Origin of the sequence: Streptomyces sp. NRRL S-455 (assembly GCF_000717875.1) — a bacterium.
Lineage (GTDB): Bacteria > Actinomycetota > Actinomycetes > Streptomycetales > Streptomycetaceae > Streptomyces.
The window spans coordinates 1-52,781 of sequence record NZ_JOCT01000016.1 but is presented as its reverse complement, the minus strand read 5'-3'; the positions used below and the strand labels follow the sequence as shown (position 1 = coordinate 52,781).

63 protein-coding genes and 2 pseudogenes (1 of these 65 running past the window's edge) are annotated in these 52,781 nt (G+C 69.8%); 26 read left to right on the top strand and 39 right to left on the bottom strand.

Translation table 11 applies throughout. The annotated features are described in order from the left end of the window. Positions 1-163, bottom strand: the 5' end (the start) of a protein-coding gene (locus IE97_RS0121590; RefSeq protein WP_234331847.1) for a DUF2000 domain-containing protein. It extends 335 nt beyond the left edge of the window; the window shows 163 of its 498 coding nt (coding positions 1-163); it begins with the start codon at positions 161-163; its stop codon lies beyond the left edge, outside the window. On the opposite strand from IE97_RS0121590, the gene IE97_RS0121585 reads away from it, so the two are divergent. Then, on the top strand, positions 162-968 hold the full coding sequence (locus IE97_RS0121585; protein ID WP_030243086.1) for a helix-turn-helix transcriptional regulator: 807 nt from the start codon (positions 162-164) through the stop codon (positions 966-968). The two genes, IE97_RS0121590 and IE97_RS0121585, sit on opposite strands and share 2 nt — an antisense overlap. Here the strand turns inward: IE97_RS0121585 and IE97_RS0121580 are convergent. Together IE97_RS0121580 and mshA are read right to left on the bottom strand one after the other, a co-directional pair. Further along, complete coding sequence (locus IE97_RS0121580) at positions 965-1,483, bottom strand: YbjN domain-containing protein (RefSeq protein ID WP_030243084.1); 519 nt, start codon at positions 1,481-1,483, stop codon at positions 965-967. The two genes, IE97_RS0121585 and IE97_RS0121580, sit on opposite strands and share 4 nt — an antisense overlap. Next, complete coding sequence (gene mshA, locus IE97_RS0121575) at positions 1,476-2,813, bottom strand: D-inositol-3-phosphate glycosyltransferase (RefSeq protein WP_030243082.1); 1,338 nt, start codon at positions 2,811-2,813, stop codon at positions 1,476-1,478. Before mshA ends, IE97_RS0121580 begins: the two co-directional genes overlap by 8 nt. Positions 2,814-3,134: 321 nt before the next feature. Here mshA and IE97_RS0121570 point away from each other — a divergent pair, with 321 nt between their 5' ends. From IE97_RS0121570 to IE97_RS0121550, 5 genes are all read left to right on the top strand, one after another. Continuing rightward, positions 3,135-4,004: a calcium-binding protein gene (locus IE97_RS0121570; protein WP_030243079.1), complete on the top strand. Its 870-nt coding sequence runs from the start codon at positions 3,135-3,137 to the stop codon at positions 4,002-4,004. 170 nt (positions 4,005-4,174) lie between these two features. Then, on the top strand, positions 4,175-4,819 hold the full coding sequence (locus IE97_RS0121565) for a dihydrofolate reductase family protein (protein WP_030243077.1): 645 nt from the start codon (positions 4,175-4,177) through the stop codon (positions 4,817-4,819). 21 nt (positions 4,820-4,840) lie between these two features. Further along, complete coding sequence (locus IE97_RS0121560) at positions 4,841-5,662, top strand: SAM-dependent methyltransferase (RefSeq protein WP_106975404.1); 822 nt, start codon at positions 4,841-4,843, stop codon at positions 5,660-5,662. Between the two features lie 205 nt (positions 5,663-5,867). Further along, complete coding sequence (locus tag IE97_RS0121555) at positions 5,868-6,992, top strand: C40 family peptidase (RefSeq protein WP_030243071.1); 1,125 nt, start codon at positions 5,868-5,870, stop codon at positions 6,990-6,992. A 359-nt stretch (positions 6,993-7,351) separates the two neighbouring features. Then, entirely contained in the window at positions 7,352-8,704 is a 1,353-nt protein-coding gene (locus tag IE97_RS0121550) for a PP2C family protein-serine/threonine phosphatase (RefSeq protein ID WP_030243069.1), read from the top strand. A gap of 119 nt (positions 8,705-8,823) precedes the next feature. On the opposite strand, the gene IE97_RS0121545 is transcribed toward IE97_RS0121550, so the two are convergent. From IE97_RS0121545 to IE97_RS0121535, 3 genes are all read right to left on the bottom strand, one after another. Then, positions 8,824-9,156, bottom strand: coding sequence for a DUF2516 family protein (locus IE97_RS0121545; RefSeq protein WP_030243067.1), 333 nt, complete (start codon positions 9,154-9,156; stop codon positions 8,824-8,826). 116 nt (positions 9,157-9,272) lie between these two features. Beyond that, positions 9,273-10,007: a hypothetical protein gene (locus tag IE97_RS0121540; RefSeq protein WP_030243064.1), complete on the bottom strand. Its 735-nt coding sequence runs from the start codon at positions 10,005-10,007 to the stop codon at positions 9,273-9,275. 79 nt (positions 10,008-10,086) lie between these two features. Continuing rightward, positions 10,087-10,641, bottom strand: a complete 555-nt coding sequence (locus tag IE97_RS0121535) for a helix-turn-helix domain-containing protein (protein WP_030243061.1) — start codon at positions 10,639-10,641, stop codon at positions 10,087-10,089. A 123-nt stretch (positions 10,642-10,764) separates the two neighbouring features. On the opposite strand from IE97_RS0121535, the gene IE97_RS0121530 reads away from it, so the two are divergent. After that, positions 10,765-11,529 (top strand): ATP-binding protein, encoded by a 765-nt coding sequence (locus tag IE97_RS0121530; RefSeq protein ID WP_037844568.1) that lies wholly within the window; start codon positions 10,765-10,767, stop codon positions 11,527-11,529. A 176-nt stretch (positions 11,530-11,705) separates the two neighbouring features. Here IE97_RS0121530 and IE97_RS42195 read toward each other — a convergent pair whose 3' ends face one another. After that, positions 11,706-12,428, bottom strand: a complete 723-nt coding sequence (locus IE97_RS42195; RefSeq protein WP_158708324.1) for a hypothetical protein — start codon at positions 12,426-12,428, stop codon at positions 11,706-11,708. 245 nt (positions 12,429-12,673) lie between these two features. Here IE97_RS42195 and IE97_RS0121525 point away from each other — a divergent pair, with 245 nt between their 5' ends. The 5 genes from IE97_RS0121525 (at position 12,674) to IE97_RS0121505 (ending at position 17,397) form a co-directional block, all read left to right on the top strand. Next, entirely contained in the window at positions 12,674-13,318 is a 645-nt protein-coding gene (locus IE97_RS0121525; RefSeq protein ID WP_030243057.1) for a class I SAM-dependent DNA methyltransferase, read from the top strand. Positions 13,319-13,505: 187 nt separating this feature from the next. Next, positions 13,506-13,871, top strand: coding sequence for a hypothetical protein (locus tag IE97_RS0121520; protein ID WP_030243055.1), 366 nt, complete (start codon positions 13,506-13,508; stop codon positions 13,869-13,871). 489 nt (positions 13,872-14,360) lie between these two features. Further along, a complete protein-coding gene (locus IE97_RS0121515; protein ID WP_106975403.1) occupies positions 14,361-15,011 on the top strand; it encodes a TauD/TfdA family dioxygenase in 651 nt (216 codons plus the stop codon). 59 nt (positions 15,012-15,070) lie between these two features. Next, the gene (locus tag IE97_RS0121510; protein ID WP_199809832.1) at positions 15,071-15,943 is read left to right on the top strand and encodes a hypothetical protein; all 873 of its coding nucleotides are present in this window, start codon (positions 15,071-15,073) and stop codon (positions 15,941-15,943) included. A gap of 623 nt (positions 15,944-16,566) precedes the next feature. Next, the gene (locus tag IE97_RS0121505; protein WP_158708323.1) at positions 16,567-17,397 is read left to right on the top strand and encodes a hypothetical protein; all 831 of its coding nucleotides are present in this window, start codon (positions 16,567-16,569) and stop codon (positions 17,395-17,397) included. 559 nt (positions 17,398-17,956) lie between these two features. On the opposite strand, the gene IE97_RS42190 is transcribed toward IE97_RS0121505, so the two are convergent. Next, positions 17,957-18,352, bottom strand: coding sequence for a hypothetical protein (locus tag IE97_RS42190; protein WP_030243048.1), 396 nt, complete (start codon positions 18,350-18,352; stop codon positions 17,957-17,959). A gap of 39 nt (positions 18,353-18,391) precedes the next feature. On the opposite strand from IE97_RS42190, the gene IE97_RS43470 reads away from it, so the two are divergent. Beyond that, on the top strand, positions 18,392-18,526 hold the full coding sequence (locus IE97_RS43470) for a hypothetical protein (RefSeq protein ID WP_267881794.1): 135 nt from the start codon (positions 18,392-18,394) through the stop codon (positions 18,524-18,526). Positions 18,527-18,612: 86 nt separating this feature from the next. On the opposite strand, the gene IE97_RS0121495 is transcribed toward IE97_RS43470, so the two are convergent. Genes IE97_RS0121495 through nadC form a run of 3 tightly spaced genes read right to left on the bottom strand, consistent with a single transcriptional unit; the run spans position 18,613 to position 20,258 of the window. Next, the gene (locus IE97_RS0121495) at positions 18,613-18,909 is read right to left on the bottom strand and encodes a DUF1330 domain-containing protein (RefSeq protein WP_030243046.1); all 297 of its coding nucleotides are present in this window, start codon (positions 18,907-18,909) and stop codon (positions 18,613-18,615) included. Beyond that, a complete protein-coding gene (locus IE97_RS40585) occupies positions 18,860-19,351 on the bottom strand; it encodes a PhzF family phenazine biosynthesis protein (RefSeq protein ID WP_234310620.1) in 492 nt (163 codons plus the stop codon). The genes IE97_RS0121495 and IE97_RS40585 overlap by 50 nt, the downstream gene beginning before the upstream one ends. Before the next feature lie 13 nt (positions 19,352-19,364). Further along, positions 19,365-20,258 carry a carboxylating nicotinate-nucleotide diphosphorylase gene (gene nadC, locus IE97_RS0121490; RefSeq protein ID WP_051705064.1) on the bottom strand — a complete coding sequence of 298 codons (894 nt, stop codon included), beginning with the start codon at positions 20,256-20,258 and terminating at the stop codon, positions 19,365-19,367. Between the two features lie 385 nt (positions 20,259-20,643). Here nadC and IE97_RS39350 point away from each other — a divergent pair, with 385 nt between their 5' ends. Further along, entirely contained in the window at positions 20,644-21,012 is a 369-nt protein-coding gene (locus IE97_RS39350) for a winged helix-turn-helix transcriptional regulator (RefSeq protein ID WP_106975401.1), read from the top strand. A 517-nt stretch (positions 21,013-21,529) separates the two neighbouring features. On the opposite strand, the gene IE97_RS0121475 is transcribed toward IE97_RS39350, so the two are convergent. From IE97_RS0121475 to IE97_RS0121460, 4 genes and pseudogenes are all read right to left on the bottom strand, one after another. Continuing rightward, on the bottom strand, positions 21,530-22,288 hold the full coding sequence (locus IE97_RS0121475) for a GAP family protein (protein ID WP_030243040.1): 759 nt from the start codon (positions 22,286-22,288) through the stop codon (positions 21,530-21,532). Then, positions 22,288-22,938: a TetR/AcrR family transcriptional regulator gene (locus IE97_RS0121470; RefSeq protein WP_234310616.1), complete on the bottom strand. Its 651-nt coding sequence runs from the start codon at positions 22,936-22,938 to the stop codon at positions 22,288-22,290. The genes IE97_RS0121475 and IE97_RS0121470 overlap by 1 nt, the downstream gene beginning before the upstream one ends. A gap of 66 nt (positions 22,939-23,004) precedes the next feature. Beyond that, a pseudogene (locus tag IE97_RS38600) lies at positions 23,005-23,325 on the bottom strand (GNAT family N-acetyltransferase); the annotation flags it as partial. 36 nt (positions 23,326-23,361) lie between these two features. Then, positions 23,362-23,697 (bottom strand): GNAT family N-acetyltransferase, encoded by a 336-nt coding sequence (locus IE97_RS0121460; protein ID WP_051705062.1) that lies wholly within the window; start codon positions 23,695-23,697, stop codon positions 23,362-23,364. 178 nt (positions 23,698-23,875) lie between these two features. Here IE97_RS0121460 and IE97_RS0121455 point away from each other — a divergent pair, with 178 nt between their 5' ends. Then, the gene (locus IE97_RS0121455) at positions 23,876-24,583 is read left to right on the top strand and encodes an MBL fold metallo-hydrolase (protein ID WP_030243032.1); all 708 of its coding nucleotides are present in this window, start codon (positions 23,876-23,878) and stop codon (positions 24,581-24,583) included. Positions 24,584-24,866: 283 nt separating this feature from the next. Here IE97_RS0121455 and IE97_RS0121450 read toward each other — a convergent pair whose 3' ends face one another. Both IE97_RS0121450 and IE97_RS0121445 read right to left on the bottom strand, forming a co-directional pair. Beyond that, a complete protein-coding gene (locus IE97_RS0121450; RefSeq protein ID WP_030243030.1) occupies positions 24,867-25,712 on the bottom strand; it encodes a GNAT family N-acetyltransferase in 846 nt (281 codons plus the stop codon). A gap of 69 nt (positions 25,713-25,781) precedes the next feature. Continuing rightward, positions 25,782-26,447 (bottom strand): maleylpyruvate isomerase family mycothiol-dependent enzyme, encoded by a 666-nt coding sequence (locus IE97_RS0121445; RefSeq protein WP_030243028.1) that lies wholly within the window; start codon positions 26,445-26,447, stop codon positions 25,782-25,784. A gap of 235 nt (positions 26,448-26,682) precedes the next feature. Between IE97_RS0121445 and IE97_RS0121440 the strand changes: the two genes are divergently transcribed. Further along, positions 26,683-27,453: an MBL fold metallo-hydrolase gene (locus tag IE97_RS0121440; protein ID WP_030243026.1), complete on the top strand. Its 771-nt coding sequence runs from the start codon at positions 26,683-26,685 to the stop codon at positions 27,451-27,453. A 73-nt stretch (positions 27,454-27,526) separates the two neighbouring features. Then, positions 27,527-27,776 (top strand): annotated as a pseudogene (locus IE97_RS43105) (IS630 family transposase); the annotation flags it as partial. Positions 27,777-27,804: 28 nt separating this feature from the next. Here IE97_RS43105 and IE97_RS0121430 read toward each other — a convergent pair. Next, entirely contained in the window at positions 27,805-28,317 is a 513-nt protein-coding gene (locus IE97_RS0121430) for a hypothetical protein (RefSeq protein ID WP_030243024.1), read from the bottom strand. Positions 28,318-28,637: 320 nt separating this feature from the next. Here IE97_RS0121430 and IE97_RS0121425 point away from each other — a divergent pair, with 320 nt between their 5' ends. Further along, positions 28,638-28,982, top strand: coding sequence for an SCO0607 family lipoprotein (locus IE97_RS0121425; RefSeq protein ID WP_037836777.1), 345 nt, complete (start codon positions 28,638-28,640; stop codon positions 28,980-28,982). A gap of 122 nt (positions 28,983-29,104) precedes the next feature. Then, complete coding sequence (locus IE97_RS0121420; RefSeq protein WP_030243017.1) at positions 29,105-29,818, top strand: N-acyl homoserine lactonase family protein; 714 nt, start codon at positions 29,105-29,107, stop codon at positions 29,816-29,818. Between the two features lie 168 nt (positions 29,819-29,986). Here the strand turns inward: IE97_RS0121420 and IE97_RS0121415 are convergent, their stop codons facing one another. Together IE97_RS0121415 and IE97_RS0121410 are read right to left on the bottom strand one after the other, a co-directional pair. Further along, positions 29,987-30,361 (bottom strand): VOC family protein, encoded by a 375-nt coding sequence (locus tag IE97_RS0121415; protein ID WP_030243015.1) that lies wholly within the window; start codon positions 30,359-30,361, stop codon positions 29,987-29,989. Next, complete coding sequence (locus IE97_RS0121410) at positions 30,358-30,903, bottom strand: DUF6817 domain-containing protein (protein WP_030243013.1); 546 nt, start codon at positions 30,901-30,903, stop codon at positions 30,358-30,360. The genes IE97_RS0121415 and IE97_RS0121410 overlap by 4 nt, the downstream gene beginning before the upstream one ends. A gap of 87 nt (positions 30,904-30,990) precedes the next feature. Between IE97_RS0121410 and IE97_RS0121405 the strand changes: the two genes are divergently transcribed. Further along, on the top strand, positions 30,991-31,722 hold the full coding sequence (locus tag IE97_RS0121405) for a hypothetical protein (protein WP_030243011.1): 732 nt from the start codon (positions 30,991-30,993) through the stop codon (positions 31,720-31,722). Positions 31,723-31,746: 24 nt separating this feature from the next. Here IE97_RS0121405 and IE97_RS0121400 read toward each other — a convergent pair whose 3' ends face one another. After that, positions 31,747-32,400, bottom strand: a complete 654-nt coding sequence (locus IE97_RS0121400) for a class I SAM-dependent DNA methyltransferase (protein ID WP_030243010.1) — start codon at positions 32,398-32,400, stop codon at positions 31,747-31,749. A 91-nt stretch (positions 32,401-32,491) separates the two neighbouring features. Here IE97_RS0121400 and IE97_RS0121395 point away from each other — a divergent pair, with 91 nt between their 5' ends. Then, positions 32,492-33,079 (top strand): TetR/AcrR family transcriptional regulator, encoded by a 588-nt coding sequence (locus IE97_RS0121395; protein ID WP_030243009.1) that lies wholly within the window; start codon positions 32,492-32,494, stop codon positions 33,077-33,079. Between the two features lie 4 nt (positions 33,080-33,083). After that, positions 33,084-34,277, top strand: a complete 1,194-nt coding sequence (locus IE97_RS0121390; RefSeq protein ID WP_030243005.1) for a GDSL-type esterase/lipase family protein — start codon at positions 33,084-33,086, stop codon at positions 34,275-34,277. A gap of 126 nt (positions 34,278-34,403) precedes the next feature. Here IE97_RS0121390 and IE97_RS0121385 read toward each other — a convergent pair whose 3' ends face one another. Next, entirely contained in the window at positions 34,404-34,754 is a 351-nt protein-coding gene (locus IE97_RS0121385) for a winged helix-turn-helix transcriptional regulator (protein ID WP_030243002.1), read from the bottom strand. Positions 34,755-34,803: 49 nt separating this feature from the next. On the opposite strand from IE97_RS0121385, the gene IE97_RS0121380 reads away from it, so the two are divergent. After that, a complete protein-coding gene (locus IE97_RS0121380; protein WP_267881793.1) occupies positions 34,804-35,733 on the top strand; it encodes an NAD(P)-dependent oxidoreductase in 930 nt (309 codons plus the stop codon). A 35-nt stretch (positions 35,734-35,768) separates the two neighbouring features. Here IE97_RS0121380 and IE97_RS0121375 read toward each other — a convergent pair whose 3' ends face one another. The 5 genes from IE97_RS0121375 to IE97_RS0121355 all read right to left on the bottom strand — a co-directional run bounded on the left by IE97_RS0121375 (position 35,769) and on the right by IE97_RS0121355 (position 42,646). Further along, complete coding sequence (locus tag IE97_RS0121375; RefSeq protein ID WP_030243000.1) at positions 35,769-37,784, bottom strand: HelD family protein; 2,016 nt, start codon at positions 37,782-37,784, stop codon at positions 35,769-35,771. 51 nt (positions 37,785-37,835) lie between these two features. Next, positions 37,836-38,465 (bottom strand): TetR family transcriptional regulator, encoded by a 630-nt coding sequence (locus IE97_RS0121370; protein ID WP_030242999.1) that lies wholly within the window; start codon positions 38,463-38,465, stop codon positions 37,836-37,838. A gap of 9 nt (positions 38,466-38,474) precedes the next feature. After that, entirely contained in the window at positions 38,475-40,712 is a 2,238-nt protein-coding gene (locus IE97_RS0121365) for a phosphotransferase family protein (RefSeq protein ID WP_051705061.1), read from the bottom strand. Positions 40,713-41,009: 297 nt separating this feature from the next. Beyond that, the gene (locus IE97_RS0121360) at positions 41,010-41,726 is read right to left on the bottom strand and encodes an HAD family hydrolase (RefSeq protein ID WP_030242995.1); all 717 of its coding nucleotides are present in this window, start codon (positions 41,724-41,726) and stop codon (positions 41,010-41,012) included. Positions 41,727-41,752: 26 nt separating this feature from the next. Beyond that, positions 41,753-42,646, bottom strand: coding sequence for a winged helix-turn-helix domain-containing protein (locus tag IE97_RS0121355; RefSeq protein ID WP_051705060.1), 894 nt, complete (start codon positions 42,644-42,646; stop codon positions 41,753-41,755). 147 nt (positions 42,647-42,793) lie between these two features. Here IE97_RS0121355 and IE97_RS0121350 point away from each other — a divergent pair, with 147 nt between their 5' ends. Next, entirely contained in the window at positions 42,794-42,982 is a 189-nt protein-coding gene (locus tag IE97_RS0121350) for a hypothetical protein (RefSeq protein ID WP_030242990.1), read from the top strand. A 38-nt stretch (positions 42,983-43,020) separates the two neighbouring features. Here IE97_RS0121350 and IE97_RS0121345 read toward each other — a convergent pair whose 3' ends face one another. The 3 genes from IE97_RS0121345 to IE97_RS0121335 form a co-directional block, all read right to left on the bottom strand. Beyond that, entirely contained in the window at positions 43,021-43,938 is a 918-nt protein-coding gene (locus tag IE97_RS0121345; RefSeq protein ID WP_078603330.1) for a FadR/GntR family transcriptional regulator, read from the bottom strand. A gap of 250 nt (positions 43,939-44,188) precedes the next feature. Next, positions 44,189-45,451 carry a GNAT family N-acetyltransferase gene (locus IE97_RS0121340; RefSeq protein WP_030242987.1) on the bottom strand — a complete coding sequence of 421 codons (1,263 nt, stop codon included), beginning with the start codon at positions 45,449-45,451 and terminating at the stop codon, positions 44,189-44,191. A 77-nt stretch (positions 45,452-45,528) separates the two neighbouring features. After that, entirely contained in the window at positions 45,529-46,161 is a 633-nt protein-coding gene (locus IE97_RS0121335; protein WP_030242986.1) for a hypothetical protein, read from the bottom strand. 212 nt (positions 46,162-46,373) lie between these two features. Between IE97_RS0121335 and dtd the strand changes: the two genes are divergently transcribed. Further along, positions 46,374-46,799 (top strand): D-aminoacyl-tRNA deacylase, encoded by a 426-nt coding sequence (gene dtd / locus IE97_RS0121330; RefSeq protein WP_030242984.1) that lies wholly within the window; start codon positions 46,374-46,376, stop codon positions 46,797-46,799. Positions 46,800-46,838: 39 nt separating this feature from the next. Here dtd and IE97_RS0121325 read toward each other — a convergent pair whose 3' ends face one another. From IE97_RS0121325 to IE97_RS0121315, 3 genes are read right to left on the bottom strand one after another with little or no spacing between them, the layout of a single operon-like run. Next, positions 46,839-47,804: a YgfZ/GcvT domain-containing protein gene (locus tag IE97_RS0121325; protein ID WP_030242982.1), complete on the bottom strand. Its 966-nt coding sequence runs from the start codon at positions 47,802-47,804 to the stop codon at positions 46,839-46,841. A 10-nt stretch (positions 47,805-47,814) separates the two neighbouring features. Then, complete coding sequence (locus tag IE97_RS0121320; RefSeq protein ID WP_030242979.1) at positions 47,815-48,252, bottom strand: Fur family transcriptional regulator; 438 nt, start codon at positions 48,250-48,252, stop codon at positions 47,815-47,817. A gap of 43 nt (positions 48,253-48,295) precedes the next feature. Further along, positions 48,296-48,871, bottom strand: coding sequence for an FABP family protein (locus IE97_RS0121315; RefSeq protein WP_030242977.1), 576 nt, complete (start codon positions 48,869-48,871; stop codon positions 48,296-48,298). A 203-nt stretch (positions 48,872-49,074) separates the two neighbouring features. On the opposite strand from IE97_RS0121315, the gene IE97_RS0121305 reads away from it, so the two are divergent. Further along, positions 49,075-49,437 (top strand): DsrE family protein, encoded by a 363-nt coding sequence (locus IE97_RS0121305; RefSeq protein WP_030242974.1) that lies wholly within the window; start codon positions 49,075-49,077, stop codon positions 49,435-49,437. Here IE97_RS0121305 and IE97_RS40570 read toward each other — a convergent pair. From IE97_RS40570 to IE97_RS0121285, 6 genes are all read right to left on the bottom strand, one after another. Beyond that, positions 49,355-49,822, bottom strand: coding sequence for a VOC family protein (locus IE97_RS40570; RefSeq protein WP_324608019.1), 468 nt, complete (start codon positions 49,820-49,822; stop codon positions 49,355-49,357). The two genes, IE97_RS0121305 and IE97_RS40570, sit on opposite strands and share 83 nt — an antisense overlap. A 38-nt stretch (positions 49,823-49,860) precedes the next feature. Beyond that, on the bottom strand, positions 49,861-50,121 hold the full coding sequence (locus IE97_RS0121300) for a DUF3099 domain-containing protein (RefSeq protein ID WP_030242971.1): 261 nt from the start codon (positions 50,119-50,121) through the stop codon (positions 49,861-49,863). A gap of 90 nt (positions 50,122-50,211) precedes the next feature. Further along, positions 50,212-50,499 (bottom strand): DUF1416 domain-containing protein, encoded by a 288-nt coding sequence (locus tag IE97_RS0121295; RefSeq protein ID WP_003991226.1) that lies wholly within the window; start codon positions 50,497-50,499, stop codon positions 50,212-50,214. A 41-nt stretch (positions 50,500-50,540) separates the two neighbouring features. Then, positions 50,541-51,386, bottom strand: coding sequence for a sulfurtransferase (locus IE97_RS0121290; protein WP_030242960.1), 846 nt, complete (start codon positions 51,384-51,386; stop codon positions 50,541-50,543). Between the two features lie 137 nt (positions 51,387-51,523). Then, positions 51,524-51,604, bottom strand: a complete 81-nt coding sequence (locus tag IE97_RS43815) for a putative leader peptide (protein WP_350310325.1) — start codon at positions 51,602-51,604, stop codon at positions 51,524-51,526. Positions 51,605-51,805: 201 nt separating this feature from the next. Continuing rightward, the gene (locus IE97_RS0121285) at positions 51,806-52,552 is read right to left on the bottom strand and encodes a DUF2993 domain-containing protein (protein WP_030242956.1); all 747 of its coding nucleotides are present in this window, start codon (positions 52,550-52,552) and stop codon (positions 51,806-51,808) included. Positions 52,553-52,781: the final 229 nt, after the last annotated feature.

Genomic DNA, 52,781 nt, shown 5'->3' with positions numbered 1-52,781 from the left:
ACGACGTCACGTTGAGGCGTTGCCACGGCTCGAGGTCGTCGCGCAGCAATACGGCGATCTTCGTGTCGAAGCGGATCGGTTCCGGTCCCGGCGGTTCGGTGTGCGTGTTCACGATCCGAGCGTGCCCGGCAGTGCTCGCCGGGGTCTTGTACGTTCTTTGCATGGCCTCTCAGCCCGCCCGGATCGTCTCCGCCTGGCGGCCCGCCGTCCCGGGTGTCGTCGAGGTCTTCCACGCCCGTTTCACCGAGTACGCGTATCCGATGCACGTCCACGAGGCCTGGACGCTGCTGATCGTCGACACCGGCGCCGTACGGTACGACCTCGACCGGCACGAGCACGGCACCCCGCACGACACCGTGTCGCTGCTGCCCCCGCACGTCCCGCACAACGGCTCCCCGGTCACCGCGGAGGGCTTCCGCAAGCGGGTGCTGTATCTCGACGGGACGTATCTCGCCGACGAGCTCATCGGGGCCGCCGTCGACCGGCCCGATCTGCGTGATCCGCTGCTGCGACGGCGCGTGGGGCAGCTGCACGGCGCGCTGGTGCGGCCCGGGGAGGAGCTGGAGGCCGAGAGCCGGCTGTTGTTCGTCGGGGAGCGGTTGCGCGGGCATCTGCGGGGCGACTCGGGCGACCCCGTTGCCCCTCGGCCGGCCGATCCCGTTCTGGCGCGCCGGTTGCGCGAGTTGCTGGACGAGCGGGTCGTCGAGGGTGTCGGGCTGCGGGAGGCGGCCGGGCTCGTGGGGGCCCATCCCGCCCATCTGGTACGGGCGTTCAGTGCCGCTTACGGCATCGCCCCGCACCAGTACCTGACGTCCCTGCGGGTGGGCCGCGCCCGGCGGCTGCTACTGGAAGGGCGGTCGCCGAGCGAGGTGGCGGTGGCGACCGGGTTCTACGACCAGTCGCATCTCACCCGGCACTTCCGGAAGCTGGTGGGCGTGCCGCCGGGCCGTTACCGGAAAGCTTCCTAGTGTTCCGGGCGTTGCGTCAGGTGGGCGAAGGCGTCCAGGTTGCGGGTCGGCTCGCCGCGGGAGACCCGCCACTCGTACTCCTTGCGGATCGCGGAGGCGAAGCCGAGTTCCAGGAGGGTGTTGAAGCTGCCGTCCGCGGCCTCCAGGACCTGGCCGAGCAGGCGGTCGATCTCGTCGGCGGTGACGGCGGACAGGGGCAGCCGGCTGGTGACGTAGACGTCGCCGTGCCGGTCGACGGCGTAACTCACGCCGTAGAGCTTGAGGTTGCGCTCCAGGAGCCAGCGGTGGACGGCCTGCTCGTTCTCGTCGGGGTGGCGGATGACGAAGGCGTTCAGGGAGAGGGAGTGGCGGCCGACGATCAGGGAGACCGTCGTCTTGAGCTTGCGGGTGCCGGGGAGCTGTGCGACGTAGGCGCCGGGCTCCGGGCTCTCCCACTCCAGGTCCGCGTCTTTCAGAGCAGCTTCGATGACCTGTGCTGCCGTCTTTTCCGCTTCCGTCTTCGCCGCGTCACCCATGGTGCGAGCGTACGCGACGGCGGTGCGCCTGCATCGCGGCCGTGTAGACGTCCGCCGTGGCGGCGGCCGCGGTGTCCCAGCCGAAGGACTGGGCGTGCCGGGCGGCCTGCGCGCCGAGCCGGGGCGTCAGGTGCGGGTCGTCGGCGAAGTCGCCCAGCACGCGCGCGTAGTCGGCGGGATCGTGGCCCTGCACGAGGAAGCCGGTGTGTCCGTCGCGTACGGCGACCGGCAGTCCGCCGACCGATGCCGCCAGCACCGGGGTGCCTGCCGCCTGTGCCTCTATGGCGACCAGGCCGAAGGACTCGCTGTAGGAGGGCATGACCAGGAGGGAGGCGGCGCGGAACCAGTCGGCGAGCTGGTCCTGGCCGACCGGCGGGCGGAACCGTACGACGTCCGCGATGCCGAGGCGGGCGGCCAGCTTCTGCAGGCCCTCGGGCTTGGCGAGGCCGCTGCCGCTGGGGCCGCCGACGATGGGGACGAGGATGCGCGAGCGCAGGTCGGGGCGCTCGTCGAGCAGGACGGCGACGGCCCGCAGCAGCACGTCCGGTGCTTTCAGGGGCTGGATGCGGCCCGCGAAGAGCGGGATCAGGGCGTCCTGGGGCAGGCCGAGACGGGCCCGGGCGGCGGCGCGGCCGTCGGCGGGCGAGAAGCGGCTGAGGTTCACTCCCGGGTGGACGACGGCGACCTTGTCGGTGTCGGCCGCGTAGTGCCGTACGAGTTCGTCGGCCTCTTCGGTGGTGTTGGCGATGAGGCGGTCGGCGGCGGCGACGATCTGGGTCTCGCCGATGACGCGGGCGGCCGGTTCGGGGGTGTCGCCGTCGGCCAGGTTGGCGTTCTTGACCTTGGCCATGGTGTGCATGGCGTGCACCAGGGGCACGCCCCAGCGCTGGGCGGCGAGCCAGCCGACGTGGCCGGAGAGCCAGTAGTGGGAGTGGACCAGGTCGTAGTGGCCGGGGCGGTGACCGGCCCAGGCCTGCATGACGCCGTGCGTGAAGGCGCACAGCTGGGCGGGGAGGTCCTCCTTGTTGAGGCCTTCGTAGGGGCCCGCGTCGATGTGCCGGACGAGGACGCCCGGGGCCAGTTCGACGGTCGGCGGGAGGGCGGCGGCGGTGGCGCGCGTGAAGATCTCGACCTCGACGTTGATCGCGGCGAGGCGCTGTGCGAGCTCCACGATGTAGACGTTCATGCCGCCGGCGTCTCCGGTGCCCGGCTGGTGGAGCGGGGAGGTGTGCACGGAGAGCATGGCGACGCGGCGGGGCCTGCGGTGGAGTCGCAGACGCGCGGGGGCGGACGCGGAGCGCCGCCCGAGCCTGCCGATGTAGTGGCTCACGTGGCGTTCCTCCTCGCTCCGGGCATGCCTCACGCAGGGCGCACGTGCCGTGCCCTGCAGGAGGGGAACACCGGAAGAAGGAACTCCATTTCCCCATTCGCGACTTTTACCGAATCATTACCACTCCTCGCTCAACCGTTCGAGGGTGGCGGGAGTGCGGATCCCCGCGTGACGGGCAGGTGAACGCGGCCGGAAGACGCAGGTCACACGTGCTGTCTTCGACGTGAAAAGGCAGACGGCACCGTTGCCGGGGGCAACCGGGCGCCTGCCCCGTGAATCACAACAGGCGAAAGGTCCACGTCTGCCTCACGGAGGTACGCAATGCCCTCTCGCCTCGTCAGCCGCCGCCGGCTGTTACGCGCCACATCGGTTCTGACACCGGTTCTCGGCATGGCCCTGGCTGTTCCGGTCGCCCTGGCCGCCCCGGCGGGCGCCGCGCGACCGGCGGCCACCGCCACGGTGAACGAGTACGGCTGGCACCTCACCTACACGGCCGCCCCCGGGCAGGCCAACAAGGTGGCGATCACCCAGTCCTACACCGGCGACCGCTCGCGGTTCACCTATGTGATCGACGACGTCGTCCCGATCGACGCCGGGAACGGCTGCAGCCACCCCGACAGCGCCGACGACACCAGGATCTCCTGCACGGTCGAGACCCCTGAGAGCCAGTCACCGCTCAACTCCATGGCGGTGGACCTGGCCGACGGCGCCGACACCGCCTCCTTCGACAACGCGACCGACCAGGTCTACTACTTCACCTCGGTCGAGCTGGGCGACGGCGACGACACGTGGACCGGCACGACCGGAGGCCGGGTCGACGGCGCCGGCGTCCGGGGCGGCGCGGGCGACGACGTCATCACGGTGGGCGCTCTGGGGTACGCCGGCGGCGGTGACGGCGACGACACCCTCTACGCCGGCACCGGCGACGAGATCGTGGACGGCGGCGCGGGTGACGACATCCTGCACGGCGGCGCGGGCGACCAGATCCTGCGCGCCGACGACGGTGACGACACGGTCTACGGCGGGGCCGGCGACGACGAGCTGTACGGCGGCCGGGGCAACGACATCCTGCACGGCGACAGCGGCGACGACCGGATGTGGGGGAACAGCGGCGACGACGAGCTGTACGGCGGCCCCGGCGCGGACACACTCTCCGGCGGCCCGGGCAGGAACATCGTCCGTCAGGACTGACAGGTCTCACCCCCGGGGATCAGGACCGTCGGTGGTGGCCACGACCGATGACTTTCCGCGCCCCACGGTGTCTGCAGAAGTGACCGGTGCCTGAGGAAGCGACCGGTGTCTGCAGAAGTGACCGGTGCCCGAAGAAGTCGCGGCGATCAGCGAGAAGAGAGTGGTGCGCGATGAAGCTGGTGGTGCAGGAGTTTCTGTCACTCGACGGTGTCTCGCAGGGGCCGGGGTCCCCGGACGAGGACACCAGCGACGGTTTCGAGCGGGGCGGCTGGTTCGTGCCGCATCTGGACGAGGAGTTCGAGCGCCTGGCCGGCAGCTGGCTCGGCGAGGCGGACGGGCTCCTGTTCGGGCGCCGGACGTACCAGAACTTCGCCCGGGACTGGCCGGCGATGACCGACCATCCCCTCGCCGGGATCATGAACGGCCTGCCGAAGTACGTCGCCTCCCAGACCCTGACCACCGCCGGATGGAACCCGACCACGATCCTGTCCGGTGACGTCCCCGCCCAGGTGGCGCAGCTGAAGCGGCGGCCCGGCCGGGAGCTGCAGATCCACGGCAGCGCCCGGCTCGCCCAGTCCCTGCTGGCCGCCGGGCTCGTCGACATGCTGCGGCTGGTGATCGCCCCGGTCGTCGTCGGCCAGGGCCGTCGCCTCCTCCCGGACGGCGGCGCACCGGCCGGGCTGCGGCTCGTCGAGCACCGGACGACACCGGGCGGGCTGTCGGTGCACGTATACGAGTCGGCGGGGGTGCCCGAGTTCGGGACGTACGGGGGTGGGAGCGGGGGCGGGGCTCAGGGCCTGCCGGACACCCCCTGAGCGCCGCTTACCCTCGTACGCATGACATCCCGCGCGACCCGCCCCGTGGGAACGGTGACGCGCGGGACGACCAACCCCAACCGCCTGCGCCGCATGGACCGCTGGATCGCCGCCACGCACGGCGCGGAGCTCCGCCGTGCCGCCGATCCCGTGGCGGTCGACCTCGGGTACGGCGCCGCGCCCTGGACCGCCGTCGAGCTGCTGCACCGCCTCCGTACGGTCGCACCACGCACGCGCGTCGTGGGCGTCGAGATCGAACCGGCCCGGGTCGCGGCGGCGCTGCCGTACGAGCGGGCCGGGCTCGCCTTCCGCCATGGCGGATTCGAGATCCCGGTCCCGCAGCGCCCCCTGCTCGTCCGGGCGGCGAACGTGCTGCGGCAGTACGAGGAGGGCGAGGTCGCGGCCGTGTGGGAGCGGTTGTGCGCCCGGCTGGCGCCGGCCGATCCGGCCACCGGCTCACGCGGCGGGCTGCTGGTCGAGGGAACCTGCGACGAGATCGGCCGGCGGCACGTGTGGGTCGCACTCGGCCCGGAGGGACCGCGTACGGTCACCTTCGCGACCCGGCTCGGCTCTCTGGAGCGCCCCTCGGACCTGGCCGAACGCCTGCCGAAGGCGCTGATCCACCGCAACGTCCCGGGCGAGCCGGTGCACGCCTTCCTGCGCGACTTCGACCGCGCCTGGGCCGCTGCCGCGCCCTACGCCTCCTACGGCGCCCGTCAGCGCTGGATCCGTGCGGTCCGGGAGCTGACGGCCGACTGGCCGGTGACGGACGGGCCGGCGCGGTGGCGCCAGGGCGAAGTGACGGTGCGGTGGGAGGCGTTGGCGCCGCGCGTCTCGCCCTGACGGCAAGGACCCGCCGGGCCGGACCGGAACCCGCCGGGAACGATCTCTTTGAGTCGTTCGTCACACAGGCGGGGAGATCGTCATGCCGGGGCATGCCGGTGCGGGGACGGCGGGAAGCACTACCTCTGTCGTTTCGCGCGCCGACGTGGCAGCATCCCCAGGCGTGCCGGATGTTACTGATGATTAATCAGGTGGGGGCTGAGATATGGGTACGGGCAGGCGCAGCCTGATCGCGACGGCCGCGGCCGTGGTCTGCGCGGTCACCCTGCTGACCGCACCGGGCACGGCGTTCGCCAGCCCGAGCCCCACCCCCACCTCCACACCGAGCGCGGGTCCGACACTCGCGCCCGGGAAGGACCTCGAGGCCGTACGCGAGAAACTCGACAAGCTCTACCGCGCGGCGGCCCGTGCCACCGACGAGTACAACGCCGCCAAGGAGAAGGCCGACCAGCAGTCCGCCGAGATCGTCGAACTCGCCGAGAAGATCGTCAAGGGCAAGGAGCGGCTTGCCGAGCTGAAGGACCGCGCGGGCGCCGCGGCCGCAGCCCAGTACCGCGGCGGCGGACTGCCGCCCGAGGCCCGTCTGATGCTGAGCGACGACCCGCAGGAGTTCCTCGACGGCGCGGGCCGGGTGCGCCAGGGCCAGCACGCGACCAAGGGCCTGCTCGGCGAACTGACCCGGGCCCAGCAGGACTTGGAGCAGTACGCGAAGGACGCCTCCGCTCAGTGGGAGAAGCTGGAGGCGAGCCGCAAGGCCAAGGCCGCCGCCCAGAAGAAGACAGAGAAGCAGATCGCGCAGGCCGAGAAGCTCGAGTCCGAACTGCAGAAGGAGGAGCAGGAACGCCTCGCCGAGTTGGAGAAGGAGGCCGCGCACAAGGCGCAGACCGCCTGGCTCGACTCCGGCATCCTCGACGAGATCACCGGGACGGCGTCCGCGCAGGGCAGGAAGGCGGTCGCGTACGCCACGGCCCAGATCGGCAAGCCGTACCAATGGGGCGCCGAGGGCCCGAAGAGCTACGACTGCTCCGGGCTCACCTCACAGGCCTGGATCTCCGCGGGGCGCGGCATCCCACGCACCTCGCAGGAGCAGTGGAAGCGGCTGCGCCACATCGACGTCCAGGACATGCGGCCCGGCGACCTCATCATCTACTTCGACGACGCCAGCCATGTCGCGATGTACGTGGGAGACGGCACGATGGTGCACGCACCGCGGCCCGGGCGCGAAGTGACGCTCGCGGGGGCCGGGTCGATGCCCATCCTCGGGGTGGTACGCCCGGACGCAGACGCCGACACCGGTACCGATGCCAGTGCCAGTGCCAAGGACGGCTGAGCGGACACCGGACACCGGACGTCAGGTATCGGTCAGCGGGTATCGAGTAACGAGTAACGAGTAACGGACAGCGGGCCATGGCGCCAGAGGCGGCGAACTCGCAAGTGACCTGGACCACGTGACCTGCCCCACCCCGAATCTCCTGCCGGACAACGCGCGGGCGTGACGTTCGTCATCCCCACGGCATCCCAGCCGTGTCCAACTGCGGCACATATCGCGGCATATGACACTGGCCGACGGCACAGCGGCGTGGCTCACACCATTCCAATGCGGCGCCGACACCCGCTATGGTCCCCGTCGGTGGGTCGAGGTCCCTCGCACCCACCATGCCCTCGGGGGGAGGGAAGGAACCCAAGACGATGCCCGTACCCATACCGCGGCAGAGAGCGATCCCGGCCGTGGAGAGTGGTCAGGCGCAGGCGGCGTCCCCGTGCGGCGACGGCCAGGCCGAGGACTCCGCCAAGGACGCCTCGGCAACGGCCCGGCGCACGCCGGACACCGCCGGAAACACCACGGACAAGGTGGAGAACAACACCACCCACACCAACTTGACGCTGCTGCTGATCGAGGACGACCCGGCCGGTTCGCCGATCGTGCCGGACATGCTCGACCAGGCAGGCAAGCCGATCCGCGTCCGCACGGCCCGCAACCTGACGGAGGCCGGGCGGCTGCTGACCGACGACGTCCACTGCATCCTGCTGGACCTCGCGCTGCCGGCGCCCGGCCGCAGCGACAGCGACGACGAGCTCGCCGTGCTCAGGCACGTGCTGGAGCTCGCGCCGAGGCATGCCGTCCTCGCACTGACGGCCTCGGGCGACGCCGAGCGCGGCGCGGAGGCGGTGCGCGTGGGTGCCCAGGACTACCTCTTCCGTGACGAACTGGACGGCCGGCTGCTGAGCCGCGCGATCCGCTACGCCGTGGAGCGCAAGCGCTCCGAGTCGGCCGAGCGCCGGCTCGCCGAGGGCCGGCTGCGGGCCCAGGAGAACCGTCGCCTGGAGCGCGGACTGCTGCCGACCCCGCTGCTGGACGGCTCCCCGCTCCGGTTCGCCGCCCGCTACCGCCCGGGCCGCTCGCGCGCCCTGCTCGGCGGCGACTTCTACGACGTCGTGCGCACACCGGACGGCACCGTGCACGCCATGATCGGTGACGTCTGCGGGCACGGCCCGGACGAGGCCGCCCTCGGTGTGGAGCTGCGGATCGCATGGCGTGCGCTGACCCTGGCGGGCCTGTGCGGCGACCAGCTGCTGAACACGCTCCAGCAGGTGCTGGAGCACGAGCGGGCCGACGACGAGATCTTCGCGACCCTGTGCACGGTGGACATCGCGCCGGACGGCCGCCGCGCCGGCCTGTGCCTGGCCGGCCATCCGTCGCCGCTGCTGGCCCGCCCGGGCAAACCGGCCCGTCTGCTGCCGTACGACAACAACGGTCCGGCCCTCGGACTGCTGCCGGGCGCGCGCTGGCCGCGGACGCAGGTGGAGCTGGGGGCCGAGTGGAGCCTGATGCTCTACACCGACGGTCTGATCGAGGGCCGCATCGGCCAGGGCCGCGAGCGGCTCGGCCAGGAGGGCATGACGGAGATGGTCCGCCGCCAGTTCGCCGAGGGCCTGCGGGGCGAGGCGCTACTGCGGGCGGCGGTGAACGAGGTGCGCGACCTCAACGGTGGCGAGCTGACGGACGACGTGGCGGTACTGCTGCTGGACCGGGTGCCGTAGTCTCCCTGGCCCTCGGCCTGCCGGAGCAGGGCGGGGTGACCGGCTCAAGGGGCACGGGGTCACCCGGCTTCCGGGTTACGGGCTACGGGTCACGAGGCGGGGTCACCGGCCGGGCGGGGTCACCGGCCGCCGTTCCAGGGCCCGTACGGACCGTCGCTGCTGGAGCCACGCTGGCTGCGGCCTCCGCCCGGGAGCGCCCGGATGGCGGGACGTACATCGACCATGTACACGATCGTCGCGATGAGTCCGATGATCGGCAGGAACGACAGGATCGGGAAGAGCAGGTTCACCACGAAGGCGAGCCCGAGGATGATCAGCCAGAACGGCTTGGTCTTCTTGTCCGCCGCGCGGTACGCGTCCTCGCGGCGCACGGCCGCGTCGATCAACGCGAAGCCGCTGAAAACGATCAGGGCCATGCTCAGAAGCCACATCAACCCTGCGAAGCCCTGCATCAGCACAACGTCCACCACCAGACTCGGCTCGTCCTACGCCGTCACCGTACCCGTACAACGGGCCGGGCACCCCCAGGGTGCCCGGCCCGTTTGATCGCTCTCCGCCGTCCGCCGTCCTACTTCGCCGGCGGGGTGGTCTTCTTCGCGGTGCTCTGGCCACTGGTGGTCTGAGCGCCGGTGGTCTTGCCGCTCGCGGTCTTGCCGTTGGTGGTCTTGCTCGCCGGGGCCTTCTTGGCGGGCGCGGCGGGCTTCTTCGCCGCGGGGGCCTGCGTGGCGGCGGGCTTCGCCTGGGCGGCGGAGGCAGCGGGCTTCACAGGCTCCGTCTTGACCTCGACCGGCTTCGGCTTCGGCTCGACGGCCACAGCCAGCTCCTCGACGCCCTCGGCGACGTCCTCGATGCTCTCCGCGGCCTCGCCGCGCCAGGTACGCACGGCCTGCTCACCGTGCTCGGCGACCTTCTCGTAGGTCTCCCGGGCCTTGACGGCGTACTCGGCGGCCACGCCGACCCCGCGCAGCGCGAAGTCCTGGGCGCTCTCGCCGATCTTCTTCAGGTCCGCGTCGATCGTGCTGCCGAGCTTCTTGATGTCGACGTCGATGGAGCCGATGAACTCCGTGACCTTGGCCTGCAGGGTCTCCTGCGTCTCCTTGACGCGGGCGGACGCCTTCTCCTGGACGGCCTTGGGGTCGGTGTTGCGCACGGCCTCGAACCGCGCCGGGGCCTCGTTGCGCAGCTGCTCCACCAGGCCCGGCACCTTCTTGGCCTGCTGGAGGGCGAGGTCGGCGGTGCCTGCGGCGAAGTAGAGCGGAGTCGGGTCGCTGAGGGTCTTGCGCAGGTCGTCGGTGATGGCCATGGTGATGGTCCTCCCGGATTCTGTTTCGGCTGAGGGTTTTGTGTGATCCGCAGCGGAACGGCCGGTGCCCTGGTCCGGCTCAGCCGGCCGTCTGCTGCGGGTCGGTGTCACTGCGGCCGCTGCCCTTACGGGTGCGGCGGGTGGCGGACGTACCGCCGTTGTCGCGGATACGGCGCTCGACGGGCTGACCGTCGTCGACCGTGCGGGCCGGGCGTATCTCGGCGCCGGCACCGGCGACGCCGCCGGTGGCACTGCCCGGAGCGTCACCGTCCCCGCTCCCGTCCCCGAACCCGTTCTCCTTGCGGAAGGACTCGTAGATCTGGAGCAGCACCTGCTTCTGCCGCTCGTTCAGCGTCGGGTCCGCGAGTATGACGGCACGCGTCTCCACCTCGTCCCGGTCCCGCTCGGCGTCGAGGATGCCGGCCCGGACGTACAACGTCTCGGCGGAGATCCGCAGAGCCTTGGCGACCTGCTGCAACACCTCCGCGCTCGGCTTGCGCAGCCCACGCTCGATCTGGCTCAGGTACGGATTGGACACCCCTGCGGCGTCGGCCAGCTGCCGGAGCGACAGCTGCGCGTTGCGCCGCTGCTCGCGCAGGTAGTCACCGAGATTGCCGACGTTGAGGGTTGCCATGCCTCCACAGTGCCGCACCCCGCTAACTATTGCAAGCACTTGCTTGCAAGAGTGCGCCACGCCACCCGTCTGGCGGTTTGAGCCTGAGCACGTGACCTGTTGACCTGTCTCTGAGAAGTTAAGGTGCTGAACCGGCGCGAGCACGGCGCCCGCCGCGGCCTGATCATCTCCGGGGAACGCACCACCGGGAAGACCACCGCACTGCGGCAACTCGGCCGCCTACACGAGCTTCGCATCCGGCAGCGTTACGGAGACAGCCGGCGCATCCCGGTGGTCTACGTGACAGCCCCGCCCAAGGGCTCGGCCCGCAAGCTCGCGCTGGAGTTCGCCCGGTTCCTCAAGCTGCCGACCATTTCCCCCAGGCACAACACCGCCGACATCACCAGCTCCGTCTGCCAAGTGCTTACGGAGGCCCGCACCGATCTCGTCTTGGTCGATGAGATCCACCTGATGAACCTCGCCACCATTGCGGGTGAGGAGTTGTCCGACCATCTGAAGTACTTCACCGAGCACCTGCCCGCCACATTCGTCTATGCGGGCATCGACGTCGAGCATTCCGGGCTGTTCGCCGGAATCCGGGGCGGCCAGATCGCTGGCCGCTGCACACTCCTGCACACCGGCCCCTTCCCGCCCGGAGCGGAGTGGGAAGGGCTGGTGGCGACCATGGAGGACACCCTCCCCCTCCATCACCACATTCCAGGAACCCTGGCCAAGCTGCACGCCTACCTCCACCAACGCACCGGCGGCATGATCGGCAGCCTCTCTCACCTGATCCGGGCCGCCGCCATCTCGGCAATCCTCGACGGCAGCGAGCGGATCACCCGCCGCCAGCTGCACACCATTCACGTCGACCACGCCAGCGAGAGCGCCTACCGGACATCGGCATGACCCCCTCCGCGGACCTCTACGGACCAGCCTGGCCGCTCCCCCTGACCACCACCCCCTTCCCGAACGAGACCCTGCGGTCCTACATTGCACGGCTCGCCCTGCTCAACAGGCTGCCGCCCGAACGCATACTCCGCCGCTTCTACACAGCGGAATCGCCCCAAGACAACGTGAAACTCCTAGCCACGCGCAGCGGGCAGGCCCCTCTTCTGCTGATGCGAAAATTGCCCGAGCTGGCCACTCCAGGCCCCTGGCCCCACGAGCAGTACGAAGGTCTCGCCCGCAGCTGGGCCTGCCATCCCTGCGTTGCGGCCCGCACCGGACGGGACGACTGGAAAGTCGAAATCTGGGTCATCAGTGGACACCATCACCTCTGTGTCAAACACCGCCGATGGACGGGCACCCACCACGGGCACTACATGGCCAACTTCGCCGGCCCCATCGACGGACAGTTCAGCCTCAACCGAGCCCCTGAGATCGTCCATGCGCAGCGGAGACTCCACCGGCTCTTTCGGCGGCGGACACCCCGAAGGGTTCTCGCTGCCTACCAGGAATGCGTCGACTTCTGGCGCGAGCTGGCCAAGCACGGATATGCCGTCAACAGGACCGAACGCCTTCTCGACCTCATCGCTCCCAACGAGCCCCTTGCGCGCCGAAGTTACGCGATGCGCGAGGCCGCTCTCCTGCCAGACCTCGTCGAAGTCCTGGGGATCTACGCGTCTCCGGTCTGGCGCCACCGAGCTCTCGGCAGCCCCCGCGATGTTCAGCTCTTTCACCGAGAGTTCGAGCGGCGGTTGCCTCCCGAACGACGGCTGAGAACGACCGCCATCCCATGGTTCACAAGCGAAATCACACGGGTCGCGGAAAGGATCAATGAACGGATGGACGAACAGGAACGTCAACTGATGCGGGTGGCGTCGGCTGCACCCGGCACGCCAGAGTGGTGGCCTCCACTCATCATGCGCAGACTTCTGCGACACACCCCCTCTCATGCACGGTGAAACACCACGCGGTCGAGGTCGAGGCGCTACCTGTCCGGCGTCAGGGACGAAAGGACCTCACGGAGTTGTTCAGGTTCGTCGGCGGTGATCATCCGTCACACCGACTCTGCACGACATCCTGATCACTGGGGCTACTGTGTCGAGGCATGAACACGGACCAGTGGTTAGCAGACACCCGCGCGTCCTACGACACGGTCGCGGTCAGCTATGCCGACCAGCTGCGCGAGGCTCTGGCCGGGGAGCCCTACCTTCGAGCAGCTCTGGCGTTGTTCGCCGAGTTGGTGCACGCCACCAGCGGCGGGCCGGTGGCGGACGTGGGCTGCGGACCTGGACACGTCACCGCTCACCTGCACGAGCTGGGCGTGGACGCGTTCGGCATCGATCTTTCACCCGCGATGATCGACCTCGCGCGGCGCGACCACCCCAGCCTGCGGTTCGAAGTCGGCTCGATGACGGATGTCCACCTCGCCGACGCTTCGCTCGCCGGCCTGCTCGCCTTCTGGTCGTTGATACACGTCCCCGACGATGCTGTCCCCACGGTCTTCAGCCACTTCCACCGGGTGCTACGCCCTGGCGGACCACTGCTGCTCGGCTTTCACGTCGGCGACGAGTCGAGGCTGAAGACGCAGGGCTACGGCGGTCACCCGATGAACGTTTACGTCCACCACCGCCAACCTGACCAAGTGACAACCTGGCTTCGCGATGCTGGCTTCACGGTCGAGGCCCACATGCTCCTCGACCTCGACGAGAGCGTTCCAGGGGCGGTCCTCTTCACACACCGTCAGCCCTAACTCAGCCAGCAGTCCGTGTCGAGTGGGCCGAAGCGGCACGGCAGGCCATTACCGAAGAGTTCGCCGACGGCCTCAACCCCATTCCGGTGGCCCAGCGGCTCCGCCAACACGACCAGATGCTGGAATCGAGCATCAACGAGCACGAAGCCACTCGCATCGTTCCCGAGCCGAGGACAGCGGACAACCGATGACCGGTTCCCCAGCACTCGCCGACGAGCCGGAGGACGCCGCAGTTAAGGAACCGTCCGGGCAGCTGACGGAGATCATCCCCTCGGCGCTCGGCCTCGCCGCCAAAGCCGCCCGGCCCCAGTGGCCGGACGACACCGACGAGATCCAGGCGATCACCGATGCGATGGTGCGGCTGCTGCCCGGAGTTCACCTGCGGTCCGACGGCCAGCTGACGATCAAGTCGCTCGCCGAGCAAGCGGGCTTGAAGCGCAACAAGCTCACGGACTCAAAGACCTGTTCTATGCCCTGGTGCGAGCCCAGAACATCCACCCAAAGGACACCGAGCGGCTCCAGCAAGAGCGCGACGAACTCGCGGAGGCTCTGAAGAGGCCCGCCAGAGCACAACGAGCTACGCGAGGAGATCAAGCGACTCGTCCGCATCATCCACGTCCTGGAAGTGGAGAACGACAACGTCAAGAGCACATCCGGCGCCAGAGAAGGCACAGTCCGGGTGCTGCCACAGCGCTCAGCGCTGTCGCCCCCACAGCGTTGAGACCGAGACTGCCGCAGACAGTATTCAGATCATGCGGCGACGCCGAACTCCTTGCGGTCCGCTGGACGAACTCGTGGACGGTCGGCTCGCGCCGCCAGGGGGCCAGGGCCGCGTTGAACTCGTTTACGTAGTCCTTGGCACGCCCCGACTGGATTCGAGTTCCTGCGTGAGTCGTTCGCCATCGAGGACACCCTCCGCCCCGACCGGCTCGTCCTCGGCTTCGAGTCCGAGCACTCCTGGGCCGAGGCCGTCCTGCGGCAGCGTACTGAGAGGTCCGAATCCGGTGGCGGGGCCGAGCCCCGAGGCAGTAGACAATGCGACATGGCACGGATGCTGGAGAACCTGCTCAAAGAGAGCGAAACGCGGGGCTGGGCCGTCGGGCAGGCGGACCTGGCCCAGGTGAGGCGCGACGCGACCCGGCTCAAGTGGGCTGAAGTGCCGACGCGACGAGGTGGTCCGGCTCTCAACACTCTGCGCCCAGTCGGTCGAACCGAGGCGGAGCCCAATTCGCTCAGCGCACGTTACGGGAAGGGCGCCCAGCCCTTGCACACCGACGGGGCCCATCTCCGCCACCCCCCAGACATCGTGGTTCTGGCATGCGAAACCACCAGCACGACCCCCACCCGCCTGTGGTCCACGAACCGCTACGGTCGTTTCATTGGAGGACTGCCGGAGTTCGTCCACCACGGCGTCTTCCTGATCACTAGCGGAAACGACAGCTTCTTCGCTACGGCAATAGAGGGTGGCCACCTGCGTTACGACCCGGGCTGCATGATCCCCTGCGACGCCCGCGCGCGGCAGTCAGTGCAGTTCTTCGCGGAACGGGAGACCAAAGAGCACCAATGGTGCGAGCCAGCCCAAGTGCTCTTGATCGACAATCGTCGCGTGCTGCATGCTCGGGCCTCCGCAGCACATGAACCTGACCGAGAGATCCAGCGGCTCACCTTCCACCTGAACCGCGAGGCATCATGAGTAGGCCATTCGATCACGAGGCACTCTGGACGAAGGCCAAGCTCTTTCTGAACCGTGCCATGGACGACGACCCCAGATCATTCGACGAACAGGCACTCTGGGCTGCCCTGGCACTCGAGCTTCTGGCCAAGGCTGCCCTCGCGCGGGTCTCCCCACTTCTGATCGCGGAACCCAACGAAGAAGGCACCAATCTCCTCATCGCCACGGGACTAGTCAAGGGCGACGCGAGGTTCACCTCCGTCCGAGCCAAGACCTTGATGGCTCGATGCCACAAGGCATTCAAGCCCTTCGACCAGTCAGAGGCCATGAAGATCATCAATGGTCGTAATGAGTACCTGCACAGCAGTGGCGCCGGGTTCATGGCCATCCCGCCTCAGGCTTGGTGGCCCAGATACTGGGCCCAAGCCGCGATCTTGGTCACAGCTCTCGACCGCGACCTCGACGAGTTGGTGGGCAGCCACCGTGAGCCCGTGGTCGTTAAATATCTTGAGCAGAATGCCAAGAACATCGAACAGCGCGTCGAAGCCTTGCTTGAGAGGGCGAAGCAGCGTCGCCGGCAATGGCTCGACGGAACCCTACCTGCGAAGGTTGCTGCCGAGTGGAAGACCGGACAGTACCTATCAGCGACGCTGGACCACAGCGTGGCTGCAGACTGCCCGGCCTGCGGCTCAACTGGGCTTCTCGAAGGTGACGAATTGGTCAATGAGGAGGTCCACTACCCTTCGGCCCTTTCTGTCACGGAAGATGGAGACCAATGGGGCGATGGCTCGGTGACCCTGAGCATCGCAGCCGACCACTTCAGCTGCCCAGGGTGTCAGCTCGTACTCAACGGCTATGAGCTGCTCAAGCAAGTCGGCTTGAATATCGTTTTCGATGTTCAAGGTGACATCGACGAGTACATCCGTGCCGAGTCCGAGTACGGCAATGATTAGGGCTGCAACAGTTCTGTTGCAGCCCTGATTGCATCGCTTGTCCCGGTGATCTGCAAGTGCTGTCCAGGCTCGGGCAAGCTGGATTGATGTGGCGGAAGAACGGCCGGTCAATACTCGATTGTGGCCATGCATCGCACGGTGGCCGCGGCCAAGGCTGCGGGCTGCCTGCATAAGGTGCGCGCCATTCCGTCTGCTGGTCGGAGTTCCGCTACGGTCCGACGGTCAACTAACCGTGATGTTTCCTCCCTGCTGGCAATAACCCAGGATGGACACAGAAGTGCGAGGACACGGCGCGGCCGCGCCAGCCTGCAGCGGCCCGAGCACTGGCCGCGCCCGTCCATCGCCCGGCAGGCCGCTGGCCGACGCCCGCCCCGCCGTGATGGTGCAGGTGCGCACTCGTCACCCACCGCTGCGTGGCCCCGTGCTCCCAAAAGGAGACGCTCACTGTCCACCCCCGAGTTCCTGCCACTCGAAGTCGCCAAGATCCTCGCCGGCCTGATCTGGAGGGCGGCGCGGCCCTGCCGTTCACGGCAGGTTGCCTCAGCGGAGTAGTTCCCTGGAACCCTGCTAAGCCTCTGTTCCTGTGGGCTACCTTCGATTGGTAGACGATCACGGAGGGCTGAATGGCACAGGGAAGACTCTTCAGAGCACAGACTTGGTGGCTGGAGACACCCAGACTGATCCGCCGATGGTCCATTGCCTTGTTGCTGTTCGGATTCCTGCTCCTGGCACTCGGGCTGTGGTCCGACATGCGGGGATGGTGGGAAGGCCACGAGTTCCTCACCAATCTCGTCTCCAGCTTTACCTCGCTGTGCTTCGGTGTTCCCGCGGCTCTGCTGGTGTTCAGTCACCTCGGGCAGGCCCAGGAAGAGGCACGCCAGAAAACTCGCGCACGAGCTCACGCCGTTCAGGAGATCAACGAGTTCACCTCGGCCCTCCTGGAGCCGTTCAATGCAACAGACATCCAACAGTTGGGGTCCAAGCTGCGAGGCATGCGTGCCAACCTGAGAACGGTGCGGACGGTGCGCATGGCAGATGCCGAGCGGGAGGAGGCGGTCGCCACCTTCTTCATGCAGTTCAACGACCTGGTGCCCAACCCTTCCGCACGCAGGCCGATTGACAGCTTCTCCACCATGCATCGGTACACATCGCAATGGACGACGATGCGCAAGTGGCAGACACGCGTAACGTCCCAGTGCCGCATTCTGGACGAGGAGGTCCGTCCGCGCGTCACCGACTATGGGTTGCCCTGGCTGGCGCAGAACAGGGCATCTGATGTGCGACAGGCCGCCAGGTGGCTCTTTATGGAGGGTCGTAACCCCTGGAAGCCGCGAGCTCAGCAAACGGACAACGGCAGAGACGGGTCAACCATGGCCGCAATGAGCTACTTTCTTGATGACCTGATTGGGCTATGCGCTGGAGCTGAATCCCTCGCATCTCTCTACCGTGCGTAACGGGTAACGGGCGAAGGCAACACGGCCAGACTTGATGTAGAAGCAAGCTGGCCTCGTCTTGGGCGCCCCAATGGTCCGCACACCCGACGAGAGCGAGAAACCCTGACCGAGCCAGCAGGGTCTCTTCCTGGCCGACAAGCCCAGGGAATCGTGACGGAAAACCTCAGGTTGAGCGAGACCCGACGAACACCCAACATCTCGCTCTGTCTGAGGCACCCCAGGTCAGCGCGCTGCCCTGCCTCACCTTCAGCGAGACGGGACATTTTGGGCTGGCCTCCGCGGGTCGCCGAGGGTCCTATGAACAGGCCGCCGCGCGGGAGCTGGCCGAAGAGCTGGGCATTCGTGCGCTGCCGCGCCTGCTGTTCACGTTCATCAACCGCAGCGGCTTGAGCCCTCACTGGCTCGGCGTGCACGAAGCCGTGGTGCCGGACGCCGTGGTCCCCGATCCCGATGAGGTCACCTGGCGTGCCCGGCACCTGGGGCCACCACTTCGACGACTACCTCCTGCACGCTCCCATCACCGACCAGCACCGCAACAAGATCGCCCACCAGGCCGCGCTCATCGAGTCCGCACTCGGGAGCGACCCGGCGGACGTCCCGAGCACGGCCCCCGCGCGCCACCGGCCGCCGCATCCTGCTGCTCGCGTCCGGAGGCGCCGCCGACCTGCGCCGGGTCGACCCGGCTCTCCTGCACCCCGCTGACCGCCTGGTCCTCAACGACGTCGGCCCCGACGCCCTCCAGCACGCCCTCACACACCTGCCGCCCGCGACCCGCGCCCAGACCGCCGCGGCCCCCGGCAACGTCCTGCGCACCGCCGCCCACCTGGCCGCCGACCACGGCCCCTTCGATCTGGTTCTGGCCGGAGGCCTCTTCGACTACCTCGAAGAACGCTTCGCCCGAGCCCTGATCCGCGCCACCCTGTCCCGGCTGTGCCGCCCCGGAGGCGCGTTCCACTTCTCCAACATCGCGACCCCGAACCCGTACGCCGCCGTGATGCCCCACATCGGCCGCTGGAACCTCGTCGAACGCACCCCAGCCGACATCAAGGCCGACGTCCGAGCCGCCGCGCCGCCGCGCCGCCGGGAACCGTCGCCGGACTGGACATCACCGCCGATGCCACCGGCCTGACGCTTTTCGCGACGGTGCGGTGCGCTGACGAGCCGAGGTGAGTCCCGCAGCCGGCATCGTGTTCCTCCCTGACGCAGCATCGGTCGTCAGTCGAGGCCTTCGATGATGCGGAAGTCGCGCTCGAAGCCGTCGGGGAGTTCGGCCAGCGCCTTCTGGTAGGCCGCACTCTCGTATGCGGCGACCGCCTGTTCGAAGCTGTCGAACTCGATCAGGACAACGCGCTCGGCGATTCCGGCTTCGTGTGCGACGACCCGGCTGCCGATGCCGGCGAGCACCCGCCCGCCTGCGGCCTTGACGGCCAGACCGGCCAGTTCGTTGTAGACATCAAGCCCCTCAGGGTCTGTGATGGTGGGGTAGACGCTGACCCAGTAGCCCTTGGCCACGGTTCCTCCTGTGTTCGGAATTGATCACCAGAAACGTACTCAGATCCATCGCCGGCGCGCTGTGGGTCAGCGAGCCGACGGAGACGGCGTCGAAGTCGGACGACCGAACGACGCCGTCAGGGCCGTCACCGTTTCGGCTTGCCCGACCATCGAAGCTGCGGTGGGCTGTACGCAGGACGGCGCGGTAGTCGTGGTCGCCGCCTTCCCGTTCGGCGAGCACGGCGAGGGCGGCGACGGTGCCGTGGCCGCAGGCGGGCAGTTCGTCCTGGGCGGTGAAGAACCGCAGTGTGTACGCGGGCTGACCACGCTCGATTCCGGTCGCGCGGAGGAAGACGGCGTGCGATGTTCCCAACTCCGTGGGAATGCGGCATCGCTCCTCGTCGGTGAACGGCGCATCTTCCAGAACGGCGGTCGGGCTGCCCCCGCGCCGTCTCGCCGACACGCGTCGACGACCGCTACCTCGGACACGGCACCGGGCCGGTGGTCAGCAGCATGGTCAGGTCCAGTGCGGGCGCGCTGTGCGTCAACGCCCCGACCGAGATGAGGTCGACGCCCGTCCTGGCGATGGCGAGAACTGTGTCCAGGCGGATGGTGCCCGAGGCCTCCAGCAGGATCCGGGAAGCGTCGGCCCGCCCGGCCCGGAGCTTCACGACCTGCTCGATGTCGGCCACCGGCATGTTGTCGAGCATGATCCAGCGGGCTCCGGCGTCGAGGGCCTCGACGGCCTGTGTGACGGTCTGCACCTCGACATCGCTCTCCACGGTCTGCCCGGTGCGCGCCATCCCGCGCCTGACCGCCTCGATCGCGCCGGTCACCCCGCCCGCCGCGGCGATGTGGTTCTCCTTGAGCAGGACCATCGCCGCAAGATCGAGGCGGTGGTTGTGGCCGCCGCCGGCGGTGACCGCGTACTTGTCCAGGGCGCGCAGGCCCGGCGCCGTCTTACGCGTGTCCAGGATGCGCGCCCTGGTCCCTGCCACAGCTTGGACGTAGCGGTCGGTCAGCGTCGCGATGCCGCACATGCGCTGCAGGAAGTTCAGCGCCGCACGCTCCCCGGTGATCAGGCTGCGCGCCGAACCGGATAGGTGCACCAGGACCTGACCATCGGCCAGTCGGGCGCCGTCGGCGACGGCCGGCTCGACCTTGACCTCGGGGTCGACCTGCGCGAAGACCTCGGCAACCACGGGGAGGCCGGCGGCGATGCCGCTTTGCCGGGTGCGGATCTCGGCCGTGGCCGCCAGGTCCTCGGGAACGCTCCACTCGGTGGTGATGTCCTTCCCTGACGCGTCCTCGGCCAGGGCGGCAGCGGCGGCGGCCCGTGCTGCCGCCGAGGGAAACTCGGTCGTGGTCATCTGGTCTCCAGCTCTGAGTGGACGTTGGCTTGGTGGCGGCAACCGCTGACCTCGATCTCCCGCGTGCCGGTCACCCGTCCCCCGCCACGAACAGGTTCCGGGTGAGCCGTCCGTGCGACTCGGCGCCGACGTCGAACTCGGGGCACCTGCGCATGTAATGGTCCTCCCAGCCGGTCTCGCCTCCGTCGACTCGGGCTTCAGGAACGCCTCTCACCCAGGTCGTCAGGGCAGGTGCCACAACAGCCCTCCGTTTCGATTTCCGAAGCGGTCACCGATGCTAGCGTGTCGGAATTCGAAGCATCAACCCTGGAGAGCGGGACATCCCGACATGGCAACACCCAGACCTGGCAGTCCTGTTCGCGGCTCGACCACAGGCCGCCCCCTCATGGCCGCACTCGACCTGTTCGGGCGGCGGTGGAGTCTGCGCATCCTGTGGGAGCTTCGCGCGGGTCCGCTTGGATTCCGCCCCTTGCAGAAGCGGTGCGACGACATGTCCTCCAGCGTGATGCGGCAGCGCCTGACCGAACTGCTGGATGCCCAGGTGATTCACCAACTACCGGACAGCCGCTACGAGCTCACCCCGCTGGGACAGGAGGCGCGCCACGCCCTGAACCCCCTCGCCCGCTGGGCGGAACGCTGGGCGGCCACGATCGACCCGCAAGGGGCGGACCACGCCGACGACCAGTCCGCCGGCCGCGTCTCACATCCGGACACATTGGGCGACGGGGCGCCGGAGAGGGGCTCCGCGGACTGACGCCCCGCCTCGGATCGGAGGCGGGGCGGGGCCGCGGGGGTCACGAGGTTGCCGTGGCTCGGCCGAGCGCCGGGGGCAGGCGCGAAACCTCCGCCAATCCTTTTTGCTTCGAATTTCGAAGCGACGGTGCCCAGCCTGCGACAGTGCTTCGATATTCGAAGCGCACTTGTCCGACTTCGATCAAGGGGGCGGCATGACTCAGCAGAACACCGACACGCAACGTTCCACCCACCATCCTGTCCTGGAGGGAACCAGGGCCGCAGGGGCTCGGAGTGTCCGCTGTCTCCTTTGCGACTCCGAGCACCTGCTGCAGCGCAAGGGATGTGCCGGGGAGGCGTGCAAGGCGCCGGAAGGTGTCCCGGTTCAATGCGAGGGCGGCGTCGTAGAACGGGCGTAGCACTCGCTCTGTCCAGTTGTTGTCGCGGGCTTCGAGCACGGACACAGCGATGCCCAGTACCGCGCTGAGGCGTGTTTCGGAAGTTGAAGTAGCTGGAGATCCTCGAAGTCTGACGCGGGTTCAGGCGGGATCGGTGAGAAGGGCGATCACGGCGTTGAGGACCATTCCGATGCCGATTCCCCCGACGGTCCAGCCGAACGCCTTGGCGCTGTTGCGGGTGAACCAGTCGTTGATCCGCTGTAGCACTGGCTCGGCCCGGTCGTGCGCGGCGATCCGGACGGCGCCGAGGAGAACCGCCGGGAGGATCATCACGACGCAATAGCCGGCCAGCGCCCCGCCGATGGCCTGCCAGGTCAGATCGGCGTTCGCGAGTAAGCCGACGGCCGCCAGGTAGGGCACCATTGTGACGACCTCCAGGGCGGTGGCTACCAACGCGAGGCTCATCAGGCCGCGCACGCCTCCGCCCCGCGTGTCCCGGCCGTCCAGACCTTGGCCGTCCGGCACGGCACCCGACATCGCCGCGGTCCGCCAGCGCTGCAGTCGGCCCGGTCTGCCCGACCGGCTTCGGGCGCGGGCCTCCAGCCGGTAGCTCAAGGCAATGACGATCAAACCGAGGATGAGCTGCCCGATCCGGAGGTGCGTCGGGGCGACGTCGGTGAAGGCCGCCCGGGCGGTTTGCAGCACCCCATCGGCCCCCAGCACCAGGAGGACGCCAACGCAGAAGTAGAACGTCGCAACGGTAGCCAGGTAGATGGCGATCCGGCCGGCGCGCACCCGCCCCGGGGTGAGCAACAGCCAGATCGGGATCAGCAGGGTGCCGAAGCTTGTGCTGTCCAGCAGCCCCAGCCCGGCCAGCGCCAGCGCCAGCGTCGCGCTCATCAGTCGAACAGCCGGTCGACGTAGGCGTCCAGCGCGGCGCTGATGCGGGAGGCGCCGAACCTGTTACCGGTCGCCGCGTGGTGCAGGCACAGTCCGTCCACGAACGCGACCAGTGCCGCCGCCTCCGCCTCGGTGTCGACGTCCGCGGCGAGTTCGCCGGCCCGTTGCGCGCCGCGCAATGCCTCCTCGACACCCTGCAGGAGCCGCTCGGTAGCGTCCCGGTGGGTCGCAGCCATGTCGGCGTCGGTAAGCGACGCCTGCACGAAGCTCAGCCAGACCCGCAGCTCGGCGCGGCGCTCGGCCGTCAGCGGCAGGAACGTCTCCATCAACCGCACGACGAACTCCCGGACCGGCGGCTCGACCGGGATGGCGGCGATGCGCTCCTCGGCGCGCCGGTAGACATACTCGATCCCGAACCTCAGCAGCTCGTCCTTCGAGCGGAAATAGCGCTGGACGAGTCCGACGGACACACCCGCCGTCCGCGCCACGTCAGCGAGGGTGGTCCGCGCCAGTCCCCGTTCGGCGACCACGCTTATCAGCGCGGAGGCGACTTGGCCGCGTCTCGTGTCAGCGTCGGCGTGTTGCGTCATAAAAAAATAGTACCGCAATATTATTTTGGGGTTGGCCGCCGACCAGGACGAGTCGGACATCGACCTTCAGCGTCTGGATGCCGACCAGGACGGTAGGGCGTGCTTTCCGTTTCACAAGCGGGCGTGTCACCCTGGCCACAGCCGCTCAGCCCTCGCGGCCGGCTCGCAGGTCTTCTCCAGGAGGGTGAACGACTTGGGCGCACCGCCCGGCTGCGGCTTGCCTGCCTTGTGGCCGACAACCCGGTAGCCGGCGTTCAAGTAGTAGGTGTTCAAACGCGCGTTGTCGGCCAGGCAGTCCAGACGCACGAGCGCCCGCCCCGTCGCTGCGACGCGGCGCTCCGCAGCACGCAGCAGAAACCGCCCCGTCCCCGGCTGGGCGCTGCTGCGGTCCACCATCAGCCGATGCACATAGCCGGCCACCGGCGGTTGGGGTCCCCAGGCGTCCTCGTGGCCGTTCTGATCGGCGGCTCTCTGCCGGCCTCCTCAGCCGGTCGGTGTGCCGACGTAGGTGTGGGTGCGGGTGTACGCGGTGAAGTGCATGGACTCGTAGAGCCGCTTGGGAATGGGATAGGCGGCGTCGCCGCGCGAGTAGACGACGGCTCGTTGTCCGCCGGCGTCGGCGAAAGCGTGCAGCACCGCGGTGCAGACGGCTCGGGCGAGGCCGAGGCGGCGGTGGTCGGGGTGGGTGCCGACGGGTTCGAACTCACCGGTGCGGTTGTCCGGGTCGTACCAGCCCTGGCAGTAGGCGACGACTTCCCCGGTGGGCGAGGTCACGATGAGGTCGTGTTCGGGCCGGTAGGGCCAGGTGTCGTCAGTCACTCACATGGGCGCGTCACCGTCGGCTTCTGTCCGAGGCCGTCTGGGCCCCGGTTTTCCGGCCCCAACTCGTCCTGGGTTGACTCCGGTTGGTGGCGACGGAGCTTGCGACCGGGCACGTTGTCATCTGCTGACGGCGAAGCGGCGAGTGGGAGGCTTCGGCGGTGCCTAGGTTGTCCGTATGGAGATCGTCGAGCTGCTGCCGGAGCTGCATATGCTCCGTTTCGAGGTCGGGCAGGCGTATCTGTGGCGTGACGCGGATGGGCTCACATTGATCGACTCCGGGGTTGCGGGGGCCGGTCCGGCAGTCGCCGATGCCATTCTGAGCATCGGCTCGAAGCCCGGGGACCTGCGGCGTGTCGTGCTCACCCACTTTCATGAGGACCATACCGGCGGTGCTGCCGAGATCGCCGCGTGGGGAGGGGTCGAGGTGTTCGCGCACCGTTTGGACGCCGGGGTGATCCGCGGGGAGTCACCGGCTCCGCCACCGGTCTTCACGGATGCTCCGGACTGGGAACGTGCCTTGTTCGAGAGCAAGCCGAAGCTGCCACCCGCACCGCCGGTGCCGGTGGACCACGAGGTCGGTGATCAAGATGTACTCCCCTTCGGCGGCGGGGCTCGTGTGGTGGCCGCGCCGGGTCATACTCCGGGCAGCACCGCGTTTCATCTCCCTGCCTTCGGGGTGCTCTTCCTGGGCGACGCTGCAGCGAACGTGGGAGGCAAGACCATGGTCGGCGTGTTCAACACGGACCGCTCTCGTGCACTGGAATCCTTGAGGGCTTTGAGCCGACTGGATGCGGAGGTGGCCTGCTTCGGCCACGGCGAGGCGATTGTGGGATCGGCTTCGGCGGCTCTGCGGGCTGCGGCAGCTTCCCCGAGCGGCAGTTGAGGATGCGGCCGACAGGACGGCAGCGGCCCCGGAACCCGGCCGTCGCCGCGGCCGCTCCCAGGCCGACCGGCACGAGCCGAGACCGACTCGGGGACCGGGAACGGCAAGTGGAGCGTTTGGGCCAAGCTTCGGCGCATCAGCAGAGGTCTGGGGAGACTTCGTGGCCCAGGCGCTCCACTCCCATCGCCACATCCGCACGCCATCAGCGCCCACCGTCCCCCGGCTGACAGCCCGACCGGACAGACGCAGTGGTGTCAGCGCGTCCAGGCCTGGCCGAGCGGCGCTATGACCGCGCGGGTTGGTTGGCGATCAGAAGGGTGCTGCCGGCGGGACGGAATCCCAGGCGCGAGTAAATGCGAGCGACGGCGTCCTCCGCGTAGGCGAGGAAGACGGTGTTCACTCCGTGGTCACGCGCGTGGGCGGCCAGGGCCGCCGTGACGGCGGCGGCCAGGCCCTGGCGGCGGGCGGTGGGAAGGGTGCCGATGCCGCCGATCTCAGTGGTGGCGTTCGCCGGGTGGTAGTGGCCGACGGCCAGTGGGGTGCCGTCGGGGGCGAGGGCGGCGACGAGCGTCTTGTGCCCGGCGCGGATGGTGGGGCGGACCGTCGCCACGGTGCCGTTCTCCGTAAGTTCCCCGGCCACCTCCGACAGCTCCTTGCGGCCTGCCGGGCCAACCGCAGTGCCCTCCTTCGCGAAGGCCAGGCGGGGAAGGGCGAGAGCTGCGGGCAACGCCGGGTCGTCGGCCGTCAGCGCCCGGAGCGTCACCCCCTCCGGCAACGGCTGCGGCTGGAGTTGATGATGCGGATCCAGAACCATCAGCGGACGTTCCGCCACGGGCAGGCCCGCGGCCTCGACACCGGAACGCAGCCTCGGCGCCACCTCGGCCAGCCATTCGAAGGCCTCCGGCACGCCGAGTTCGCGCTGCCGGGCCCGGACCCGGGCGATGTCAGCGGCGGTGACCGCCGACGCCCCGCCCGCGGTGGGTTGGGCATGGCTGGGACCGCCGTAATACGGGGCACCCGGCTTCCTTCGCACGAACAGCCGTAACGGACCGAACTCTTCGGCCTCGGAGAACAGCAACGGCACAGTGGCGTAGTACTGCTCGATGCGGGCCCGCAGCGAGTCACTCATGCGGCGCATCCCATCACGGGTGGACGCCGCACCGCACCCGGGAATTACGGCAAGGTCTGCTCCGCCACGTCACTCTGCCCCGCACCGGCTGCGGAGTAGCTCCGCACCGTCACCTTCGAGTTCACCGCAGTACGTCGCACGTCCGGTCATGGCCATCACCAAGGCCAGGGTGGGACCGGACACGACGGGTCCCGAGCCCGTCGTGAAAGGACCGTCCTCCGCGACGAGTTTCAGCCCTTCGATGCGCCCCTTGGCGACGACCACGAGGTCCGAGCCCTGGTAGTACTCGGCCAGCCGAGTGACGACCTCGATCGGGTAATCGCGACGAATGCCCAGCGGCCGCCGGATGTCCTCTCCGTGCACGATCGTCTCGCCCAGCATGGCTATGGCGGGCAACGGGGGCTTGGTGGTGCTCGGGACGACGCGCCGGAACCGCTCAAGAGTCTCGGCGGGAGTGCTTCCCAGTTGCTCGGCCAGCCGCATGGCCACCTGCTTGTCGAAGTCGAACCGGCAGCGGATCACCCCCGCCATCCAGCGCACGGCGTTGAGGCTCGCACCCGCGGTGAGGTGTGCGAGCACCTCACGCACCGTCAAACCAGCACAGAGCGAAGGCGTTTCCCACCGCTCATCCGTCATGTCTGCGAGATCGGCCGCCAGCGCCGCTCGCTCAGCGCGGATCAGAGGCCAGGCATCGGCACTGCGGCCGCGGGGCGCTGTCACTGCCGGGTCAGTCATAGGGGGAGATCTCCTGTCACAGGGGCGTACTCCGACGTCGATCCCGGGCCGACTGCGCTGTCCGGCACGGGCGTTCGCGTGGAAGACCGACACTCCGGAGGAAAGTCATCGGCCGCGAGCGCATACGGCTCGGAATCGACGTCCGTCGGCAACGACTCGGAACCAGTGTTACTGCGGCGGCGGACCGGACAAAATGTCAAGCAGCTCTAGATCAAGGGCTCTATAGACTTCCCCGATGAGCAGCGATCTTCTCCGTCTCACCGTCCTGGGCTGCGCGACACCCTATGCGAGCGTGGACAACCCGTGCTCCGGCTACCTGGTGTCCAGCGGTGGCACCCGGGTCTGGGTTGATGCGGGTAGCGGGACGCTGGCACAGCTTCAGCGGCATGTCAGGATCGACGAGGTGGACGCGATCTGGATCTCGCACCTGCATGCCGATCACAGTGCGGACCTGCTCACCACCTACTACGCGGCGCTCTACGCGGACATTGAACTCGCCGCGCCCATTCCCCTGTACGGGCCGCCGGGAATCGCTGACCGGCTGGCCCACTTCCTCACCAACAGCTCGACGCGCAGCCCGGTCGAGCGCGCCTTCGCGGTCCATGAGCTGGACGACGGACACCAAGCGCGCGTCGGCGCACTCACCATGACCAGCCGGGCAGTGGCACACGGCATACCGGCCTTCGCCGTGCGCATCGAGGCCGAGGGCCGATCGCTGGTCTACTCCGGAGACACAGCACCGTGCGCGAACCTCACACGGCTGGCCGAGGGATGCGACGTGCTGCTGTGCGAGGCCGAGAGCGCCCAGGCCCCGACCGAGGGTGAACAGGTCCACCACACGCCCGAAGACGCCGGCGACACGGCCGGCGCTGCCCGGGCAGGCCGGTTGATCGTCACCCACGTCGGCCGATTCCTCACCCCGCAACAGGCGGTGGCACGCGCCTCGGCCCGGTTCGACGGTCCCGTCGACCATGCCGCACCCGGTGCCACTTTCTCGATCGGCTAGTGCTGTGGCCACATGGGTTCGCCGGGTTGGAGGTTCGATGGGCGGCGGCGTCCATTCCGACCCTGGAGGTGTGGTGGCCGGGCCTGTACGGGTACGCAGACTGACCGACCAGGAAGGGCAGAAGCTGCAGCAGATCGTGCGCCGGGGCAGTACCAGCTCGGTGCGCTACCGCCGGGCGATGATGCTGCCGGCCTCCGCCGGAGGGAACCGCGTCCCGTTGATCACGCAGCTGGTCCGGGCCGACTGGGACACCTGTGCGGGACCTGCGCCGCGGCAGCTCCTCCATCGGCCACGCTTGTCGGGCCCGGAAGCGGTGGCCAGGGTTGGCCGATGTCAGGGACGTGGTGGGGATTATGCCCGTCCCCGTGCCCGGTGCCGCCTTGCGTACGACCAGGTCACCGCGGTCATCAGGGCCGGTATGGCGAACAGCGGGGCGAAAGCGAACCCCCAGACGGTCTGTGCCGTACCGCTCGACATGTACGTCTGGCTCTCGACGGCGAAAGCGACCACGAGTTGCCACAGTGCCACCAGAACCAGGACGCCCGAGGCAGCCCAAGCAAGCGGGGCGAGGACCCGGGGGTGCAGCGGCCTCCACCGGTCGCTCACGAGCAGCAGCGGGAACAGAGCGGCCAGCTCAGTGAGGACGGAGAGGCCGACGACGTATGCGATGCCCCAGCCCGGGATGTCGAAGACATCGCGCAGCACTTGGTCGCTGTAACCCACATAGACACCGGATGCCATGGCGATGCGCCACAGGCCGGACGGGACGGCGCACAGAGCGATGGCGTGGGCGGCGCGGCGAGTCCAGACAGGCGCAGGTGCGGAGGCAGGGAGAGGGGCGGTCGCTGGCGTCATGACATACATGCTGGCCCTGGACATGGCCGCCACGCTTCGTCCGCTACGGCGGACCGTATCCGCCCTGCGGATGAGGGAGCACCCACTGAGGGAGGATTTGATGGTCACAGCACCAGCCTCGCGCCTTCACGAAGCGGACTGTTCGAGGTGCGCTCACCCCGTCGCGCAAGCAACGGGCCGTCCACGACCCGGCGAAGGTCCTGCTCTCAAATGCCCCAGGAATACGGCGGTTTGGGTATCCACGCGTGCAGAGCTGAGTACGCGTACTCACGGCACGGCAGCTCCCTGGCGGCAAGACTGGGCGGCAGACCAAGCGACTGGAGACGATCATGCACCTGCCCGGCAGAATGAACCGAGCCGCCACTGCCTTCCGACCCGAAAGGGTTCGCATCATCGTTGCTGCTCTCGCGAGCGGGGCCGCAGTCGTGGCACTCACCGGATGTGCCGGCTTCGAGTACCAGGAGGACATCTGCAGCGGCGGCGAGTACCCCGTTCTGGCCGTAGGCGATACCGGCTCCGCTTGCGTGTCGGACAAGGAAGAGCCGCCGGCGGGATTCGTGCGATACCCGAAGGGCAAGGTGCCGCAGCAGGTCGACGACACGTGGGATGTGTACTGGGACACCCATACGCTCGACAAGGACGGCAACATCATCGACCTCCCCGACGCGGGCTGACCCGGACGACCCACGCTCCGGGCCGGAAGAGAGCGAACCGAAAACCTGAAGGTGAGTCCATAGCGGTTCTGCTGTCGGCAGACCGGCTGGATGTCACACCGCACCCCCACCAGCATGGCCACATGGGGAAGAACGCAGCGGTGCGTCGACTCGATCTGGGGTACTTCATCCGGCCCGCGTCGGAGACGGGCGGCCCGCAACCGCGGGTCGAACCTGTCCTTGCCTACCTGGTGCGACACGACCAGGGGTTGATCCTCTTCGATACCGGCATCGGCCAGGCAGGGCCCGACACCGAAGCGCACTACCGGCCCCGACGCCGGGCGTTGCAGGAAGCCCTGTCAACGGCGGGAGTCGCCCTTGACGACATCTCGCTGGTCGTGAACTGCCACCTTCACTTCGACCACTGCGGCGGGAATCCGCTCCTGCGCGGCAAGCCCATCCTGGTTCAGGACGTCGAACTGGCCACAGCCCGTCGGGGCGACTACACCGTCGATGAACTGATCGACTTTCCCGGCGCCACGTACGAGGAAGTCGCCGGGGAAGCCGAGGTCTGGCCGGGAGTCTGGATCATCCCGACGCCCGGGCACACCCGAGGGCATCAGTCGCTGGTCCTCAGGCAAGGTGACGGCACCGTGGTTCTCGCCGGCCAGGCACACGACTTCGCTTCCCGTTTCGCGTCCGAGCAGCTGGCCCGTCACGCGGCACTGCATGGCGTGGAGCAGCCACTTCCTCCCTATCGGCAGTGGCTCGACCGACTCGCGGACTTCGACCCACGACGTGTGCTCTTCGCCCACGACTGCTCGGTCTGGGAACCGCCGCAGGCCGAAGGCCGCTGAACCGACGCTCCGGCGCAGGTCGACGACCAGGAGCTGCTCGAATCATCACGTGGTCGACTGGAGAATCTGTGCGCGCGGCTCGTGCACTGAGGCCGTCCCGGACCTCGACCGTGTCAGCCCTCTGACCCGCACGCGGGCTGGCCGTGCAGGGCAGAGGGACGGGGGGCGTCACACCGTCGGACCCGGCTCTCGGATGATGCAAAAGGGATGTCCCGCCGGATCCGTGAGCACCCGCCACCTGTCCACGTTCGGCTGGTACTCCGGCCTGCCCGCACCCAGCTTCACCAGCCGCGCCTCGGCCTCGTCCAGGTCCGAGACCCGGAAGCAGCAGTGCAGTTGCTGCGGTACCTGCTGGTCGGGCCAGCTCGGTGCCCGGTAGCCGTCGACGCGCTGGAAGCCGATGGAGAGCCCGCCCTCACTGCCGCCCAGGGAGGCGAACTCGGCGTTCGACTTGGGATGCGGTTCGAGGCCGGTGGCCTGCTGATAGAAGGCCGCGAGCGCGAGCGGATCCGCGCAGTCCAGGGTGATCGCGCTCAACTTCACGCGGGGAGGACCTCCTGACAGTCCGACCAGGCAGGCCTGCTCAGCAGGGGTCGGATGCGGGTGAAGAGGCTGAGGAGTTCAGGGCCCCACTGGTCGCGGAAGGCCGGGTCGCGGGCGAGGTCGAGTTCGTTGGCGGCGGTCAACTCGGCGAAGTCTCGCCGCGCCTGCGGATCCGGGGTGTGACTCAGGCCGGTGAACCGGTCGTGGAAGGGCCCGTCGGTGTCCGCGAGCGTCGGATAAGTGGCCGCGCGATCGCAGGAGGCGTACAGGTACACCAAGGACTCGGCCTCGGCCCCGACAACCGCCGCGAGTTCGCTACGGCGGTCCAAGGGCAACAGGGCGTCGGGGAAGCCGTCCGTTCCGTAGAACGCGTGGCAGAGGCCCGCCAGTTGGAGGGCCGGGCGTGCGCCCCAGGCGGCAAGTTGCCCCTGTACGCGCTGGAGATGGGCGATGAGGGTTCCGCCCGGATGAGCGATGTCCGCCGCGCCGAACTCGCGCAGAAGCGCGACGGCCGGGCCGGAGGCCGCAGGGGAGACAGGCACAGCGTGGTGTCCTTCCGGCGGTGGTCGGGGTCGGCAACCATCAAACCGGTGGACGGAGCGGGGCCGCCATCGATTTGATCTGCACTCATGACGACCCCGCAGCAAGCCCTGGTCCGGTACGCCGCCCGTAACAACGCCGAGTGGTGTGCGGCGATGTGCCGGGCTCATGGGGTGGCGAGTGAGTTCGGGGGCGAGGCCTGGGTCGCTGCGGGACGGACGCCGTCGTACTACCCCGACGCGGTGACGCTGGAGCCCGGCGCCGACCGGGAGGCGCTCGTGGCGCGGGTCGATACGGCAGCCCCCGGCGCCGCGGTCAAGGACAGCTTCGCCGATCTCGATCTGGCGGCGGCCGGATTCCATGTGCTGTTCGACGCCCAGTGGATCCACCGCCCGGCGGGCGCCGCGGCGCCCCGTACCGCGCCGGAGCCGGCGGGTCTCGCGTGGGAGGTGGCGGGCGATCGGGACGCGCTGCGGGACTGGGCACTGGCCTGGGACGACGGGGGTGGCGACGCGAGTCTCTTCCGGGACGGGCTGCTCGCCGACCCGGAGACGTTCGTGATCTCGGGGCGGTCCGCGGGTGGCCGGGTGGTCGCCGGGGCGGTGGCCACCCGTAGCGAGCGGGTGGTCGGCGTGTCCAACGTCTTCGCAGGGGGCGGCCTCGGGCCCGACGCGGCCTGGTCGACGGTGCTGTCCGCGCTCGACCGGCTCTTTCCCGCCCTGCCTGTGGTCGGTTACGAACAGGGCGACGACCTGACGGCGGCCGTCCGGCACGGCTTCGAGCCGGCCGGCGCGCTGCGGGTGTGGCTGCGCGACGGGTAGCACACCCGCGGGGACGACGCCCCTCTACCGCGGCTTGGACGCCAGGAACGTGCCGTACTGCCGCTTGGCCCCGTCCTCCGGCTCCTGCACCACACGTGTCATGACGACCAGCCCGGCCCGGTGGAGGAGTTCGGCGATCCGGTCCGGAGGCAGCAGGTACGACTCGTAGGACACCGGATGGCCGCCGTAGGCGTGCGTCGGACGCAGGTGCTCGCCGTTGCCCACGTGGCCGGCCAGCATCAGTACGCCACCGGGGGCGAGGGCGCGGTGGAACTCGGCGAACACGGTCGGCAGCCACTCCGGTGGGGTGTGGTGGGTGACGTAGTACGCCAGGACGCCGCCGAGTTCGCCGCTGCCGATCTCGAGCGCGGTCATCGAGCCGACGGCGAAGCGGAGTTGCGGGTACGCCGCCCGCGCCAGCTCGATCATCTTCGGCGAGACGTCCACGCCGAACACCGGCACGCCCAGGGCGGCCAGGTGCGCCGTCACCTTTCCCGGACCGCAGCCCAGGTCGGCCACCGGCCCCGCGCCGGAGGACCGTACGAGTTCGGCGAAGGCGGCCAGCATCGCCCGCGACACCGGGTCCAGCTCCGTGGGCTCCTTGACCACTCGGGCGTAATCGGCGGCGACGGTGTCGTAGGACTCCCGGACCGCGGTGACATGAGAGGGCTCGGTCATGCCGCGAAGCTAGCCGACAGCATGACACCCTGGGCTTGCCTATAGCCTTTAGGCAGATACACAATCCCTTATGGAAGTAGGGAGAAGCCCAATGCCACGCGTCGGACTGACGACCGAACGTCTCACCCGGGCCGGCGCCGAACTCGCCGACGAGGTCGGCTTCGACCAGGTCACCGTCTCGGCGCTGGCCCGCCGGTTCGACGTCAAGGTCGCGAGCCTGTACTCGCACGTCAGGAACTCTCAGGACCTCAGGACCCGCATCGCCCTGCTCGCGCTCGCCGAGATGGCCGACCGGGCCGCCGAAGCCCTGGCCGGACGGGCCGGCAAGGACGCCCTGGCCGCGCTCGCGAACGTCTACCGCGACTACGCCCGGGAACACCCCGGCCGGTACGCCGCGGCCCAGCTGCGGCTCGACCCGGAGACCGCGGCCGCGAGCGCCGGTGTCCAGCACGCGCGGATGACCCGGGCGCTGCTGCGCGGCTACGACCTGACCGAACCGGACCAGACCCACGCGGTCCGGTTGCTCGGCAGCGTCTTCCACGGCTACGTCAGCCTGGAGCTGGGCGGCGGTTTCAGCCACAGCGCACCGGACACCGAGGAGACCTGGGCCCGGATCCTCGACGCCCTCGACACGCTGCTGCGGAACTGGCCCGCGGCCCCGACCGATCCCCGAGGCTGACCCCATGCACACCGAGCACGACTGGATCACCACCCCCCTCACGGCGGACCTGCTGCGCGGCGCCCTCGACGCGGAGCGCACCGAGCACGGCCTGCTCCCCCACCGGCTCCCCGCCCGGGCCCGCGCGCAGAACACCAACGCGCAGCTGGCGATGGCCGAGGCCCAGCCCTCGGGCGTACGCCTGGCCTTCCGTACCGCCGCGACCGCCATCGAGCTGGACACGCTGCGCACCAAGCGCGACTACGCCGGTTTCCCGCCGCGCCCGGACGGCTTGTACGACCTGCGCGTCGACGGCCGTCCGGCCGGTCAGGCCGCCGGGACCGGCGGCAACGTCCTCACCGTCGACTTGGCCACCTGGGAGGGCGAGGTCACACCCGGCCCGATCGGCACCGTCCGTTTCACCGGCCTGCCCGCGGGTGACAAGGACGTCGAGATCTGGCTGCCGCACAACGAGACCACGGAGCTCGTCGCCCTGCGCACGGACGCCCCCGTGGCACCCGTGCCGGACCGGAGGCGCCGGGTGTGGCTGCACCACGGCAGCTCGATCAGCCACGGTTCGGACGCCGCGAGCCCCACGGCCATCTGGCCCGTGATCGCCGCGTCCCGCGGCGGCGTGGAACTGATCAACCTCGGCCTCGGTGGCAGCGCGATGCTCGACCCGTTCACCGCGCGCGCCATGCGGGACACCCCGGCCGACCTGATCAGCGTCAAGATGGGCATCAACATCGTCAACCAGGACGCGATGCGGCTGCGCGCCTTCACCCCGGCCGTGCACGGGTTCCTCGACACGATCCGTGAGGGGCACCCCGACACGCCGCTGCTGCTCGTCTCCCCCATCCACTGCGCCATCCACGAGGACACGCCCGGACCCACCGCTCCGGACCGCGACGCACTCGGCGAGGGCCGGCTGGTCTTCGCCGCGATGGGCGACCCGGCGGAGAAGGCCGCCGGCAAGCTCACGCTCGGTGTCATCCGGGAGGAACTCTCCCGGATCGTGCGGCGGCGCGCCGCCGACGACCCGAACCTCCACTACCTCGACGGCCTCGAGCTGTACGGCGAGTCCGACGCGGCCCGACTCCCGCTGCCCGACAACGTCCACCCGGACGCCGCCACCCACCGCCACATCGGCGAACGCTTCGGCGAACTGGCCTTCGGCGAGCAAGGGGCCTTCGCGGTACCGCGGGACCTCACCGCGTAGGCGGCCGGGCGAACACCCACTTTTTTGTGGGTACTGGGCAACGCCCGGCCACCCGGGGGAAGCTGGTCGCGGAGCGGCAGCCGAGAAGCGAGACGCCGGAGCGGGCGAGGACGGAGGTGGCGTACATCAGGAGGCCGGCCGGGCGGCCTCGTCCAGTTTCTCCAGGCGACGGTGGCCCCAGTCGGACAACGGGGCCAGCGCCTCGGCGAGTTCACGGCCGAACCCGGTCAGGGAGTATTCGGTCTTCGGCGGCAGCACGTCGTACACCTCCCGGTGCACCAGCCCGTCCGCTTCCATCTCGCGCAGCGCCTGTGTCAGCACCTTCTCGGTGAGCCCGGGCAGTTGCCGGCGCAGTTCCCCCGGTCGGTGCGGGCCCGACTCCAGCAGCCACAGCAGGGCTGTCTTCCACTTGCCGTCGATCACGGCGATCGCGGCAGTCACTCCGCAGACGTCCGCGTCCAGGCGCCGTCGGGTCATCTTCGCCCCATTCGTCATCCAAGGTCATCGCACTCGAAGGAGTCCCAGCGTGTCCACGTACAGCACGCCCCCGTCCCCGGGCTATTCCGGCAACCAGCCCGCCGGCACCACCGCCACGGTCACCGTCCTCGGGCTGGGCCCGATGGGCCGGGCACTGGCCGGAGCGTTCCTGGACGCGGGGTTGCGCACCACCGTATGGAACCGCACACCGGGACGGGAAGGGGAGCTCCTCGACCGCGGTGCGGCGGGCGCCGCGTCGGTGGCGGAGGCGGTGGCCGCGAGCGAGGTGACCGTCGTCTGCGTGGTGAACTACGACGCCGCCGACGCCGTCCTGCGCCAGGACGAGGTCGCCACCGCCCTCAAGGGCCGTACCGTCGTGAACCTGACCGCCGACACCCCGGACCGGGCCAGGGGCACCGCCGACTGGGCCGCCGCCCACGGCATCCGCTACCTGGACGGCGCGATCATGACCCCCACGACCACCATCGGCACACCCGACGCCGTGTTCCTGCACAGCGGACCTGCCGGTCTCTACGAGGAACTGGCGCCCGTACGGGAGGCGCTGGGCGGTACCCACACCCACCTCGGCGAGGACCCGGGCCGGGCCGCGGCCTACGACATCGCCCTGCTCGACATCTTCTGGACGGCGATGGCGGGCTACGCGCACGCCCTGGCGGTGGCCCGCGCCGAGGGCGTCCCGGCGGGCGAACTCGCCCCCTTCGCGCAGGGCATCGGCGCGATCCTCCCCCCGCTGTTCGCCGAGACCGCGGCGGACGTCGACACCGGTACCTACTCCGGCGAGGGCAATCCGCTCACCTCGGCCGTGTCGTCCATGGCCCACATCGTGCACGTCTCCGAGGCCCACGGCATCGACGCCGGCGTCATGCGCGCGGCCGAGGGCATGGCCCGGCGCGCCATCGGGCTGGGGCACGGGCAGGACGGCTTCATCCGGATCGCGGAGGTCATCGGGCGGCGGTGAGGCCTCCGCACGGCGGGCCCGGGGAGGCCCTGCGGTCAGAACGGCAGCGGCCTCCCCCGCACCACCTCCAGCCGCGACACCGCCCGCGTCAGCACCACGTACAGCCGGTGCAGGCCCCGTTCCTCCGCCGCGGCGATGGCCGCCGGCTCGACGACCACGACATGGTCGTACTCGAGTCCCTTGACCACGCTCGCCGGGACCAGGGACAGCCGCGCGCCGAGTTCCTCCGGGCCCGCCGCCTCGATACCGGCCGCGTCCAGCGCCGCCCGCACCCGGGGCACGTCCGCGTCCGCCGCGACGACCCCGACCGAGCCCTCGCGCCCCAGGGCCTCCCGTACGGCCTCCACGACGGCCGCGGGCACCCCGTCCGCGGTCGTCTCCCGCATCCGCAACTCCCCGTCCCGGCGCAGCGAACGGGCCGCAGGCACGTCCACGTCCAGCCGCTCCAGGAGCCGGTTGGCGAGCCCGACGACCGCCTGCGGCACGCGGAAGCCGGTGGTCAGCGTGACCACGGCCGCGTCCGGCTTGCCGAGGTGCGCGAGGACCGTCCGCCACGACCGTGCCGCCCAGGGCGTCGTCCCCTGAGCCAGGTCGCCCAGCACCGTCAGCGAGCCGAAACGAGCCCGGCGGGCGACGGCCCGGCACTCCATCGGGGACAGGTCCTGCGCCTCGTCGACGACGACATGCCCGTACCCCTCCGGGTGCCCGATCAGGCCCGCGACCTCGTCGAGGAGCACCAGATCGGCGGCCGACCAGCGCGCCGACTTCCACGACCGGGGCGGCTTCCGCCACAGCAGCGCCTCCTGCTCAGCCGGGTCCAGCAGCCCCTCGGCGGACTCCGCCAACGCCCCCTCGTCGCCGAGCAGTTCGGCCAGGACCTCCTCGGGCCGGACCCGGGGCCAGACGGCGTCGACATACGCGGACACCGGCCGGGCCCGCTCGACGCGCCGTACCCAGGCGTTCGGGGGCGGCCCGGCCCGACGCTCCGCCTGCTCCCGCAGACACCGCACGATCCGTGCCCGCACCCGCTCCCGCCCGACCCCGTACGGCGGCTCCTCCGCACGGACGTCCGTGACGATCCTCGCGAGTTCGGCCTCCGGCACCCGCCAGCGGTACGACCCGTCCGGCACGGCGAGCGGACCGGCCCCCTCGGTGCGCACCCGCGCGTACAGCGCCCGCCGCAGCACCTCCGCCATCCGGGCGTCGTGCTTGACGACGGCGGCGGACTCGTCGTCGGCACCGCGGACCGGCCACCGGGCGATCTCCTCGGCGAGCGTCGACTGCCGCACACCCGTCTCACCGAGGGCGGGCAGAACCTCCGCGATGTACGACAGGAACGTGCGGTTGGGGCCAAGGATCAGCAGACCGCCGCGCCGGATGCGCTGCGGGTGGGTGTAGAGGAGGTACGCGGCCCGGTGCAGGCCCACGGCGGTCTTGCCGGTGCCGGGCGCCCCCTGCACGCACACCGACATCGCCAGGTCTCCTCGTACCAGGTCGTCCTGCTCGGGCTGGATGGTCGCGGCGATGTCCCGCATGGGCCCGACGCGGGGCCGTTCGATCTCCCGCGCGACGATCTCACTGGTCCGCGTCTCCCCCTGCCCCAGGTGCTCGTCCTCCAGGCCGGTGAGGTCGGCGGAGTCGCCCCGGCTGCCGGGCGCCCACCCGAACCGCCGGCGCACGGCGACGCCCTGCGGATCACGCGCGGAGGCCTGGTAGAAGGCGCGCGATACGGGTGCGCGCCAGTCGACGACGAGGGGCGGCTCGGCCGGGTGCTCGGAGATCCGCAGCCGCCCGATGTGCAACTCCCCCTCCTCGCCCCGCAGGGCCCCGAAGAACAACGGCCCCTCGGGCAGTTCCCGCAGCGCCTTGGCCCGGCTGCGCAGCCGGTATCCGAGGACCTCGGCATCGGCACCGGAGGCGGAGACGTCCTCCCCGGTGACGACCTGTTCACCGGCGCCCTCGACCATCGCGGCGAGGGCGTCCCGGCAGCGCTCGTGATGGGCGCGTTCCCGGTCGAGTACGCGCTGGAGGGCAGGCTCGGTCGACGTCATTCCACCGAGCGTACGCGAAAAACGTAACCGAGTTAAATTTATTACCGTGTATCAGTCGGCTCGTGTGCCGCCCCGGAGGCCCGGCGGCAGCCCCTCCGCCAGCCACCCGAAGGCCCGCTCCGCCGCCGCCACCGCGTCGGCCCGTACGTCCGCCACCCGCTCACCGGCGGCGATCCGCCGCCAGTTCTCCATCGCGAGGATCCGCTGCACGGCCATGATCTGCCCCGCCGCCAGCCGCGCGTCCAGATCACCCCCGAGCGCCTCGGCGAGCGCGGCCTCGGACCGCTCCTGGTGCGTGTGCGCCCGGGCGACCAGGGAGGGCGTCTCGTAGAGCAGGCCGTGGAAGGCGAGCACCCCGGGATCGTCATTGAGCCCGGTCACCGGATCACACCGCTCCAGCCCCGCCAGGAAGTGCCGCCGCAACGCCTCCACCGGCGCGCCCCGGGCCTCCGCCACCACCCGCGCGGCCTCGCCCTCGTGGTCGGCGATCCGGTGCAGCACCAGATCCTCCTTGGCCGGGAAGTACCGGAACAGCGTCGGCTTCGAGATCTCGGCCGCCGCCGCCACCTCGGCCACGGACACCGCGTCGAACCCCTTCTCCAGGAAGAGCCGGATCGCGACGTCCGACACGACCTGGTACATCCGCTGCCTCTTGCGCTCCCGCAGCCCGATCTCGCTCATACGGCGAGCCTACGCAGCGGCGGGCAGAGGGGCGGTCGGCGGTTGTGCGAGGGCGCGGGCGAGGCAGGGGGTGGCGGTGGAGCGCGCCGGGAGGCCGAGGGAGGCGGTGGCGGCGGCCAGGGTCATGGCGTACGAGTCCACGGCCCGCCGCACGTTGGGGGCGTCCAGGCTCGCGCCGGTCACCAGGCGGTCCAGGTCGACGTACGCGGACCGCACGATCTCCAGCCAGCGGTAGACCCGCCAGTCACGGCGCCAGTCACGGGTGTACTCGGCGGGCAGCCGACGCTCCCAGCGGCGGAACATGCGGTCCCGGATCTCCGGCCGGGTCGGCGTCAGGTGCATGTGCCGGACGAGGTCGTACAGGGGGTCACCGACCACGGCCATCTCCCAGTCGATGATGGTCAGAGCCAGGCCGTCGTCGCGCCGTACGAGGTTCCAGGGATTCAGGTCCCCGTGCAGCAGGGCGGGCTCCCGGTGACTCACCTCGTGCCGGGAGAGGATCAGCCGCAGCCGGTCCGCGTCGGGCAGCCCCAGGTGCCGGGCCAGTTGCTGCGACTCCTTCGGCAGGTCACGCACCAGGGAGATGAGCTGGTCCCGCAGCCAGCGGTGGAACCCGCCCTCACCGGCGGCCGGGTCGACCTGCTTGTACCGCACCCGCGTGAGGGCGCACAGCTGGTCCACCAGGCAGTCCGCCTCGTGCGGCAGCAGGCCGTGCACGGGATGGTCGGGCGGCCGGCCGACGTCACCGGGTCCGACGTACGTGTGGATGGCGATGGTGTCGCCCTGGAAGGTCTCGCCCAGCGCCAGCACCCTCGGAGCCGCCACGCCCGTGGAGGACTCCTCGATCGCGTGCAGCACGGCGTGCTCGCTGAGGAAGCCGCGCTCCCGCCGGCACACCTCGGGCAGCTTCCTCCGCACGACCACGGGCGAGTCGAAGCCGGGCACCGACACCACCGTGTTCAGGTGCGCGGTCCCCTTGAACACCCTGCTCGCCGGGGCCGCTCCCTCCGCGAGCAGGGCCTCGCGCACCGCGGTGGGCGGGAAGTCGGGACGCTCCGGCACCCGCCGGTCGGGCCGCCACTCGAACGCCTTCGCGATCCAGGCCCGGCCGCTGATGTCCCCGTTCGTCCGCGACACCAGCCACCGGAACAGGACCCGCCTGATCTCGCCCTCCCCCGGCACACCGCCGAGCCGCAGCGGTTCCGCCGCCGCCTCGAGGGCCCGCCGCACCTGAGCCGTCGCCTCGTCCAGGCTCGTCTGCGTGAACGATTCCTCGATGGACCGGGCGGCCCGCATCACGTCCGGGAAAACCGACTGGGCCCGCTCGAAGGCCAGGTAGTGCCGGAGGTCCTTGGCCAGGCCGTTGACCGCGGCCGGACGGACCTCCTGCATGGCCTCGGCCCACGCGTCGACCACCTCGGCCCACTGATGGGCCGGATACCGCATGCGGACGAGGTGCGTCGCGAGATCGTGCAGCGGATCGCCGTAGGTCGCCAGCTCCCAGTCGACGCAGATGAGGGGGTCGTCCGAGATGAGGGGGTCGTCCGCGGACGACACGATCACGTTGTCGCGGTGCAGATCGGCGTGGAGCAGGCTGTACGGCCGCCGGGCCATGGCCGGGACCCGTCCGGCCAGTCCGGCGAGCGCGTCCTCCCGGATGCCCAGCGCCGCGAACAGACCCCCGAAGGCGGACCAGTTCGGCCGCCTGATCTGCCGGTCGGCCAAGTGGACCAGCGTCCGGAGGAAACCCTGGCTGTCCATGGCGTTACGGGGCCAGACGGGCGGCAGGGCGGGCAGCGCACCCCGCCGCACCTGCGCCATCCGGGCGAGCAGACCGGCCAGCGCCTTGACGAGGAGGGTGTCGACGGGTTTGCCGTTGTCGCAGACGCTGGAGAGCGGCACGCCCTCCACAAAGCTGTGGACCGCGAAGTCGTCCCCGCTGACCAGGCACTCCGGCGCGAGCGGCAGGACTCGCCGCACCGCCTCGAGGATCTCCGCCTCGTTCCGCCAGGTCCGGATGACCACGGGCAGCGCGTCCGGTCGCCGGACACGGACGATGACGGAGGTCCCGGCCTCGCGCCCGACCAGCCGGGCCATGGGCTCCGTCAACGGCAGGACGTGGTTCCGGTGGTGATGGCCGCTGCTCGCCTGCCCCAGTTCGGCGGCCAGTCTGACGAAGGCCCGGCACGTGGCGTCGTGTGAGGCGCGCTCCCCGGGTGAGGGACGGGGAGGAGGGGATGCGCCCACTGGCCGCTCCGGAGGTACGAGAAGGGGGGGACGATATGGCAAACGGTAGGTTCGCGGCCGGCACCGCGCATCGCGGAGTGAGCCATTGAGGGTGGTTTGCCACCCATCTGCAGGAGACTGCGGGAACCCGTTCGATGGTGGCCGGTTGGCCCCTCCCTATACGAACGGGAGTGAGCGTCTGCTCATTCCGTGCGCGGTGCCGGAATGCTACACCCCGGCCGCCACACGGCCCCCTCACGTCTCTCCCGCGTTTTCCGCGCCGGCACGAGCAGGCAAGTGGACCGACAAGGTGACTGACTAGGCTCCGCGCAGCAGCTTCAGCAGCGGCTCCAGGGATTCCAGGACCACATCGGCTCCGGCCTGCTGCAGCGCCTTGGCCTTCCGTTCGTTGCGCGCGTAGCCCAGGAACGGCACCCCCGCCCGTCCCGCGGCCTCGCGGTCGGAGGGCGTGTCTCCGATCATCAGGGCGTCGGACGGAGCGGCTCCCATCGCGCTCAGCGCCCGGTTGAGGCAGTGCGGGTCCGGCTTCAGCTGATGCAGGTCTTGGGTGCGGCCGTAGATGTGCGGGTGGAAGCAGGACACGATGCCGCGGCCGGTGAGGTACTCGACGGCCACGCGCGGGGAGTTGTTGGTGGCGATCGCCAGCCGGGCGCCCACCGCGGTCCAGGTGCGGATCAGTGGGTCCGCGTACGGGGTCGGCATCGCCGAAGACGCGGCCTGCCGTTCCTCCTGGGTGAGGCGTTCCTCCAGGTCGGTGACGAGATCGCTGCCGGGGTGCCGACGGTCGACGGCGCGCAGCACCACATGCGGGTCGAGGGACTCTCGCTCGGTCTCCGACAGCAGGCCGTGCAGGCCCCGCCCCTCCAGCCAGGACACCAGATCGCTCGCCACCCGTTCCGCCGAGTGGTTGGCGAACAGCCGGCATATGGGCCCGTCGAAGTCCCACAGCACCACCCGGGCGCGTCGGATCAGAGTCCGGAGTTCGTGCGTCTCGTTCTCGGTCTCGACTGTCACCGAACCAGTCTGCTTCGCATCAGAAGTCACGAGGAGAGTGTCAGGTCCGACGTGATGGTTTCCCAGAGGGCGTCGAACCACTTCTGGGATTCCTTCACGAACGCCGCATCCCGCTGACCCGCTCGCTTCACGAAGGAGAAGAGGAGCGACTGGGAGCCCAGGACGTCGTACATGTCCAGGGTCTGGCTGCCCCACTCCTCCTCGCGCCTGGTCAGCATGTAGTAGCCGATCAGCGCCTCCTCCTCGTTGAGGAGGTACAGCTTCACCGGCGGTGTGAAGGGCAGCGCGCGGAAGCGGACCCGTACGTCCATGCCGTGGGTGGAGCGCAGGGACAGCAGATTGTGCTGGAGGACCTGCCCCTGGGCGTTGCGCATGGCCAGCCAGCGCTGGTGGACGGGGTTGTCGTCGCCGTGGGCCTCCACGGGCACGGGGAATGCCAGTTCGATGTCTCGGGAGGGGACGAGGATGCGGACGTCGATCGCCTCGGGACGGATCCGGCCCTCGTGGATCAGCCGGAGCGGTTCACCGATCGCGACCATCAGGGTTTCGGCGGTGTGGCAGACCACATCCACGCGCACGCGCCGCGCCGAGAACGCCTCCGTCAACCGTGGAGCGAGCCCCACCATCGTCGGCTGCGGCTCCCCCCGCGCCGGGGCGGGCGCCGCGATCGTCGGCGGGCTGCCCTTGCTGACGTTGGCGAGGAGTCCGTCCTGCTGGAGTGCCCGCACGGCCTGGCGGACGGTGCCGCGTTCCACGCCGAATTCCTCCGCGAGTTCGGCCTGGGTGGGCAGGCGGTCCCCTGGCTTGAGCTCGCCGGTGCGGATGCGTTCCCGCAGGCTGTCGGCGATCTCCTGGGGCGAGAGCCTTCTGCTGCCGTTCGCTGCCACGTTCTCCGTCACGCTCTCCTGGGTCACGACCAAACGCTACAACTCTGATCCATCTGGCGGGAGTTGTTTGAAAGTTGTTTATTACCACCCACCAAGTGGGGACAACTAAATCAGAGTTGGTTGCCAACTTTCCAGAGTTGGCGGAAGTTTTACTTCCGAACTTCCGAAGGGGGAACGCCCATGCCCGCCCTCGCTCTCCTCTCCGCCGCCTTCGTCGTCCTCTTCGAGCAGCTCGTCGAGTGGAAGTACGGTCCGGCCGGCCTCGTCGGCCTGATCCTTCTCACCGTGGGCATCAAGGCCAAGAGCCCGGCGGTCAGCTCCGCCGGAGCGGTCGTGCTCGCGCTGCTGATGACGGGGCCCGCCCTATGAGTCACCGCGCCGCCCCTGATCAACCACCGTGGGAGACGTCAGCTCGTGAGCACCAGCTCCGAACTGATCGTCTCCCACAGTGCGTTGAACCACAGGTGCGACTGCTCGACGAACGTCGTGTCGCGCAGGCCGGGCCCCTGCCCGAAGGAGAACAGCATCGACCGGGTGCCCTGGGCGTCGTACATCTCCATCTGCTCGTGGTCGATCTCGGCCTCCCGGCGCGTCAGCGTGTAGTACGCGAACAGCGCCTCCGCACCGTTGAGCAGGTACAGCTTCACCGGCGGAGTGAAGGGCAGCGCGCGGAACGTGACGTGCACGTCGATGCCGTGCGTGGCGCGCAGGGCCAGCAGGTTGTGCTGCAGCACCTGTCCCTGGGCGTTGCGCATCGCGAGCCACCGCTCGTGCACCCAGTCGTCACCGCGCCCCTCGACCGGCACCGGGAAGGCGAGGTCGATGTCCCGGCTCGGCAGCAGGACCCGGACGTCGACCTTGGCCGGTTTCAGCCGTCCCGCGTGGATCTGCCGCAGGGGCTCACCGATGGCGAGCGTGAGGGAGATGGCGGTCAGGCACACGGCGTCGATCTCGACGTGTTCGGCCGCGAACGCCGTCGCGATCCGGGGCGCGAGGGCCACCGTCGTCGGCAGGGGCGGAGCCCCCGGGCCGGTCAGCGCCCTGGCGGGGCCGGGGGCGACGGTCGCCGGGACGCCCTTGGACATGTTGGTGAGCAGTCGCTCGGACTGCAGGACGCGCAGCGCCTGGCGCACCACACCGCGCTCCACCCCGAACTCCTGGGCCAGCCGGGCCTGGGTGGGCATGCGCTCACCCGGCCGCAGCACTCCTGAACTGATCCGCGCGCGCAGTTCGTCGGCCACCTCGTGATGTGTTCTCTGTGGCCGTTGCGACCTCTTCCGTCCAGTGACGGGGGCGTGTTCCGGGTCCACATATGAACAGTACAACTTCCCGCCATCTTCCGGCAGTTCAGCGAAAGGTGGTTATGAGACGCTTCCAAGCGGAGATAAGTACAGTGAAGTTGGTCGCCAACTCGAGCGACATGGTCAGGACCTTCAACGGTTGGCCACCCGCCACGGGACTCCCCTCCGGAGGGGAGCCGGGAGCCCCGCTCGGCCGGAGCAGCACCGCACAACAACCACAACCGAACAGCTCGCTACGGATGCGGGTCCCTGCCCACGGGCGGAAAGGAGCGGTTCAGAACATGTCCGGGCACCAAGGCCGCCTGGACGTGAGCAGCAGGGCGTCGGCCTTCCGGGCGGCGCCCGCTCGTTCTTCCCGCACCCGCCCCAGCGCCGTCAGCCGCACCACCGACTCGTCCCCGAGCCACAGCGCCCCCAGATCGCCCAGTCCCAAGGTGATGTCCGCGCTCTCGGTGGTCGGCGTACAGGACGCCCCGTCGGCCGAGGCATCCAGCCGGTAACGCCCGCCGGTCAGGCCGTCCACGCCGGCGACCTCCAGCACCAGCGTCCCCTCCCCCGTGTACGTCCGCGCCTGAAGCGCCCGCTCGACGTCCAGGATCCGCACCCACAGCCAGTCCGCCAGCGATGTGATCCTGGCCGCCCGCGGGTCCGGCAGGAAGTGCGGCAGCAGATCGTCGGGCGCCCGCCAGCCGCTCTTGACCGTCGCGACCCAGTCGATCGAACAGAGGTAGTGCCACAGAGCACGCTCGGCGGCCGGTGTCACGCCGGACAGCCACTTCACGGTCGCCGTGTTCAACGGCTGCTTGCCGTCGCCCCAGTTGTCCTCCACCACGTACGCGGCCATGCCCTCGACCTCGCCGGACGACGAGCGGTACACGGCGAAGAAGGGTTGCTTCCACGACGGGTCGAACCGCACGGCGCCGGTCGCCAGCCGCCACCACAGGTCGTCGCGGTCGACGGCACCGGGCAGGACACGGCGCAGCCGCTCGTGCAGCTCGGGGCCGAGCTCGCGGACCTCCTCCCCGTCCACCAGGTCGATCCGCCCGCCGTCCGCCGGCCCCGCCCGGCGCGCGTCCAGGCCGGCGCGCGGCACGTCGACCGTCCACTCGGACATCCAGGTGGCCGGCCCGAAGCCGTACCGGCCGTAGATCGGGTACTCGGCGGCGATCAGCGTCGCGACGACGTCCCCCCGTTCCTTCGCGGCCGCCAGGTCCCGCGCCATCATCCGGCTGAGCAGCCCGCGGCGGCGGTGCGTGGCGGTGACGGTGACCCCCGAGATGGCATCGGCGGGGACGGCCGCCCCGCCCACGGCCGTGAGCCGCTGGTCGAAGGACCGGAAGGTCGCCACGCACCGGCCGCCGTCGAAGGCACCCAGGTAGCGGCCCGGCACGAACCGCCCGCGGCGGCGTTCCTCGACCTCCTCCTCCAACACGACAGGCGTCTGCAGGAAGCCGGTCTTCACAGCACGCAGCCAGTCGGCGAACTCGGCCTCGGTGACGGGGCGTACGTCGATGTCGGCTCGGGGAATGGCGGGCATGAGCTCACGCTAGGCGGAGGGCCGATCGGTGTCGCCCGAATATCCGACCGGCCTTCGCCGTGAGCCCCCCTGGGCGCTCACACCAGCAGGTCGTCGACCTGCGCCTCCCCCTCCCGGTACCGCCGCGCGACCTCCGCGCCGCACTCGTCGGCGGTGCGCTGGAGCCGCTGCCGCCGCCGGGAGATCTGCTGCTCGTAGCGCACGAGCCGCCCCATCGCCGCGTTCAGCTCGGCGTCCGTGCGCGAGGGGAGATCGGACAGCTCGATCTCGGCGAGCGCCTCCGCGGCCAGCCGCCGGTACTCCTCGCCCTGCGGCGTGCCCAGGGTCACGTGACGTGCGGAGGAGCGGGTCCGGGCGGGGGCGTCCCGCAGGATCTCCGCCAGCCGCTCGACCACGGACGCCTCCGCGGGCACGTCGGCGGAGACCGGACCGGCCGGAGCACGCCGCTCCAGCTCGGCCCGCAGGATGTCGATCCGCCCCTGGAGCAGCCGCCGTACGTAGCTGAGGTCGGCCTCGTCCCGCTGGGCGTCGCGGCGCAGCGTGCGCAGCTCGGGCAGGTCCATCGCGGCCAGCTCGCGCTCGGGAGCGTCCGAGGGCAGCCGCGGGCTGTCGGTGCGCTGTGTGGGCGGCCGGTGGTACTCCGTCGCCGCGATCCCCGTGTACGTCGACCAGACAGCCCCCGACTGCTGCCCGGTGCTTGATGTGCTCATGTGCCTCAACCGTCCCCTCGACCGGTGTGTGAAAGCATCGTGCCACCCCAAGTGGCCGCTATGGGAACGAGTGCCCCCGATAGACCCCAGATGGGCGGATAGGCAGCAAAATACGTCCGCGCGCGGCCTGTTGGCGTCCGATGCAAACCACCCGTTCGTGCCATGAGCAAACCGCCCCGGGCCTCGCGTTCACCGCCCTGCATGATGGACGTATGCGAGCAGTGGTGCAGAGGGTGGACGGCGCGAGCGTCGTCGTGGACGGCGAGACGGTGGGCGCGATCGAGGGCGAGGGGCTGTGCGTCCTGGTCGGCGTGACCCACGAGGACACCAAGGAGAAGGCCGCCCAGCTGGCCCGGAAGCTGTGGTCGATCCGCATGCTGCACGACGAGAAGTCCTGCAGCGACATCGACGCCCCGCTCCTGGTGATCAGCCAGTTCACCCTCTACGGCGACGCCCGCAAGGGCCGCCGCCCCACCTGGAACGCCGCCGCCCCCGGCGATGTCGCCGAACCGCTGGTCGACGAGGTGGTCGCCCAGCTGCGCTCCCTGGGCGCGACGGTGGCGACGGGCCGCTTCGGCGCGGCGATGAGGGTATCGCTCACGAACGACGGCCCGTTCACCGTGCAGATCGAAATCTGACCCGAAAGGTCTACAAGCGTCAAAGCCGTAGAACAGGCCCTACGGCTCGACGACGACTTCCTGGGCGGCGGCGGTGTCCCCGGCCACCAGCGGCGCGTCCACGGGCACGTTCCGCTTCACCAGGGCGAGGGCGACCGGCCCGAGCTCGTGGTGGCGCGCGGAGGTCGTGATGAAACCGACCTTCCGGCCGTCGGGGCCGTCGTCCGCGAGGCGGATCTCGGTGCCGGCGGCCGGCAGGTGGACCTCGCTGCCGTCCAGGTGCAGGAAGACCAGCCGGCGCGGCGGCTTGCCCAGGTTCTGCACCCGGGCGACCGTCTCCTGCCCCCGGTAGCAGCCCTTCTGCAGGTGCACCGCCGAGCCGATCCAGCCCAGCTCGTGCGGGATCGTGCGGTGGTCGGTCTCGAAACCGAGCCGGGGCCGGTGCTGCTCCACGCGCAGCGCCTCGTGGGCCAGGATCCCGGCGGGCGGCCCCGCCTGCTCCGCGTACGTCTCCAGCTCGGCGCGCGGCAGGAACAGATCACGCCCGTACGGCGTCTCCCGTACGACGACGCCCTCCGGCACCTCGGCGATCGAACCGGCCGGCAGGTGCACCACCGCGATGCCGTCCGTCCGGTCGGTGACCTCGACCTTGTAGAAGAACTTCATCGACTCCAGGTACGCGATCAGCGCGTCCTGGGTGCCCGGCTCCACATGGGCCCAGACCGTGTCACCGTCGTCGACGAGGTACAGCGCGTGCTCGATGTGGCCGTTCGCGGAGAGGATCAGCGCCTCGGTCGCCCGGCCCGCCGGGAGCTCGCTCACGTGCTGGGTGAGCAGCAGGTGCAGCCAGGCCAGCCGGTCCTCGCCGGTGACGGTGACGACCCCCCGGTGCGAGAGGTCCACGAAACCGGTGCCGTCGGCGAGGGCACGCTGCTCGCGGAACAGGTCACCGTAGTGGGCGGCGACACCTTCGTCCGCGCCCTCGGCGGGGACGGCGCCGGGCAGGGTCAGCAGGGGGCTCTTCATATCCCTAAGCCTACGACTCGGTAGTTGAAGCCTTGAGCGTGCAGTCCTCGCACCGGCCGAAGATCGCGAAGTGCTTCATGTCGGTGTCGAACCCGAACGTCTGCCGCAGCTTGTCGGTGAACTCGGCGGCCACGGCGACGTCCGCCTCGATGACCTCCTGGCAGTCCCGGCACACCAGGTGGAGGTGGTGGTGCCGGTCCGCGAGGTGATACGTCGGCGCCCCGTGCCCCAGATGCGCATGGCTGACCAGCCCGAGCTCCTCCAGGAGCTCCAGCGTCCGGTACACCGTGGAAATGTTGACCCCCGACGCCGTCTTCCTCACTTCCACGAGGATGTCGTCGGGGGTCGCGTGCTCCAGGGTGTCCACGGCTTCGAGCACGAGTTGCCGCTGCGGGGTCAGCCGGTAGCCGCGCTGCCGCAGATCGCTCTTCCAGTCGGTGCTCACCACGGCGTCCAGTCTAGGCCGGGGCCCTGCACAACGTGGGCGGAGACTACTTGAAGAAGGCGATGCCGTCGTCCGGCATGTCGTCGGGCAGGGCCTTGGCCCAGCGCTCGACCTCCTCCGGGGTGACGACCTTCTTCAGGTGGGCCGACATGTAGGGGCGCAGCTCGACCTCGGGGGTCTGCTTCTCGCCGACCCACATCAGGTCACTCTTGACGTAGCCGTACAGCCGCTTGCCGCCGCTGTAGGGCTGGGACGCGGCCGTCCGGGCCACGGCGTCCGTCACGAGGTCGATCTGGGGCTTCTGGTCGGCCAGTTCGCCGTACCAGATCTCGATGACGCCGTCGTCGCGGGTCATCGTCACCTCGACCTTGCGGTCGGCGTCGATGCGCCAGAAGCCGTGCTCGGACTCCAGCGGCCGGACCTTGTTGCCGTCCTTGTCCAGCACCCAGGAATGGGAGTGGTACTCGAGGAAGTCCCGGCCGTCGTGGGTGAAGGTGACCTCCTGGCCGAAGTTGCACTTCTCGGAGCCGGGGAAGTCGTGCACCCCGGCCCCCGCCCAGTTGCCGAGCAGGAAGGCGAGCGGGACGAGGTCCTTGTGCAGGTCGGACGGGATCTCGATCATGGGAACTTCCTAGACGTGGGTCAGCGCTGGCCCTGGTACAGCTTCTTCACGGTCAGTCCGGCGAAGGCGATGACGCCGACGGCGACCAGGACCAACAGGATTTCGAAGAAAAGCTCCACGGGGTGCTCCTTGAGCGGGTGCGGATGTGTGCACAGGGCCGGGGGCCAGCTTACGCGGACGCCTTCGGCACTACGATTCCGGCTATGGCGAAGAAGCTGGTGATCAAGGTGACGGCAGGGGCCGACGCCCCTGAGCGGTGCTCGCAGGCGTTCACGGTGGCGGCGGTGGCGGTCGCCAGCGGCGTCGACGTCTCCCTGTGGCTGACCGGCGAGTCCTCCTGGTTCGCGCTGCCCGGCCGCGCCGCCGAGTTCGAGCTGCCGCACGCGGCCCCGCTGCCGGACCTGCTGGACTCGGTCCTGGCGGCCGGCCGCATCACGCTGTGCACCCAGTGCGCGGCCCGGCGCGAGATCACGGAGAAGGACGTCATCGACGGCGTCCGCATCGCGGGCGCGCAGGTCTTCGTCCAGGAGGCGCTGGCGGACGGGACACAGGCGCTCGTCTACTGAGCCTGCGGGCCCTTGGTCGCCTCCGTGTAGAGGCAGAAGGGGTGACCCGCCGGGTCCAGCAGCACCCGGCGTGAGCCTGCGGCTGGAAGTCGGCGAGCCGTGCACCCTCGGCGACGGCCCGCGCGGTCTCCCGCTCCACATCGTCGACCTCGATGTCGAGGTGGACCATCATCTGCTGCCGGTCCGGGCCGCTCGGCCAGACGGGCGGCACGTAGGCGGGCTCGGTCTGGAAGGACAGCCCCGTACCGCCGTCGGGCGGGCGGATGTGCACCCAGTCCGGGCCGTCCTCGTCCCGCCAGACGCCCCATCCGGGCAGCAGCCGCAGATAGAAGGCGGCCAGCTCCCGTGCGTTCGGCGCGTCCAGAACCGCCGCTGTCAGCCTCATGGATGCCCGGATACCCCGCGCGGACAAGACGACGCCGCTCACCGCGGCCGCTTCTTGCCGTCCAGTTCGTCCCACCACTCGTCGGACTGCGGATCCCCGGACGGGTCGTCCCACCAGCGGTCCTCGGGCCCCCGCCGGTTCGCGACCATGGCCGCGACGGGCGGGATGACCATGGCTACGACACACATCCCCACGGCCACGGGGATCGACCACAGCCGCACGACACCCCACGCCAGGACGAACAGCGCGATGCAGCAGCCCATCATCACGAAGTAGCTCCGCCGCCGCCGTGCGTACATATGTCCAGCGTAGGTCCGGGCAGGCCGAAGGGCCGCACCCCAGGCGTCCAACCCGGGGGGTGCGGCCCCTACTGGCCCTGCTCGTCGCCGTCAGACGGCGATCGCGACCTCCGCCAGTCCGCCCTGCTGGGCGACGACCGTGCGGTCGGCGGTGGCGCCGGGCACGAGGGCACGGACCGTCCAGGTGCCCTCGGCCGCGTAGAAGCGGAACTGTCCGGTCGCCGAGGTGGGCACCTCGGCCGTGAACTCACCGGTCGAGTCCAGCAGACGGACGTACCCGACCACGGGCTCGCCGTCCTTGGTCACCTGACCCTGGATCGTGGTCTCACCGGGCTTGATCGTCGAGGCGTCGGGGCCGCCGGCCTTCGCACCGCACATGTCGTACTCCTGAGGTCGTCTGGAAAGGTCGGTCGGGTTGCTTACTTGTTGGCGCCGAGCTCGATCGGCACGCCCACCAGGGAGCCGTACTCGGTCCAGGAGCCGTCGTAGTTCTTGACGTTCTCCACACCCAGCAGCTCGTGCAGCACGAACCAGGTCAGCGCGGAGCGCTCACCGATACGGCAGTAGGCGATGGTGTCCTTGGCCAGGTCGACGCTCTCCTCCTCGTAGAGGGCCTTGAGCTCCTCGTCCGACTTGAAGGTGCCGTCGTCGTTGGCGTTCTTGGACCACGGGATGTTGCGGGCGCTCGGCACGTGGCCGGGGCGCTGGGACTGCTCCTGCGGCAGGTGGGCCGGGGCGAGCAGCTTGCCGGAGAACTCGTCGGGCGAGCGCACGTCGACGAGGTTCTGCGAACCGATGGCGGCCACCACGTCATCGCGGAAGGCGCGGATGGACGTGTCCTGGGCCTTGGCCTTGTAGTCCGTCTTCGGGCGCTCCGGCACCTCGTCGCCGGCGACCAGCTCGCGCGCGTCGAGCTCCCACTTCTTGCGGCCGCCGTCGAGGAGCTTGACGTTCTCGTGGCCGTACAGCTTGAAGTACCAGTACGCGTACGAGGCGAACCAGTTGTTGTTACCGCCGTACAGGACCACCGTGTGGTCGTTGGCGATGCCCTTCTCCGACAGGAGCTTCTCGAAGCCCTCCTGGTCGATGAAGTCACGGCGCACCGGGTCCTGGAGGTCCTGGGTCCAGTCGATGCGGATCGCGTTCTTGATGTGGTTCTTCTCGTAGGCGGACGTGTCCTCGTCCACCTCGACGATGGCGATGGTCGGGTCGTCCAGGTGCTCCTGGAGCCAGTCGGCGTCGACCAGGACGTCGCTGCGGCTCATGCTGTTTCTCCTCCGGGGCAGTTACGGCGGGGCATACGAGGTCTGCGGGCACGCGCCCATGACCAGGGCGGCGCACGGGTGCCCTTGATGCAGGGCGGCGGGGATGCGCGCGTCGGCGCCACGGCCGACGCGATCGCTCAGAAGGTGCGACAGAGCATGGCGGCGACGCGGCACAGGTCTACTGCCCGCCGCTTCGTGAGATCCGCCTGTCGCTTCATGCCGTCGATCGTAGGGACGCCAGGGTGCGCGTGTCACCGGCGTGTCGCATACTGAGACGAGATGATCCGAAATGTGGGACCGGAAGGGTGTACGGGGGCTCAGCACGAGGGCCGGAGCCCAAAGGACCGACCATCACATCTGAGCCGCGGACGCCGCTGTCTCACCCACCGGACACTGCTGGTCCGCCGCCTTGCGCGTTCCTACCCGGCCAGGCGGACGTTGGAACCCTTCACCGTGATCTCGACGCCGTCCGGGGCGGCCTGGACCTGGTCGAGCTGGATGCCGCCCGGGAGGCCGTCGATCTTCTGCTGGAAGTCGGTGATGGACCGGACCCGGTTCTCGGCGAGGTCGACTCCGGCGAACTTCGGCAGGCCGTCGGCCTTCACCCGCACGGTGCCGCCGTCGACGACGGTCACCGAGCTGAGCACGGAGACGGGTTCCGGCAGCTCGTTGCCGAGGACGGTGGCCTCGACCGTGACCTTGATCTTGCCGTTGCCGCCGTCGGAGAGGCCGACGACGTTGGCGGTGACGCCCGGGGCGACCTGGGTGGGCTCCGACTTCGCCGTCTTCAGCAGCTCGTCGTAGGCGATGGTCGCCGTGCCGGTGGCGCTGGTGGCGGTGGCGGAGCTGTAGTCGCCGGAGAACTCGACGCCCTTCATGTCGGCGCGGAGGTCGTCGATACGGATCTTCTGGGCGCCGTCGCCGTTGCCCGTGGCCGCCTCGTAGTTCTTGATGCCGACCTCGATGTCGTCCAGGGAACCACCGACGACCTGGGTGAGGAACGGGAAGCCCTTGATGGACACGTCCGGGGTGGCGGCGAGGTTCTCGGTGGTCTTCAGGCGGTCCGCGGCCTCGTCCTCGGCGAAGTTGACGGCGAGGCGGTCGGCGATCACGAAGAGTCCGCCGAGGATCACGACGAAGATCAGCAGTATTCGCAGTGCGCGCATTCGGTGTGTCCCCCACCGGTCCGGAGTTCGACGACCCGGTGGCCGTCCCTTGCGTGAGGGTAACCCCCGTGAGGTGGTGGCCCCGGCTTTGTCGATCATCTGTGACAGGGGGGTGCTCGGCGTTGGTGCCGGGGCCGGGTGGGTCCGCAGCCCGGCGGTGCGGGGTGCCTCCCCCAAGTTCTCGGCTTCGCTCGAACAGGGGGGACCCCCACGCCCACCCGTGCCGCCC

Bases quoted from the DNA above. Each gene is read 5' to 3' on its own strand.
- IE97_RS0121585 (WP_030243086.1), top strand. From the start codon at position 162: ATGGCCTCTCAGCCCGCCCGGATCGTCTCCGCCTGGCGGCCCGCCGTC.
- IE97_RS0121580 (WP_030243084.1), bottom strand. From the start codon at position 1,483: ATGGGTGACGCGGCGAAGACGGAAGCGGAAAAGACGGCAGCACAGGTC.
- IE97_RS0121570 (WP_030243079.1), top strand. From the start codon at position 3,135: ATGCCCTCTCGCCTCGTCAGCCGCCGCCGGCTGTTACGCGCCACATCG.
- IE97_RS0121565 (WP_030243077.1), top strand. From the start codon at position 4,175: ATGAAGCTGGTGGTGCAGGAGTTTCTGTCACTCGACGGTGTCTCGCAG.
- IE97_RS0121560 (WP_106975404.1), top strand. From the start codon at position 4,841: ATGACATCCCGCGCGACCCGCCCCGTGGGAACGGTGACGCGCGGGACG.
- IE97_RS0121555 (WP_030243071.1), top strand. From the start codon at position 5,868: ATGGGTACGGGCAGGCGCAGCCTGATCGCGACGGCCGCGGCCGTGGTC.
- IE97_RS0121550 (WP_030243069.1), top strand. From the start codon at position 7,352: ATGCCCGTACCCATACCGCGGCAGAGAGCGATCCCGGCCGTGGAGAGT.
- IE97_RS0121545 (WP_030243067.1), bottom strand. From the start codon at position 9,156: ATGCAGGGCTTCGCAGGGTTGATGTGGCTTCTGAGCATGGCCCTGATC.
- IE97_RS0121540 (WP_030243064.1), bottom strand. From the start codon at position 10,007: ATGGCCATCACCGACGACCTGCGCAAGACCCTCAGCGACCCGACTCCG.
- IE97_RS0121535 (WP_030243061.1), bottom strand. From the start codon at position 10,641: ATGGCAACCCTCAACGTCGGCAATCTCGGTGACTACCTGCGCGAGCAG.
- IE97_RS0121525 (WP_030243057.1), top strand. From the start codon at position 12,674: ATGAACACGGACCAGTGGTTAGCAGACACCCGCGCGTCCTACGACACG.
- IE97_RS0121520 (WP_030243055.1), top strand. From the start codon at position 13,506: ATGACCGGTTCCCCAGCACTCGCCGACGAGCCGGAGGACGCCGCAGTT.
- IE97_RS0121515 (WP_106975403.1), top strand. From the start codon at position 14,361: ATGGCACGGATGCTGGAGAACCTGCTCAAAGAGAGCGAAACGCGGGGC.
- IE97_RS0121510 (WP_199809832.1), top strand. From the start codon at position 15,071: ATGGACGACGACCCCAGATCATTCGACGAACAGGCACTCTGGGCTGCC.
- IE97_RS0121505 (WP_158708323.1), top strand. From the start codon at position 16,567: ATGGCACAGGGAAGACTCTTCAGAGCACAGACTTGGTGGCTGGAGACA.
- IE97_RS43470 (WP_267881794.1), top strand. From the start codon at position 18,392: ATGCCCCACATCGGCCGCTGGAACCTCGTCGAACGCACCCCAGCCGAC.
- nadC (WP_051705064.1), bottom strand. From the start codon at position 20,258: ATGACCACGACCGAGTTTCCCTCGGCGGCAGCACGGGCCGCCGCCGCT.
- IE97_RS39350 (WP_106975401.1), top strand. From the start codon at position 20,644: ATGGCCGCACTCGACCTGTTCGGGCGGCGGTGGAGTCTGCGCATCCTG.
- IE97_RS0121475 (WP_030243040.1), bottom strand. From the start codon at position 22,288: ATGAGCGCGACGCTGGCGCTGGCGCTGGCCGGGCTGGGGCTGCTGGAC.
- IE97_RS0121470 (WP_234310616.1), bottom strand. From the start codon at position 22,938: ATGTCCGACTCGTCCTGGTCGGCGGCCAACCCCAAAATAATATTGCGG.
- IE97_RS0121455 (WP_030243032.1), top strand. From the start codon at position 23,876: ATGGAGATCGTCGAGCTGCTGCCGGAGCTGCATATGCTCCGTTTCGAG.
- IE97_RS0121450 (WP_030243030.1), bottom strand. From the start codon at position 25,712: ATGAGTGACTCGCTGCGGGCCCGCATCGAGCAGTACTACGCCACTGTG.
- IE97_RS0121445 (WP_030243028.1), bottom strand. From the start codon at position 26,447: ATGACTGACCCGGCAGTGACAGCGCCCCGCGGCCGCAGTGCCGATGCC.
- IE97_RS0121440 (WP_030243026.1), top strand. From the start codon at position 26,683: ATGAGCAGCGATCTTCTCCGTCTCACCGTCCTGGGCTGCGCGACACCC.
- IE97_RS0121430 (WP_030243024.1), bottom strand. From the start codon at position 28,317: ATGTATGTCATGACGCCAGCGACCGCCCCTCTCCCTGCCTCCGCACCT.
- IE97_RS0121425 (WP_037836777.1), top strand. From the start codon at position 28,638: ATGCACCTGCCCGGCAGAATGAACCGAGCCGCCACTGCCTTCCGACCC.
- IE97_RS0121420 (WP_030243017.1), top strand. From the start codon at position 29,105: ATGGGGAAGAACGCAGCGGTGCGTCGACTCGATCTGGGGTACTTCATC.
- IE97_RS0121405 (WP_030243011.1), top strand. From the start codon at position 30,991: ATGACGACCCCGCAGCAAGCCCTGGTCCGGTACGCCGCCCGTAACAAC.
- IE97_RS0121400 (WP_030243010.1), bottom strand. From the start codon at position 32,400: ATGACCGAGCCCTCTCATGTCACCGCGGTCCGGGAGTCCTACGACACC.
- IE97_RS0121395 (WP_030243009.1), top strand. From the start codon at position 32,492: ATGCCACGCGTCGGACTGACGACCGAACGTCTCACCCGGGCCGGCGCC.
- IE97_RS0121390 (WP_030243005.1), top strand. From the start codon at position 33,084: ATGCACACCGAGCACGACTGGATCACCACCCCCCTCACGGCGGACCTG.
- IE97_RS0121385 (WP_030243002.1), bottom strand. From the start codon at position 34,754: ATGACCCGACGGCGCCTGGACGCGGACGTCTGCGGAGTGACTGCCGCG.
- IE97_RS0121375 (WP_030243000.1), bottom strand. From the start codon at position 37,784: ATGACGTCGACCGAGCCTGCCCTCCAGCGCGTACTCGACCGGGAACGC.
- IE97_RS0121370 (WP_030242999.1), bottom strand. From the start codon at position 38,465: ATGAGCGAGATCGGGCTGCGGGAGCGCAAGAGGCAGCGGATGTACCAG.
- IE97_RS0121350 (WP_030242990.1), top strand. From the start codon at position 42,794: ATGCCCGCCCTCGCTCTCCTCTCCGCCGCCTTCGTCGTCCTCTTCGAG.
- IE97_RS0121340 (WP_030242987.1), bottom strand. From the start codon at position 45,451: ATGCCCGCCATTCCCCGAGCCGACATCGACGTACGCCCCGTCACCGAG.
- IE97_RS0121335 (WP_030242986.1), bottom strand. From the start codon at position 46,161: ATGAGCACATCAAGCACCGGGCAGCAGTCGGGGGCTGTCTGGTCGACG.
- dtd (WP_030242984.1), top strand. From the start codon at position 46,374: ATGCGAGCAGTGGTGCAGAGGGTGGACGGCGCGAGCGTCGTCGTGGAC.
- IE97_RS0121325 (WP_030242982.1), bottom strand. From the start codon at position 47,804: ATGAAGAGCCCCCTGCTGACCCTGCCCGGCGCCGTCCCCGCCGAGGGC.
- IE97_RS0121315 (WP_030242977.1), bottom strand. From the start codon at position 48,871: ATGATCGAGATCCCGTCCGACCTGCACAAGGACCTCGTCCCGCTCGCC.
- IE97_RS0121305 (WP_030242974.1), top strand. From the start codon at position 49,075: ATGGCGAAGAAGCTGGTGATCAAGGTGACGGCAGGGGCCGACGCCCCT.
- IE97_RS40570 (WP_324608019.1), bottom strand. From the start codon at position 49,822: ATGAGGCTGACAGCGGCGGTTCTGGACGCGCCGAACGCACGGGAGCTG.
- IE97_RS0121300 (WP_030242971.1), bottom strand. From the start codon at position 50,121: ATGTACGCACGGCGGCGGCGGAGCTACTTCGTGATGATGGGCTGCTGC.
- IE97_RS0121295 (WP_003991226.1), bottom strand. From the start codon at position 50,499: ATGTGCGGTGCGAAGGCCGGCGGCCCCGACGCCTCGACGATCAAGCCC.
- IE97_RS0121290 (WP_030242960.1), bottom strand. From the start codon at position 51,386: ATGAGCCGCAGCGACGTCCTGGTCGACGCCGACTGGCTCCAGGAGCAC.
- IE97_RS43815 (WP_350310325.1), bottom strand. From the start codon at position 51,604: ATGAAGCGACAGGCGGATCTCACGAAGCGGCGGGCAGTAGACCTGTGC.
- IE97_RS0121285 (WP_030242956.1), bottom strand. From the start codon at position 52,552: ATGCGCGCACTGCGAATACTGCTGATCTTCGTCGTGATCCTCGGCGGA.